The organism is Mesorhizobium sp. M5C.F.Ca.ET.164.01.1.1 (assembly GCF_004792125.1).
In the GTDB taxonomy this organism is placed as follows: domain Bacteria; phylum Pseudomonadota; class Alphaproteobacteria; order Rhizobiales; family Rhizobiaceae; genus Mesorhizobium; species Mesorhizobium wenxiniae.
Window position 1 is genome coordinate 56952 of the sequence record NZ_SRTG01000006.1, and the last position, 57671, is coordinate 114622.

Sequence of the window (57671 nt, forward strand, 5' to 3'; positions counted from 1 at the left end):
TTGAGGTGATCAAGGGCGACGAGGCCAAGGTTGTCGTCGCCTTCGTCGTCGCCGGCAATCCGCACCGGCTGGAATGGAAATTCAGGAAAGTCGACGGCGATTGGAAGATCACGGACCTTCTGTCGGTGACTGGCGAATGGGCGCTCAGCCAATACCAGTGCGAGTAGGCAGACGATGAAGATCACCAATATCCGCGTCACCCATGTCAATGTCCCGCTCGACGCCCCGTTCTGGTGGACGGCTGGCCTCTATGGCGGCGCCTCGAAGTCGATCATCGAGGTCGAGACCGACGAAGGCGTGGTCGGACTGGGCGAGGCGCCGTGGTGGCATTTCGGCGAGGTGATCAAAGCCGAGATCGCGCCGGCGCTGATCGGCGCCGATCCGCTCGACATCGCCGATTGCGAGGCCCGCTGCGTGCCGCCCTGGCAGATCACCGCCAACACCGGCGAGAGTGCCGCCTCGGTGGCGTTCGGAGCCGTCGAGCTGGCGCTGTGGGATATCAGAGGCAAGGTCTTCGGCATGCCGCTCTACAAGCTGCTCGGCGGCGCCGTGCGCAAGGATATTCCGTTTTCGGAATATTTCGCCTTTCGGCCCGTGCAGAATGGAGCGGGCGGTGAGATGACGCCCGAAGCGATCGTCGACTATTGCCTCAAGATGCGCGAGCAGCATGGCTCGACGATCTTCGAGGGCAAGCTGATCATGGGCGATCCCGAACTCGAGATCCGGACGGTGCGGATGCTGCGCGAGGCAATCGGCGAGAAGGCACAGATCAAGCTCGATTCCAACATGCAGTGGTCGTTGACCACGGCGCGCTGGGTACTGCGTGAGATCGAGCCGTTCAATATCCGCAATTACGAGGATCCGGTCGCCACTTTCGAGGAGATGGCGGCGCTGCGCCAGCACTCGCGCATTCCATTCTCGACCCACATTCCGGATCTCAGACGGGCGGTCGCACTCGGCGCTCCGGATTATTTCGTCTGCAATTTCGCAGCGCTCGGTGGCCTGTCGAAAACCCTGAAATTCATCGCTGCCTGCGAGGCAATGGGCAAAGGGTTCTGGTGCTACTCGAACGATCTCGGCATCATGACGTCAGCCTACCTTCATGTCGTGGCCGCGACGCCGTGGATCACGGAAGCATCGCAGTCGCTGTTTCGCTGGCAGATCGGCGACGTCATCAAGGGCGGCCCGTTCAAACAGACCGCCAACACGGTGCGCGTGCCGGAAGGGGACGGGCTGGGCGTTGAACTCGATTCCGCCGCGATGAAACACTGGACAGGGCATTTCGCCGAGCACGGGCCGATGGGCCATTTCAATGACCCGAACAATCCCGGCCGCTACCGGCGGCTGCCGCTCAACTGATGCAACGTGTCTTCCTTAGAGGTTCGGGTTCACCCGCGTCCGCGATAGGGCGCGACACCGGTGTCGGGCAGCCAGACGCCTTCCGGCGGCGCGCCGGTCTGCCAGAACACGTCGATCGGAATGCCGCCGCGCGGATACCAATAGCCCCCAATGCGCAACCACAGTGGCTTGGTCGCGGCGATAACGCGGCGGCCGATCATAACGGTGCATTCCTCATGGAAGGCGCCATGATTGCGAAACGAGGTCATGAACAGCTTGAGCGACTTCGATTCCACCAGCAGCGTGTCGGGTGCATAATCGATGACGATATGGGCGAAGTCCGGCTGGCCGGTGACCGGGCAGAGCGAGGTGAATTCCGGGCAGGTGAAGCGAACGACGGCCGGCGGCCCGTCGCCGCGCGAAAACGGTACGGTTTCCAGGACTGCCGCTTCAGGGCTCCGAGGCGCCTCGACGTTGGTGCCGAGCTGGGTAAGGTTTTTGGTATCGGTCATGGGGGGGTTCCTTACTGCATGTTGCCCAAAGCGCAGCGGTTTTGGGACAACGACGTGCGTAAAAATAAAAATTTGCCGTTCATTAGCACAATTTGAAACAGCAGGAAGACGATGACCACTAATGATCCGCTTCTCCAGCCCTACCAGCTCAAACACCTGACGCTGAAGAACCGGGTCATGTCGACCAGCCACGAGCCGGCGTATTCCGAGGACGGCATGCCGAAGCAGCGCTACCGGCTCTACCATGCCGAAAAGGCCAAGGGCGGCATGGCGCTGACCATGACGGCAGGCTCGGCGATCGTCTCGCGCGACAGCCCGGCCGCCTTCGGCAATCTGCACGTCTATGACGACCGCATCGTGCCGTGGCTCACGGAGCTTGCTGATGCCTGCCACGAACATGATTGCAAGGTGATGATCCAGATCACTCATCTCGGCCGCCGAACCGGCTGGAACAAGGCCGACTGGCTGCCGGTGCTGTCCGCCTCGCCGGTGCGCGAGCCGGCGCACCGCGCCTTTCCCAAGACGATAGAGGACTGGGACATCGAGCGCATCGTTTCCGACTACGCCGCCGCCGCCCAGCGCTGCCAGGCCGCCGGCCTCGACGGCATCGAGTTCGAGGCCTATGGCCACCTGATGGACGGCTTCTGGTCGCCCGCCACCAACCAGCGCGACGACGATTTCGGCGGCTCGCTCGACAACCGCTTGCGCTTCACCGGCATGGTGCTTGACGCGGTGCGTGCGGCGGTCGGCGACAAATTCGTCGTCGGCATCCGCATGGTCGCCGACGAGGATTTTGAGAAGGGCCTGTCGAAGCAGGAAGGCGTCGAGATCGCTAGGCGGCTGGCCGGCTCCGGCAAGGTCGATTTCCTCAACATCATCCGCGGCTCGATCGAAACCGATGCCGCGCTGACTAGGGTCATCCCGGTGACCGGCATGCGCTCGTCGCCGCATCTCGACTTCGCCGGTGAGGTGAGGGCGGCAACGAAATTCCCGACCTTCCATGCGGCGCGGATTGCCGATGTCGCCACCGCGCGTCACGCCATCGCCACCGGCAAGCTCGACATGGTCGGCATGACCCGCGCCCACATCGCCGATCCGCACATCGTGCGGAAAGTGATGGAAGGCCGCGAGCACGAAATCCGCCCTTGCGTCGGCGCCACCTATTGCCTCGACCGCATCTATGAGGGCGGCGAGGCGCTGTGCATCCACAATGCGGCGACCGGCCGCGAGGCTGATATCCCGCACATCATCCCGAGGACCGAGGGACCAAGGCGAAACGTAGTCGTCGTTGGCGCCGGGGCCGGCGGTCTGGAGGCGGCGCGTGTCGCGGCCGAGCGCGGGCACCAGGTGACGGTGCTGGAAGCGTCGAGCCACGCCGGCGGCCAGGTGCGGCTGGCGACACAGAACCCGCGCCGCAAGGAACTGATCGGCATCATCGACTGGCGGCTGGCCGAACTCGACCGGCTCGGCGTTGAGATCCGCTACGACACCTGGGCGGAGAAGGACGATGTTTTGGCGCTGTCGCCGGACGTGGTGGTGGTCGCCACCGGCGGCCTGCCGCAGAACCCGCCGCTGGCAGCGGGCGACAACCTCGTCACGTCGAGCTGGGATATCATGGCCGGCAGCGTCAAGCCGGCCGAAAACGTACTGCTCTACGACGACAATGGCGGCCATCAGGGCATGGGTGCGGCCGAGCTGATCGCGGACAGCGGTGCAAAGCTTGAGCTGGTTTCGCCCGAACGCTTCTTCGCCCCGGAGATGGGCGGCATGAACCACGTGCCCTATATGCGCGCCTTCCAGGAGAAGGGCGTCACCATCACCATCAACACGCGGCTGCGTTCGGTGCGGCGCGAGGGCAACCAACTGGTTGCGGAGCTCGGCTCAGATTTCGCCGACGGGTGGCGCGGCGAGCGGCGGGTGGATCAGGTGGTGGTCGAGCACGGCACGCTGCCTCTCGATGATCTCTATCTCGCACTGAAACCGCTGTCGAAGAACGGCGGCGCGGTCGACTACGAGCGGCTGGTCAATGGCGGCGACATTTTTCCGGCGCGCAGTCAGCAAGGCGGTTTCGTGCTCTTCCGCATCGGCGATGCGGTCGCCTCGCGCAACATCCACGCCGCAATCTATGACGGCATCAGGTTTGGATTGCGGATCTGACGATCGTCACCGCTCGATTGGTGGCGCGCTGCCGAACCTCCGTATGGAGAGCCACCAGGCACGTCGGTCGATTTGCGCCCCGCGCAGCCTTGTCAAGGTTGGCGCCTTAGGCCAGGCTTCCCCGCAGCACCGTCAGCCTGGCTTTCTTCGGCGCCCGCGCGACCAGCCATTCGCGTGCCTCGTCCTGCGGCATCGGGAAGGCAATGGAATAGCCCTGCACCTGGTCGCAGCCGATCGCCATCAGCGAATCGAGCTCGGCCTCGGTTTCTGCGCCCTCGGCGACGATTGAGATGCCGAGACCGCGGGCGAGTTCGGTGATGGCTCGCACGATCTTGGTGTTGTCGCCGTTCTCATTGATGTTCTGGACGAAGCGGCGATCGATCTTCAGCCGGTCGATCTCGTTCGGGTTGACGTGGCTGAGCGACGCGTAGCCGGTGCCGAAATCGTCGAGTTCGAGATGAATACCGGCGGCGCGGATGTGCCGCAGCTTTGCTGCGATGCCGGTCTTCTCGTCGTCGAGAATGACGGATTCGACGATTTCCAGCGAAAGTTTTTGTGGCGGCAGGCCAGTTTTTTCCAGCACGCCGAAGAGGAAGGCGTCGAAATCGGGCTCACGCAATTCGGAGCCGGACACATTGACGGCGAGCCGTCCAAAGGCGACGCCGGCGCGGTTCCACGCTGCCACCTCGCCGATTGCCTTGGCGATGACAATGCGGCCGATCGCGGGCATGAGTCCGCATTTTTCGGCGACGGGAATGAACTCGCCCGGTGCGATCATGCCGCGTTCGGCATGTTCCCAGCGAACCAGCGCCTCGATGCCGCCGATCGTACCGTTCGACAACGAAACCTGTGGCTGGAAATAGACCTGGAACGCCTTCTCCGCGATCGCGATCCTAATGTCATGCTCGAGATGCTTGCGGTAATCGAGTTCATGCCGCAACTCCTCGGAGAAGAATGAGATACTGCCGCCACTCTGCTTCTTGGCGGCGTGGAGCGCGAGGTCGGCATGGACGAGCAGATCTTGCGCATTGTCGGCGTCGATCGGATAGACGGCGACACCGGCGCTGGCGCCTGGAAGGATGGTCGTGCGCTGGAAGACGATCGGTTCGTTGATCTGCGTCAGGACGCGCCTAGCGACCATGTTTATGTCCTCGGTTCCGCCGGCACCATTGAGGATCATCACGAACTCGTCGCTGCCAAGACGCACGCAGAGATCCGATGCCCGGCAGGAATCGCGCATGCGCTGCGCCGTCACCACCAGCACATAGTCGCCGGCGGCGTGGCCAAGCGTGTCGTTGATCTGCTTGAACCGGTCGAGGTCGAGGTGGACCGCCGCAAGCCGCTCTCGCCGACGCTGTGCCCCCTTGATAAGCGTATCGAAATGGTCGGTCAGGAAGGTGCGGTTGTGCAGGCCGGTAAGGCCGTCATGCACGGCGATGAAGGCCATGGAATTGCGGGCATCGATCAGTTCATGCGTCTTGCGCAGAATGGCGTTCGACATCGGCCTGAAGATGAAAAGTGCCACCAGCACGATGACGCCGATGGTGGTGTAGAACAGCGTTCGATGGAGATCGAGAAGTGTTTCCGATCGCGCATCGGCATGGGCGCTGATGCGCTGGCCGAGTGCCGCATAGCCCGACAGGGTCGCATTGGCGATGGAAGCGTCGAGGTTGACGCGTTCGCCGCCGCCCTTGTAGCCGCCATTGTCGGCCATACCGAGTTGCGATTCGAACGCCGAAACCAGGCGTTGGCCGTTGGCGATAAGCCCGACCGAGAAGTAGTCGAGATGAAACGGCTTGGCGAAAAGCACGCTCTCGAGTGATTTCGGATCGAACCTTGCCGGTGACCCCGGGTCGGCGACGACTCGCTCGAGCAGAAGGTCATAGTTCCTCTCGAACTCCGCCGTGGCCTGTTTGAATGCGGTGACCAGAGCCGGTTGTTGGTTGCGCGAAGCAGCACCTGCCGCGTTGGCAAGGAAGACAATGCGTTGCGACAGAGTCTTTTGCATGCCGACAATATCGAGCAGTGTATCGTCGTGCCGCTGGGCAGCCATCATCTGCTGGAGAAGGATGAAGGAGGCCATCACCATGGCTGCAATGATCAGCAGCGCCAGCCAATAGCCGGCCTTGATCAACAATATGAGCCTGCCCGAGATGGTTTGCGCCGGTTGCTGCGACATTTTCTGGGGCGGTCCCTCTCGCCGACAGATTGTTAGGTGTGAGAACCATTGGCTTGAAAGTCTTAACAGCTCTGGAAGTCGACAGAGCTACGACAGCGGCAGCGGTGGAAAGTTCGCGAAATGGTTATCGCGTTCTTTCGCGCGGCACCTGCATTTGAACATCCGTCATTGGCGGCATTCCGGGGCGGCATTCTGGCCACTGGCCGTGGCGTCACCGAAGCGGTCGCTTTTGCGGTGGATTTTTCGCTCGCGCGGGGCGACAGTCCATTCAATCTCAACAGGGCCTGATCATGAGTGCGGCATTCCTCTCCCATATCGATAGCGAGCTTCAAGGGCTGAAATCGGCCGGCCTCTACAAATCCGAGCGGGTGATCACCTCGATGCAGTCGGCAGAGATCGAGGTGAGCGGCGAAAAGGTGCTGAATTTCTGCGCCAACAACTATCTCGGCCTCGCAGACAGCGCCGAATTGCGCGACGCGGCCAAGCAGGCGCTTGACCGCTACGGATACGGCATGGCGTCGGTGCGTTTCATCTGCGGCACGCAGGAAGAGCACAAGCAGCTCGAGGCGACGATTTCTGGCTTCATCGGCATGGAGGATACGATCCTCTACGGCTCGTGCTTCGATGCCAATGGCGGCCTGTTCGAGACGCTGCTCGGCGAGGAGGATGCGGTCATCTCCGACGCGCTGAACCACGCTTCGATCATCGACGGCGTGCGGCTGTCGAAGGCGAAACGCTTCCGCTATGCCAACAACGACATGGCCGATCTGGAGGCGCGGCTGAAGGAGGCAAGGGATTGCCGTTTTCGGCTGATCGCCACCGATGGTGTATTTTCCATGGACGGCATCATCGCCAATCTGAAGGGCGTTTGTGATCTCGCCGAGAAGTACGATGCGATGGTGATGGTCGACGACAGCCATGCGGTCGGCTTCGTCGGCAGGAACGGCCGCGGCTCGGCCGAGCATTGCGGCGTCGAGGGCAGGGTGGATATCACCACCGGCACGCTTGGCAAGGCATTGGGGGGCGCGTCGGGCGGCTATACATCGGGCAGGAGCCAGGTGGTCGACTGGCTGCGCCAGCGCTCGCGTCCCTATCTGTTTTCCAACACGCTGATGCCGGCGATCGCCGGCGCCTCGATCCGGGTTTTCGAACTGATCGGCAATGGCGATGCACTGCGTCAGCGCCTCTATGCCAATGCGGCGCACTTCCGGTCCGAGATGGGCAAGCTCGGCTTCACGCTGGCCGGCGCCGATCATCCGATCATCCCGGTCATGCTGGGTGATGCGACACTGGCGCAGGAGATGGCGGCGCGCATGCTGAAGCGCGGCATCTATGTCATCGGCTTCTCCTTTCCGGTGGTGCCTAAGGGCCAGGCGCGCATCCGCACGCAAATGTCGGCCGCCCATTCCAGCGCCGACATCGACCGTGCAGTCGAGGCGTTCGGCGCGGTCGGGCGCGAACTCGGTGTGATTTCCTGAACGGACGGAACCGAAAAGCGATTCCGGATCAAGAGATTCAAGGGACAAAAGAATGTCGAACATGATGAAGGCGCTGGTCAAGGCCAAGGCCGAGCCGGGCATCTGGATGGAAGAGGTGCCGGTGCCGGAAATCGGCCCGAACGACGTTCTGATCAAGATCAGGAAGACAGCGATCTGCGGTACCGACGTCCACATCTACAATTGGGACCAGTGGGCGCAAAAGACCGTGCCGGTGCCGATGGTGACCGGTCACGAGTTCGTCGGCACGGTCGCCGACTTCGGCGCGGCGGTCACCGAATACAAGGTCGGCCAGCGTGTTTCGGGCGAAGGCCATATCGTCTGCGGCCATTGCCGCAACTGCAGGGCGGGCAGGGGGCATCTGTGCCGCAACACGCTCGGCGTCGGCGTCAACCGGCCGGGCGCCTTCGGCGAATATCTGGCGATCCCACAGCACAATGTCGTGCCGATCCCCGACGACGTGCCCGACGAGATCGCCGCAATCTTCGATCCCTTAGGCAATGCCGTGCACACCGCATTGTCCTTCGATCTCGTCGGTGAGGACGTGCTGGTCACCGGCGCCGGGCCGATCGGTATCATGGGTGCGCTGGTGGCGCAGTGCGTCGGCGCGCGAAAAGTGGTCATCACCGACATCAACCCGGTGCGGCTGGCATTGGCGAAAAAGCTCGGCGTCCAGCATGTGGTCGACGCGTCGAAGGAAAAGCTGCGCGATATCATGCCGGCGCTCGGCATGACCGAAGGTTTTGACGTCGGCCTCGAAATGTCTGGCGCCGCACCCGCCTTCCGCGACATGATCGACGCCATGAACAATGGCGGCAAGATCGCCATTCTAGGCATCGCGCCGACCGGCTTCGAGATCGACTGGAACAAGGTCATCTTCAAGATGCTGCATCTCAAGGGCATCTATGGCCGCGAAATGTTCGAGACCTGGTACAAGATGATCGCACTGGTGCAAGGCCCGCTCGACGTCACCGGCCTCATTACCCACCGCATCGGCATCGACGATTTCCAGACCGGATTCGACGCGATGCGCAGCGGCAATTCGGGCAAGGTGGTGATGGACTGGTGAGCGCCTAATCCTTGCCCAGAGCCTCCTTGAGCGCACCCAATCCATTTGTGATCGCGGTGCGCTCGCCAGCACTGAGCTTTGCCAGCAATTCCTGCTCGAACGCCTTTGCTAGCGGCACCATCTCGCGATAGGCGGCAAGGCCCGCTCCAGTCAGCATCAGGTGCTCGATTCGGCGGTCATTTTCATCCGGTTTTCGCGTGAGCCAGCGGCGCCGTTCGAGCTCGGCGACAGCGCGCGAAACCTTGGTCTTGTGCATCGCCGACTGTTCGCCGAGCGCCGTCGCGGTCATGCTGCCGTGCTGTCCGAGGCCGGCCAACGTGCGCCATTCGGGCCGCGTCAGGCCGTGGCGATCCTTGTAAATCCTTGAGAATTCGCGGCTGACGGCATCGGCGAGCCGGTAGAGCCGGTAGGGCAGGAAGCTTTCGAGTTCCAGGACGTCCATGATTTTGTATCCCGGCAGACACCGCGGTTGATAGTTACATTTTCGATGGTTACAAATGAAACCAATTACGTCAATGCCAGCGTGCCGCAACCGTTGGAGGCGAGGAGCGCTCTGTCAGTTTCCAGGGAGGATGCCATGGCCTATTCCTACATGCCGGGGTTCGGCAACGACTTCGAAACCGAAACCTTGCCTGGCTCGCTGCCGCAGGGGCGGAATTCGCCGCAGCGGCCGGCCTACGGTCTCTATGCCGAGCAGCTTTCCGGCTCGCCCTTCACCGCGCCGCGCGGCACCAACGAGCGCTCCTGGCTCTATCGCATCAGGCCGAGCGTCAGGCACACCGGCCGCTTCAAACCAGCGAACTATCCGCTGTGGAAGAGCGCGCCGAATGTCGGCGATCACGAACTGGCGCTCGGCCAATATCGCTGGAGCCCGGTGCCGATGCCGAAGGAGCCGACCGACTTCATTGCCGGCATCCGCAGCATCACCACCGCTGGCGACGTGCTCGGCCAGACCGGCATGGCGGCTCACGTCTATGTCGCCAACCGTTCGATGGTCGACGACCACTTCTTCAACGCCGACGGTGAGCTGCTGGTCGTGCCGCAGGTCGGCAGCCTGCGCTTCGTTACCGAAATGGGCGTCATCGAATTGCGACCGGGCGAGATCGCCGTGCTGCCGCGCGGCCTCGTGTTCAAGGTCGAACTGGTCGATGAAACAGTGCGCGGCTATGTCTGCGAGAATTATGGCGCCAAGCTGACGCTGCCGGATCGTGGCCCGATCGGCGCCAATTGCCTGGCCAATCCGCGCGATTTCAAGACGCCTTGCGCCTGGTTCGAGGACAAGGAGACGTCTTGCCGGCTGATCGCGAAATGGTGCGGGCAGTTTCATGTCACCGAACTCGGTCATTCGCCGCTGGATGTGGTGGCGTGGCACGGCAATTACGCGCCCTACAAATATGATCTTGCGACCTTTTCGCCGGTCGGCGCACTGTTGTTCGACCACCCCGATCCCTCGATCTTCACGGTGCTGACCGCGCCGAGTGGCGAGGAAGGCACCGCCAACATCGACTTCGTCATCTTCCCGCCGCGCTGGCTGGTGGCCGAAAACACGTTCCGCCCGCCCTGGTACCACCGCAACATCATGAGCGAGTTCATGGGCCTGATCCACGGCCAGTACGACGCCAAGGAGGAGGGGTTCGTTCCCGGCGGCATCAGCCTGCACAATCTGATGCTGGCCCACGGGCCTGACGCGTCTGGCTTCGAAAAAGCCTCGCGCGCTGATCTGAAACCGGTCAAGCTCGACAACACCATGGCCTTCATGTTCGAGACTCGATTCCCGCAGATGCTGACCCGCTACGCCGCCGAGGTTGAAACCCGGCAGGACAACTACATCGACTGTTGGGCCGATCTGAAGAAGCGCTTCAACGGCACGCCCGAGGGCGACTGGTCTTGAGCGCTGATCCAACGCGGGATCGGCTGGTGCTTCTGGGCTCGAAGGGCGGCCCGGCGCTCCGGCCGGGCGGTCCGTGGCCGAGCTCGTCGCTGCTGGAGATCGGCGGCCGCAACATCGTCGTCGATTGTGGGCTTGGCGTGACGCGCGGGCTGGCCGACGCCGGCATCAGCCTGAAGGCGCTCGACCTGGTCTTCATCACCCATCTGCATTCCGACCATGTGCTGGAACTCGGTCCGCTGATCCACACCGCATGGACGGCGGGTCTGGCGACACCGGTCACTGTGTTCGGCCCGCCCGGCACTGGCCATTACTGGCAGCGCTTTTGCCAGGCGATGGAATTCGACATCGAGACACGCATTGTCGACGAAGGCCGGCCGGATATTCTGGACATGGTTTCGATCGTCGAATTCGGCGAAGGCCGGGTGATGGAGGAGCGCGGCCTGAAGGCTTCAGCGCTATGCGTCGACCATCCGCCGGTGACCGATTGCTTTGCGCTCCGCTTCGAGCATGCCGGACAAAGCGTCGTGTTCTCCGCCGATACGGCATTCTTCCCGCCATTGGCCGACTTTGCCAAAGGCGCCGATATCCTCGTCCACGAAGCCATGCTGGAGGAAGGCATCGAGCGGCTCGTCGCGAAAACCGGCAACGGCGCGCGGCTGAGGGAGCATCTGCTCGCCAGCCACAGTTTTGCCGGCGAGGCGGGGCGAATCGCCACCGATGCCGGGGTAGGCAGACTGGTGCTCAACCACCTCATTCCGGCCGACGACCCCGAGATTGGCGAGGCCGACTGGATCGCCGCTGTCAGGAAAACATGGGCCGGCGACTTGACGATCGCCCGCGACGGCCTTGTTGTGGGGCTTAGGGAGTGAGGATGGCCAACGACAAGCTTTGGGAAGAGGTGCGCGAATCCGAGGAGAGATCCGCGACGCAACTCTCGATGCTTCTAGAGAAGGTGCAGGATCTGCCATCTTTCGTCCGGTTGATCGACGCGCTGAGCAAGGACCGTAAGGACGCGGACCGCAAGGAGGCAACGACGCCAGCAGGACCTGATACCGGCTGGAACGGATGGAATAATGGCTCGCTGAGCACATTTCTTGAATCAGCGGTCGCTTGGTTCGAAGACAATGGGCGGGGCGACCCGGCATTTTTGGCGGGTGACAATCCCTGGAAAGCCGCAGCCAGAGTTATCTATGCCGGCAAATACTACGAGTAAACGCCCTGGGAGGACACATGAAGCTTGCCACATTGAAGGACGAGACGCGTGACGGAAAGTTGGTCGTCGTCTCGCGCGACCTGACGCGGTTCACCGATGCCTCGTTTCTGGTGCCGACGCTGCAGGCGGCGCTCGACGACTGGAGCCGGATAGCGCCGCATCTCGCCGCCATGGCGGAATCGCTGGAGAATAATGCGGTGCCGTCAGCGCGCTTTCACGAGCATGACGCCCATTCGCCGTTGCCGCGCGCCTATCAATGGGCGGATGGCTCGGCCTATGTGAACCATGTCGAACTGGTGCGGAAGGCGCGCGGCGCCGAGATGCCGGCAAGCTTCTGGACCGATCCGCTGATCTACCAGGGCGGTTCGGACGCCTTCATCGCGCCGCGTGACCCGATCCGGGCGGCCGACGAGGCCTTTGGCGTCGATATGGAAGGGGAGGTCGCCGTCATTGTCGATGATGTCCCGATGGGAGCAAGCCTGGATGAGACGCGGGCCGCGATCCGGCTGGTCATGCTGGTCAATGACGTCACGTTGCGCTCCCTCACTGCGCCAGAGCTTGCCAAGGGCTTCGGCTTCTTCCAATCAAAGCCGTCCTCGGCGTTTTCGCCGGTCGCGGTAACGCCGGACGAACTCGGCGATGCCTGGGATGGCGGCAAGGTCAGCCTGCCGCTGCTGGTCGACCTCAACGGCAAGCCATTCGGCCGGGCTAACGCCGGCGTGGACATGACCTTCGATTTTCCGGCGCTGATCGCGCATGCCGCAAAAACCCGGCCGCTGGCCGCCGGCACGATCATCGGCTCGGGCACGGTCTCCAACAAGCTCGACGGCGGCCCGGGCAAGCCTGTCTCGGCGGGCGGTGCCGGCTATTCGTGCATTGCCGAGTTGCGTATGATCGAGACCATCGAGGCCGGCGAACCGAAAACGCCATTCCTGCGCTTCGGCGACACGGTGCGCATCGAAATGAAGGACAGGACCGGACATTCGGTTTTTGGTGCGATCGAGCAGAAAGTCGAGAAATACGCAATTTGAAGCAATCCTATATCTAGCGTCATTCCGAAGCGCTGGCACGATCAGGATGCCGTACACTGCTACTTATCTCTGGTTTGTGGGAATTTGTGGCATCGCTACTGCCTGGCTTCTAATTTCGGCAATCCGACTTTGCCATCAGGTTGAGGACCGATCTGAAAGACTCCGCAACTTCGGCAGCGTTGCGCGTAGGGCGAAGCTTATTTACGTCGCTTTGAACCGGGACGTTGCAAGCGATGTTGAAACGCAAGCGCTGCGGCGTGGCATGATCGCTCGTCTGCTAGCCATAGGTGCTATCGGTATTGCTGTGAACTTGATTGCCTGGGCTGGTTGGGCGAGTATGTGACGTGGACTTGCTGGACCATATTCGCCGCATGGCGCGCAACAATCTTTGGTCGAACGACCGGCTCTATCGCGCCGTGCTGGAGCTTAAGCCTGGTGAATTCGAAGCCGAGCGAACCAGCTTCTTTCCCTCGATCAAGGCAACGCTCAATCACATCCTGGCTGTCGATCATCTCTATCTCGATTTTCTCGAGCAGGGCGGCGTTGGCGCCGCGGCCCATGACGATTTCGTGCCGTTCGATGAACCACAAGCGCTGTTTGCCGCCCAGGCTGCATCCGACCGGCGGCTGATCGCCTTTTGCGATCGTCTGTTGCCAGACGATCTCGACCGCAGGGTCATCACCGACCGGCGCGAGGATGGCCGGATACCGGAGTGGATCGGCGATTTGCTCGCTCATCTCTTCATCCACGACATCCACCATCGCGGGCAGGTGCACGCCATGCTGTCCGGCACTTCGGTGAAGCCGCCGCAGCTCGACGAGTTCTTTCTCGATTATGATCTGAAGCTGAGGAAAGAAGAGGTCGAGCGGCTGGGACTGTAAGCCACTCGACCGGCCGCCTACTCAGCTGCCTGCACCTTCAGCACGCCGCGCTTGATCTGGTCCTGCTCGATCGATTCGAACAATGCACGGAAATTGCCCTCGCCAAAACCTTCGTCGCCCTTCCTCTGGATGAATTCGAAGAAGATCGGGCCGATCACGGTTTTTGAAAAAATCTGCAGCAGGATCTTGGTCGTGCCGCCATCAACCACACCTTCGCCATCGATCAGGATGCCATGCTTTTTCATGCGCTCGATCGGCTCGTCATGGCCGTGCACGCGGGAATGGGACATCTCGTAATAGGTTTCTGGCGGGCCGGGCATGAACTTTAGCCCGTTGGCGGCGAGTCTGTCGGTGGCGCCATAGATCTCGTCCGTGCCGACGGCGATGTGCTGGATGCCTTCGCCATTATATTTCTTCAAATATTCGGCGATCTGGCTGGTGTCGTCCTTGGACTCGTTGAGAGGGATGCGGATCTTGCCGCAGGGCGAGGTGATGGCGCGGCTGACCAGTCCGGTGATCTTGCCGTCGATGTCGAAGAAGTGGATTTGCTTGAAGCCGAACAGGTCGCGATAGAAATCCCACCATTTGTCCATGTTGCCGCGATAGACATTGTGGGTGAGGTGGTCGAGATAATAGAAGCCGACGCCTTCCGGCTTCGGGTCGCGCGCGCCCAGCCACTCGAACTCGGCGTCATAGGCCGAGCCCTTCTCGCCATAAGTCTCGATGAAATAGAGCAGTGAGCCGCCGATGCCTGATATCGCCGGCACATCGAGTGCCTTGTCCTTGCCTTCATAGGGTGTGGCGCCCTTGGCGACGGCATGGTCGAAGGCATGCTTGGCGTCAACCACCCGCCAGGCCATCGAGGCAGCGCACGGCCCATGCTTGTCGACGAACTTCATCGCATGCGAGCCAGGCTCGGCATTGACGACATAGTTGATGTCGCCCTGCCGCCAGACGGTGATGTTCTTGGTGCGATGCTTGGCCACCGGCATATAACCCATGCGGGTGAAAAGCTCGGCGAGCTTTTCCGGTTCGGGATGCGCGAACTCGACGAATTCGAAGCCGTCGGTTCCGGCGGGATTGGCCTTGCTGATCTTTGCGGGCGGTGCGTCGTGCGGGAAGGGGCCCATGGCATTGTCCTCCAAAAAGCTGGCGTGGCCGGAAAAGGCCACTTCAATCCAATTATAGAGCGGAGCGGGTGCATGGTGCTTGCATTCAAACGCTTGAAATGATCAGGTGATGCGCGGACTGTGCATACATAGGAAGTAATCCATGGATAATGCGCGCGTTGACCAGTTTGACCGCAAGATAATGGCTCTGTTGCAGGGCGACGCACGGCTGACCAACAACGATTTGTCGGAACGGGTGAACCTGTCGGCGTCGCAATGTTCGCGCCGCCGCCAGAGGCTGGAGGAGGACGGCTACATCAGGGGCTATCGCGCGGTGCTCGACCGCGACAAGCTCGGCTTCTCGCTGGTCAACGTCATCTCGGTGACGCTCGCCACCCACAACCGCGACAATGCGCAACGCTTCGGCGAATTGGTGGCGCGGCTGCCGCAAGTACAGGAAGCGCACGCGCTGACCGGCGAGATGGACTATATATTGAAAGTGGTGACGCCCGATCTGAAATCTCTCTCGGAATTCGTCAACGGCGTGCTTCTGCCGCACGAATCCGTGCAGCATGTGAAGACGGCGATCGTGCTCGAAACGCTGAAGGAAACCGGCGCGCTGCCGATCTAGCCCTTCGACTGCTGGATCAGCCCATAAAGGTTGGTGCAGCGGGCGCCGGAACGGCAATAGGCGAACACCGGGCCTTCGAGTTCGTCGAGCGCCTCGGCCTGGTCCTCGACGTTTTCGGCCGTGATCTGGCCGCTGATCACCGGGATGTAGCGGAAGGCAAGCCCGGCTCCCTCCACTGCTGCCTTGACAGTGTCGGCCGATGGCTGGCCGGGTTGCTCGTCGTCGGGCCGGTTGCAGATCACGCTCTTGAAGCCGGCGTTCTTGATGGCGGCGACGTCCTCGGGCTGGATCTGGCCGGAGACCGAATAGTCCTCGCTGATCTGACGGTATTCCATGGTGGTCCTCGCAATCTGGTTTGGCGGAAGTCTTGCCACTCCCCGGTGCAGCCGGCAACTGCCGCCGCTGCTGATTCCTACGCGGTTGCCGGATGGGCGAGCCGTGTTCTGGCGAACCGCGCCACGACAATGCCGGCGATCACCGCCGCGACGAAGATCGGCGTCGCCGAATAGCCAAGGCCAAGCGCCGGAATGGCGCCGCCCGGGCAGAAACCGGCAATGCCCCAGCCGATGCCGAAGACGGCGGCACCGCCGACCAGCTCTTTGTCGATGGCGCGCTTCGTCGGCAGCGTGAAGGCGGCTTCGAACACCGGTGCCTTGCGACAGCCGAACACCAGGCGATAGCCGGCGAAAGCGACGAGCAGGCCGCCGCCCATCACGAAGACCAGGCTCGGATCCCAGGTGCCGGCGACGTCGAAGAAGTTCAGCACCTTGGCCGGATTGATCATGCCGGAAACGGCAATGCCGAGGCCGAAAATCCCGCCGATGAGGGATGCCGATACGAGCTTGTTCATTGGCGTCAGCCCCCGATCACGTGGCGGATTACAAAGACGGTAGCGAAGGCGGTGACCATGAAGGTCGCGACGGCGACTATCGAGCGTGGCGACAAGCGCGCCATGCCGCAAATGCCATGCCCGCTCGGACAGCCTGCGCCGAAATGCACGCCGATGCCGACCAGGAAGCCGCCGACGACGAGGGCCAGCGTCGGGACGGGCACGCTGAAGGCAATCTGCCCGCCAGCGGCGCCGTACAGAAGTGGCGCCAGGACGGCACCGGCGAGAAATTCGGCCCGCCATCGCCAATCGAGTGAAAGCGGCGGAATTACCCCGGTCAGGATGCCGGTCATGCCGGCAATGCGGCCGTGAAACGCCATCAGGAGCACGGCCGACAGGCCGATGAGGGCGCCGCCAAGCAGCGACTGGAAAGGCGTGAAGTCTGTCATGGCAATGCCGGCTTTCGAACAGCAGTCGATCAAGCCTGTCTCAGCGGATCGACATTCACCACTGCAGATAAACATTTCCGGCGGAAAATCCAGCCGGGCTACTGTAGCCCGGCTGGATGGACTGCGCCGACCGCTCAGCTTCCGAGGATCGCGCCTTTGATCTGGGCGATGTTGTTGTGCATCAGGTCGATATAGGTCGAGGCCGGGCCGTCGGGCTGCGACAGCGCATCCGAATAGAGCGTGCCGCCAACCTTGATGCCGGTCTCGCTGGCGATCTGCTCGATCAGCCGCGCGTTGGTGATGTTCTCGATGAAGACCGCCGCCGCCTTGTCCTGCTTCACTTGGCTGACCAGCTTGGCGACGTCGGCAGCGGAAGGCTCCGACTCGGTCGAGACGCCTTCGGGGGCCAGGAAGGTGAGGCCATAGGCCTTCTCGAAATAGCCGAAGGCGTCATGCGAGGTGATGACCACGCGCTTCTCTTCCGGGATCGACTGGATTGCCGCCTGCACTTCGCCTTCGACCGCATCGAGCTTCGCGGTATAGGCGGCAGCATTGGCGTTGTAGCTGTCGCAACCCGCGGCGTCGGCGGTGCAGAAGGCGTCGGCGATGTTCTTCACATAGATCTTGGCATTAGCAATCGACTGGAAGGCATGCGGATCGGTGGCCGTTTCGCCATCGGTATGGGCGCCTTCAGCGGCATCGGCATCGGCGAATTCGGGTTTGAAGTTGATCGGCGTGACGCCCTTGGTCAGAACGGCGATCGTCGCCCTGGTGGCGCTGGCGTCGACCAGGCGCTGCAGAAAGCCTTCGAAATGCAGGCCGTTGACCAGCACCACATCCGCACTCGCCATCGCCACCGCGTCAGCCGGGCTCGGCTCGTAGACATGGGCATCGCCATCCGGCCCGACAATGGTGGTCAGATTGATGCGGTCGCCGCCGACATTTTTGGCGAAATCGGCAATGACCGTGAAGCTGGCGACCACTTTCAACGGCTCCGCGAGGGCCGATGACGCACCAAAGGCAGTTAACGTTATTACGCTCATTGCCAAGGCGGTGCGGACCGATTTCAGCATGGACAGCTCTCCTCTGTTGATCAGGCGGTTCTGTGGCGGTGATGGATAATACGGGCGCGCAGGATACCGCGCGTGCCGAACAGGATCGAGGCAAAATAGACGACGCCCGCAGACAGGATGATGGCCGGGCCGGAAGGCAGCGACACGTGATAGGACAGAAGCAGACCCGCGACGCAGGAGGAAAAGCCGATCAGCACCGCCAGCACGCACATCGGCTCGACGCGCATGGTCCAGAAGCGGGCGGCGGCCGCAGGCAGCATCATCAGCCCCACGGAAAGCAGCGTGCCGAGCGCCTGAAAGCCGCCGACCAGGTTGAGCACGACGAGGCCGAGGAAGATGAAATGCACCGGACTGCCCAACCGGCTGACCGAACGCAGGAACAGCGGGTCGAGACATTCGGCGACCAGCGCCCGCCAAAAGATGGCGAGGCTGACCAGCGTAACCAGCACGATGCCGCCGATCAGCGTCAGCGCTTCATTGTTGAGCGCCAGCACGGTGCCGAACAGCACATGCATGAGATCGACACTGGAGCCGCGGATCGACACCATCAGCACACCGATGGCCAGCGAAATCAGATAGAAGGCCGCCATCGAGGCATCCTCGCGCTGGATGGTAAAGCGCGAGACGGCGCCGGCGCCGACCGCGACGATGATGCCGGCAATCAACCCGCCGATGGTCATCGGCAGGATCTCCAGCCCATAGAACAGGAAACCGGCGGCGGCACCCGGCAGGATGGCGTGGGCCATGGCGTCGCCGGAAAGGCTCATGCGGCGCAGCATCAGGAACACGCCGACCGGGCAGGCGCCGAGCGACAGCATCAGCGACCCGGCAAGCGCCCGCTGCATAAAGGCGAAATCGGCAAACGGAGCGATGAAAAGACCGTAGAGCGTGTCCATCATGCCGCCCTCGGCCCGGAGCCGTGATTATGGTCGTGAGCGTGATCATCGTGCTCGTGGTTGTCGGGCTCGCACCAGGGCGCGTTCTCCTCCCAGGCTTCATGGAAGCGGCGCGCGCGCAACAGGTTTTCCGGCCGCAGCGTTGCCTTGGTTTCGCCCCAGGCGATCGGCTGGCGCGCCAGCAGCAGCGTCTCGGGGAAATTCTGGCGCACCAGCTCCAGGTCGTGGACAACGACCATGATGGTGCGCTCCTCACCATGCCAGCGCTTGATCAGCGTGATCAGGTCGCCGACGGTCTTGGTGTCGACGGCGTTGAACGGCTCGTCGAGCAGGATGAGATCGGCGTCCTGCAGCAGCACGCGGGCAAACAGCGTGCGCTGCAGCTGGCCGCCCGACAATGTGTCGATCGGGCGCTTTTCGAAGCCGCCGAGGCCGACGGCCATCAGCGCCTGGCTGACCGAATCGCGATCTTCCCTGGTATGGCGGCCGAGCAGCCCCCGCCGTGGCCACAGGCCCAGGGAGACCAGGTCGACGACCCTGGCCGGAAAGGAGCGGTCGAGCTCCGACTGTTGCGGCAGGTAAGCGGCGCGCACGCCGGGCGCGCGGACAACCGTGCCGGCCATCGGCTTCAACACACCGACGATGCCCTTCATCAGGGTCGACTTGCCCGAGCCGTTGGCGCCGACGACGGCGGTCAGCGATCCCCGGCGGATCGTGCCGTCGAGATGATGGATTGCCGGATGGCTGTTGTAGCCCAGTGTCAGGTCGCGGAAGGTCAGGCAGGTTTTGGTCATGTGACGATCCGTGGGACACGACTAATACGGCAGCGGCGGTTGATATGTGATGTTATTACATTAGTCAACAAGTCAATCCGGCGGAATTGCGGCGACCGGAGCAATTTGGCGTGTGCCTATTTTCGCCCCACGCCTGCTGGCTCAAGAGGATTCGCTCATGCAACCTTGCCCCCGGTGGACCGCGACTCTAAAGAGGCGCGACCCACAAAGGAAGGAAACGTCCCATGAGCATTCGTCGCATCGATGTTGGCCCGCGCATGAGCCAGATCGTCATCCACGGCAATACCGTCTATCTGGCCGGTCAGGTCGGCGAGCCGGGCGGAAACGTCGGCGCCCAGACAAGGGACATACTGGGGGCCATCGACGAATTGCTGGCCAAGGCCGGTACCGACAAGACCAAGATCCTGCAGGCGATCATCTGGCTGGCCGACATGAGCACGTTCGCCGAGATGAACGCGGAGTGGGACAAGTGGGTGCCGCAGGGCCATACCCCGGCGCGCGCCACCGGCGAGGCCAAGCTTGCCGGACCGGAATATCTGGTCGAGATCATCGCTACCGCTGCCGTCTGAGGTGCGGCTCTTAACCCTCCCCCTGAGGGGAGGGTCGGCGAGTAGTCGGAGCGAAGCGGAGATTGCGAGACGGGTAGGGTCGGCGAGGTTGCACTGACCCACCCCGCGTCACAAAATGCCGCCATGCGGCATTTCCTCCGCGACCCTCCCCTCGAGGGGAGGGTCACCCCTGCGAAGGCGTAAACCTTGCCACCAGCGTGTGGCTCTCGGCCGCATAGGTGAAACGGACATGGGTGACGGGGTGCTCGGCGCTCCATGTCCGCCGCTCGACCACCAGGCACGGTGAGCCGGCTTCGATATCGAGTGCGGCCGCAATGTGTCTGTCGGCGGTGACAGCGCGGATGCGGTGCTCGGCGGCGCTCCATGGCACGCGGGCGATCAGCCACGGCCCAGGCGCGATGACAAGAAATTCCTCGTCGGCGGCCTCGGCCACGGCGGCCAGGTTGATTAGCCGCTGTTCGTGGGCGAACGGCCGCTTGCCGGCGAAATGCCGGCATTCCAGCGCCAGCACAGGTCCGGCAGAAGCGAGTTCCAGCAAGGCGCGATCCTCCGCGCTGCTGCGCCTTTTGTGTCGCGCCACACGCTCGTAGCGATAGGGCAGGCCGAGCGCCTCCACCTCGATCCTGATGTCGTGGATTTCCAGCACCGCGGCTTGCGACTGCGGCCGCCGGACAAAGCTGCCGGAGCGGCGGCGACGCTCGATCAGCCCCGCCTTGGCAAGCTGCGACAGCGCCTTGTTCACTGTCATGCGCGAGCATTTGTACTCGGCCGTCAGTTCGTGCTCGAACGGAATGCGGTGGCCGGGCGCCCAGACGCCGGACAGAATCCGCTCGCTGATGTCGGACAGGATGCGCTGATGCAGCGAGAGAGGCTCGCCGACGTCCACATCGATTGTTCCGATCATGCTCATGCCGAAAGCGCCGTCATCACCTTGCGAAAACGCTCGGCAATGGCATCGCCCCTTGCATGCCTGCCGCCGCTGACCAGCTTCTTGCCATGCACCCAGACGCAATCGATATTGGTGCCGTTGGCGAAGATCCAGGCATCGAGCACCGCATCGCCCGTCTTGCCGGCCAGCGAGGGATGATTGCCATCGAGCGAGACGAAATCGGCCGGGGCACCTGCGGCGATCTGCGAGAGGCCTGTGCCAAGCGCGGCGCTGCCGCCGTCGAGCGCGGCATCGAACAGTGCGCGGCCGGTTGAACCGCCGGCGACCGCCAGCACGTTGCGGGCACGGTGGGCGAGGCGCTGCGAATATTCGAGCTGCCGCAATTCGTCCGGCAGGCCGATCTGCACGTTGGAATCGGAGCCGACGCCGAAGCGGCCGCCATGTTGTATGAACAAAGGTGCTGCAAAGGTGCCGTCGCCGAGATTGGCCTCGGTGATCGGGCAGAGGCCGGCGATGGCCCCGCTTTTCGCCATGGCCGCGGTCTCGGTCTCGGTCATGTGGGTGGCGTGGATCAGGCACCAGCGCTTATCGACATTGGCATTGGCGAGCAGCCATTCGACCGGCCGCGCCCCGGACCAGGCAAGGCAGTCCTCGACCTCCTTCACTTGCTCGGCGATATGGATGTGGATCGGTCCGCCCGGTACCATTGCCGCGATGTTTTCCAACTCCTCCGGTGTCACGGCGCGCAGACTGTGCGGGGCGATGCCGACGACCGCGTGATTCAAGGTGCGAACGGATTCGCGGCATTTCTCAACAAGCCGCGAGAACCGATTCACATCGTTGATGAATCGCCGCTGGCCTTCGTTCGGCGCTGCGCCGCCGAAAGAGGCATGCGCATAGAAGACCGGCAGCAGCGTCAGCCCAATGCCGGTATCGGCGGCCGCGGCAGTGATGCGCTCGGCCATCTCGGCGATGTTGGCGTAGGGCCGGCCGTCGCGGTCGTGATGCAGATAGTGAAACTCACCGACGCGTGAGAACCCGGCCTGAAGCATCTCGACATAGAGCTGGGCGGCGACCGCCTCGACCTGATCCGGCGTCATCGACAGCGCGAAGCGGTACATCACCTCGCGCCAGCTCCAGAAACTGTCGGCAGAAGGGCCGCGCAACTCGGCGAGGCCGGCCATGCCGCGCTGAAAGGCGTGGCTGTGCAGGTTCGGCATGCCTGGCAGCAGAATGGCATGGCGTTCGTCGCCGGGCCGGGGGGTGGTGTTAGGTTCGACCGTGGCGATGCGGCCTTCACTGGCGACGATCCGGGCATTGGAATGCCAGCCGTCGGGCAGAAGCACCTGTTCCGCAAAGATCGCCGTCATGTTTTTCTCTCCGATTCCCTGTGTCCCGTGCAATGATACCACTTGCAGTGCATCTCAATATGTATATACATAATCGCCGCAGATTGAAACGGAAAAGATGATGGCTGGAGAGAGCAAAGGTCGGGCAGGGGAGGTTCGCCTCTGGCGCAATGCGCGTCTGGCAACCATGGCTGACAGCGCCGCCGCACTGGGTCTCGTCGAAGACGGCGCGATCGCCGCGCGCGATGGCCTGATCGTCTACGCCGGCCCGGAAGCCGACATGCCGGCAGCGCTGGGCCAAGCAGCCGAGATTATCGATTGCGAAGGGCGTTGGATAACGCCGGGCCTGATCGACTGCCACACTCATCTGGTCCATGCAGGCAACCGCGCTAACGAATTCGAGATGCGGCTGGCCGGCGCGACTTATGAGGAGGTGACTCGAGCGGGCGGCGGCATCGTCTCGTCGGTCAAGGCGCTGCGCGCTGCCAGCGAGCACGAACTGGTTGTGCAGTCGGTGCCGCGCCTCAACGCGTTAATCGCGGAAGGCCTCACCACTATCGAGATCAAGTCGGGCTACGGGCTCGATCTTGAAAATGAGAAGAAATCGCTGCGCGCCGCGCGGCTCCTGGGCGAACATCGTCCAGTAACGGTGAGGACGAGCTTCCTCGGCGCCCATGCCCTGCCGCCTGAAGCGAAAGGCGACAAGGACGCTTTTATCGATCTGGTCGCAAACGAGATTTTGCCGGCCGTCGCTGCCGAGGGCCTGGCCGATGCGGTCGACGGTTTTTGCGAAGGCATCGCTTTTTCGCCCGAGCAGATTTCTCGCGTGTTCGACGCGGCGAAAGCGCTAAGTCTGCCGGTAAAACTCCACGCTGACCAATTGTCCAATCTGCACGGCGCAGAACTTGCGGCGCGTTATGGCGCCCTGTCGGCCGACCATCTCGAATACACTGACGAGGCGGGTGCGGCGGCGATGGCGAGGGCAGGAACCGTGGCGACGATCCTGCCCGGCGCCTACTATTTCATCCGTGAGACCAAGAAGCCGCCGATCGGTCTGTTTCGCCAGCACGGCGTCAAAATGGCGGTCGCCACCGACTGCAATCCCGGCACATCGCCGCTTACCTCGTTGCTGCTGACCATGAACATGGCGGCGACTTTGCTCGGTCTGACTGTTGACGAATGCCTTGCCGGTGTCACCCGCGAGGCCGCCCGCGCGCTGGGACTGCTCGGAAAAACCGGTACGCTGGAGGCTGGAAAATCAGCCGACCTGGCGATCTGGGATATCGACCGCCCGGCCGAGCTCGTCTACCGCATGGGCTTTAACCCGCTGCATGCCCGCATCTGGAGAGGACGATGAGCGAATTCAAACTCAAGCCGGGCAACACAACGCTGGCCGACTGGCGCGAAATCTATCGCGGCGCCGTGCCGAAGCTGGACGCTGCCTGCTGGCCGAAGATCAAGGCCAGCGCGGAAGCGGTTGCGCGGATCGTCGCCAATGGTGAGCCGGTCTATGGCATCAACACCGGTTTCGGCAAATTGGCCAGCGTCCGTATCCCCTCCGCCGACCTCGAGACCCTTCAACGCAACATCGTGCTGTCGCATGCCGCCGGCGTCGGCGAACCGATGCCGGTCGCTGTTTGCCGGCTCATGATGGCACTGAAGCTTGCCAGCCTAGCGCAGGGCGCCTCCGGCGTTCGGCCGCAGACCATTGAGTTGCTCGAAGCAATGCTGGCCAATGACGTCATTCCGGTGGTGCCGGCGCAAGGCTCGGTCGGCGCCTCCGGCGACCTGGCGCCGCTGTCGCACATGACGGCGGTAATGATCGGCGTCGGCGAATGTTTTACTCCCCATGGCAAGTTCCCGGCCAAGGTCGCCTTTGTCTCACACGGGCTGGAGCCGGTCACGCTTGGCGCCAAGGAAGGGTTGGCGCTGCTCAACGGAACGCAGTTCTCGACCGCCTATGCATTGGCCGCCCTGTTCGACGCTGAAGTGCTTTATCAGTCGGCGCTGGTCGCCGGCGCGCTTTCGACCGATGCCGCCAAGGGCTCCGACGCCCCCTTCGATCCGCGCATCCATCTGCTCAGGAAGCATCCTGGCCAGATCGAGACGGCAGAGGCGCTGCGCAACCTGATGGCCGGCAGTGCCATCCGTGAATCGCACCGCCTCGGCGACGAGCGCGTGCAGGATCCGTACTGCCTCCGCTGCCAACCGCAGGTGATGGGCGCGGCGCTCAGTGTCCTGCGCCAGGCTGCCGACACGCTGGGCACCGAGGCCAACGGCGTCACCGACAATCCGCTGATCTTCGCCGAGGACGATACCGCACTTTCCGGCGGGAATTTCCACGCCGAGCCGGTGGCTTTTGCCGCCGACATGATCGCGCTCGCTGTCTGCGAGATCGGCTCGCTGTCGGAACGGCGCATCGCCATGCTGGTCGACCCGGCGCTGTCGGGCATGCCGGCTTTCCTGACGCCGAAGCCCGGCTTGAATTCCGGCTTTATGATCCCGCAGGTGACGGCGGCGGCACTCGTCTCGGAAAACAAGCAGAAGGCCTATCCGGCCAGCGTCGATTCGATCCCGACCTCTGCCAATCAGGAAGACCACGTCTCGATGGCAGCGCATGGCGCGCGCCGGCTGATCGGCATGGTCGAGAATGCGACGGCCGTCATCGGCATCGAATTGCTGGCCGCTGCGCAAGGCTGCGATTTCCATGCGCCGCTGGCATCGAGTGCGCCGCTTGAAGCGGTGCGCAGGCTGGTCAGGGCCGAAGTGACGCATCTCGACAATGATCGGCATTTCCACCCCGACATGGAAAAGGCCATCACCATGGTGCGCAGCGGTGCGGCGGTGAGGGCGGCGATCGCGGTGGCGCTGCCGGGGATTTCTGGAGCCGCATCATGAACGAGCGCGACTGGCTTACCGTCCATGAGGGAACCGAGCCGCTGCTTGTCAGCTTGCCGCATACCGGCACCGATCTGGCTGGTTTGGAAGATCGGTTCGTTTCGCCGTGGCTTGCACGTCGCGACACGGACTGGTGGATCGAACAACTCTATGACTTTGCGGCTGATCTTGGCGCCAGCGTTGTCCGGACGTCGATCTCGCGCAGCGTCATCGACGTCAATCGCGATCCGTCAGGTGTTTCTCTGTATCCCGGCCAAACCACTACCGGTCTTTGCCCAACGGAGACGTTTGACGGCGATCCGCTCTATCGCCCCGGCTTGGAGCCAGGCGCTGAAGAGATAGAGCATCGGAGCCGTCGCTTTTTTTATCCGTATCACAGCGCAATTGCTGGAGAAGTTGCCCGGATAAAGGGCGCTCATGGCAGGGCCGTGGTCTATGACTGCCACTCGATCCGCTCGGTGCTGCCGCGGCTGTTCGAGGGCACGCTGCCGGTGTTCAATTTGGGCAGCAATGACGGCAAAAGCGCCGATCCGGCCTTGCAGGCGATGGTCGAAGAGATCCTCGCCGGAACCGGCGAGACATACGTTGTGAATGGCCGCTTCAAGGGCGGCTGGATTACGCGCAATTTCGGCCAGCCGCAGAAGAACGTCCACGCGCTGCAGATGGAACTGTCCAACCGCGGCTATATGCGCGAGCCCGAGCGCAAGGGGACGCCCGACAATTGGCCGGTGCCTTACGACCCCGCATTCGCCGCGCCGATCCGCGCCACGCTGAAGCGGATCCTGGAAAGCGCGATTGCCTGGGCCGGGCGCTGACGCTCCGCCGCGCAGCTCATTCGAAAGGAAAAGTGACGCCATGACCGATCCTCGTCATAACATCCGCGAAATCCGCAGCCCACGCGGCAGCGAGCTCAATGCTCGCTCATGGCTGACGGAAGCGCCGTTGCGCATGCTGATGAACAATCTCGATCCAGACGTCGCCGAAAACCCCAACGAACTGGTCGTCTATGGCGGCATCGGCCGGGCGGCGCGTACCTGGAACGACTTTGATCGCATCGTCGCCTCGCTGAAGACGCTTGGAGATGACGAGACGCTTCTGGTGCAGTCCGGCAAGCCGGTCGGCGTGTTCCGGACTCACACCGATGCGCCGCGCGTGCTGATCGCCAATTCCAACCTCGTGCCGCACTGGGCGACATGGGAGAAATTCCACGAGCTCGATAAGAAGGGCCTGATGATGTACGGCCAGATGACGGCCGGCTCGTGGATCTACATCGGCACGCAAGGCATCGTGCAGGGCACCTACGAGACCTTCGTCGAGGCCGGCCGCCAGCATTACGGCGGCAACCTCAGGGGCAAATGGATCCTGACCGGCGGCCTCGGCGGCATGGGCGGCGCCCAGCCGCTGGCTGCGGTCATGGCTGGCGCCTGCTGCCTGGCGATCGAATGCGATCCCGACCGTATCGATTTCAGGCTGCGCACCCGCTATGTCGACGAGCGCGCCGACACGCTCGACGAGGCGCTGGAAAAGATCGAGCGCTGGACCAGGGCCGGCGAGGCGAAATCGGTCGGTCTGGTCGGCAACACCGCCGACATCGTGCCGGAACTGGTGCGGCGTGGCGTGCGCCCCGACTTAGTCACCGACCAGACGTCGGCGCATGATCCGCTCAACGGCTATCTGCCCAAGGGCTGGTCGCTCGGCGAATGGCGCGAGAAGCGCACCAGCGACCCGAAGGCGGTCGAGAAGGCGGCGCGCGCGTCGATGCGCGAACATGTCGAGGCGATGGTGGCGTTCTGGAATGCCGGCGTGCCGACGCTTGATTACGGCAACAACATCCGTCAGGTGGCGAAGGAGGAAGGGTTCGAGAACGCCTTTGCCTTCCCGGGCTTCGTGCCGGCCTATATCCGACCGCTGTTTTGTCGCGGCATCGGCCCGTTTCGCTGGGCAGCCCTCTCCGGCGATCCCGAGGACATCTACAAGACCGATGCCAAGGTGCGAGAATTGACCCCCGGCAACACCCACCTGCACAACTGGCTCGACATGGCGCGCGAGCGTATCGCCTTCCAGGGCCTGCCGGCGCGCATCTGCTGGGTCGGTCTCGGCGATCGCCACCGGCTTGGCCTCGCCTTCAACGAAATGGTGGCGAAGGGCGAGCTCAAGGCGCCGGTGGTCATCGGCCGCGATCATCTCGATTCCGGCTCGGTTGCCTCGCCGAACCGCGAGACGGAATCGATGAAGGACGGCTCGGACGCCGTGTCCGACTGGCCGCTGCTCAATGCGCTGCTCAACACCGCCTCCGGCGCAACCTGGGTGTCGCTGCACCATGGCGGTGGCGTCGGCATGGGTTTTTCGCAGCATGCCGGCATGGTTATCGTCGCCGATGGCACGCGCGAAGCGGCCAAACGCCTGGAGCGGGTGCTGTGGAACGACCCCGCAACCGGCGTCATGCGCCACGCCGATGCCGGCTATGATCTCGCCATCGACTGCGCCAGGGAGCACCAGCTCAACCTGCCAGGCATCCTCGGCTGAACCGCGCCTTGCGCATTGTCCGGGCGGCCGAATACCGGTCTATGCCGTGGAAGAACGGCGGCGGGGTGACGACGGAAATCGCCGTCTCGCCCGCAGGTGCTGCGCTCGACGATTTCGACTGGCGCATCTCCATGGCGCGCGTCGAAAGCGGTGGGCCATTCTCCGGGTTTGGCGGAGTGGACCGAACCTTGGCCGTGCTGGAAGGCGAGGGGATCGTCCTTGATATCGCCGGCCGCCCGGTGGCTACGGTGACCAAAGCTTCCGCCCCGCTTTCCTTTCCGGCCGATGTGCCAACGCAAGCGGCGCTGATCGCCGGTTCGATCACCGATCTCAACGTCATGACGCGGCGCGGACGGATGACCCACGCCGTCGAGCGCGTGGTGATTTCGGCCCCGACCGATATCCAGTCGGCGCCCGATACTACCCTCATCCTGTGTTTTGACGGCGAAATCACGGCGGCCGGTGCGACGCCCGTCCGCATCGGGCCGCGCGACACGCTGTTGCTCGGGCCGGGCGCCCTAAAATGGCGCTTGGAGCCTGCCCGAACGGCGACGCTGTTCGTGATCAGGATCGAACGGGTTGCTGCAAACGATTAACGCCTGTTTCGAAACATGATCGCAACACCGGCGAAATATGCCGTAAGCTCAAGCCAACATCACGAAAAAGCCCGAATCCTTCCTTCGATCAAGTCTCGGCGGGAGCGAAGGGGTGATCGTCTGAAAGTTGTGGTGCGAAAACAAACTTTCGACCTGTGTTTCGATGCAACCAATTGCATTTGAATCGGTTTTAGGGACATTGCCGTGGCGGTGGCGCCGCTATGCGTCCCCCATGCGGAATTTTCAATGAATATCCAAACAGACCCCACCCAAATGGAAAAGACGAGCGCGAGCTTCCCGGCCATCACGGAAGAGCCGATACGCTCCAATTTCCTGCCGGAAGAGCGCCTGCGCACGCTGGGTACAAGCCTCGCCAAGGGCGACGTCAAGGATCTGTTCGGCCTGGGGCCGTTCGATTTCCAGCCACGCATCCGCGACAGTGCCAGGAAGGTCCTCGAAGTCTACCGCTCGACCAATGCCGCGCAGGCTAGGGGCGAGACGATTACGCCGGCGGCGCAATGGCTGCTCGACAACAACTATCTGGTCGAGGAAACCATCTTCCAGGTCAAGCGCGACCTGCCGCACCGTTTCTATCGGGAGTTGCCGACCCTGAAGCTGCGCGACGGCGCCAGCGTGCCGCGCGCGCTTGCGCTGGCCTGGACCTATGTCGCGCATTCGGACAGTTCCGTCTCGGCTACCATGTTCAAGGCGATCGTCGAAGGCTTTCAGGCCGTCGAGCCGCTGAAGATTGGCGAACTCTGGGCGCTGCCGTCGCTGCTGCGCTTCGTTCTGATCGAAAATCTTCGCCGGATCGCGGTCCGGGTCAATCGTACCCGGCAGATGCGCCAGATTGCCAACGAGGTTGCCGACCGCGTGCTGGCGGTCGACGACAGCGCCGACCGTCAGGCGATCCTGTCGAACTACGTCGCCCATGCACAAGACACCACCTTTGCCACCCAATTGCTCTACCGCCTGCGCGATGGGTCGCAAAATGCCGGCAGGGCGCTGGAATGGCTGGAGGGCGAACTCGAAAAGTCCGGCTCCGATGCCGAGGAAATCATAATCAGCGAACATCGCACGCTGTCCGGCGGCAATGTAACCACCGGCAACATCATCCGCGGCCTCAGGCTTATCAACGATATCGACTGGACGGTTTGGTTCGAAGGCGTCAGCCGCATCGATACGTTGCTGCGCGAGCGCACCGATTTCGCCGCGCTCGATTTCTTCTCGCGCGACCAGTACCGGACCGCGATCGAAGAAATGGCGCGCCGCTCCGATCGTTCCGAATTCCGCGTCGCCGAAAAGGCGATCGAACTTGCCGGCCATGCCGCTGTCGCCGATACCACCGGCACCGGTCCGACCGCTCACACCGACGTCGGGTTCTTTCTGGTTGGGCCGCGCCGGCTGGAACTGGAAAAGGCGATCGGCTATCGGCCGACCGTCAGCGTCACGATCAAACGGGCGTTCCGCAAGACCGGATGGCTGGGCATTGTCTTGCCGGTGTTCGCGCTGACGGTCCTGCTTCTGGTCCTCTCCGGCAACGCCCTTGCCAATCTCGGCCTGTCCAAATGGTCGATCGCCTTGATGCTGGCGCTGTTTGCCGTGCCAGCCAGCGAAGGCGCGCTTGCCTTCTTCAACACTGTCGTATCGTTGTTCCTGAAGCCCACGCGCCTCGTCGGCTACGACTACAGACGCGGCATGCCGCCCGAGGCCCGAACGCTGGTAGTGGTGCCGTCGCTGATCGGCTCGCGCGACGACGTCGAGGAGAACATCCGCAATATCGAAGTGCATCACCTGGCCAACACGGCGGACGAAATCCATTTCGCTCTGCTTTCGGATTGGCCGGACAGCAAAACCGAAATCGATGCGGCGGATATTGAGATCCTCCAATATGCTCGCGACGAGATCGCACGGCTGAACGCCCGCTACCCCAGCGAAGGCGCGCCGCGTTTCTACGTCCTGCACCGCCGGCGGCTCTACAACGAATCCCAGGGCGCCTGGATGGGCTGGGAACGCAAGCGCGGCAAGCTGCACGAACTGAATCTTCTGCTGCGCGGTGACAGCGACACCACCTTCCTGCCGCTGGATGTGCCGTTGCCGGAAAACGTTGTCCATGTGATGACGCTGGACGCCGACACGCGCACCACCCGCGATGCCGTCGCCAGTTTGGTTGGCAAGCTTTGCCACCCGCTCAACCGCCCGCATTACGACGCGGCAAAGCGCGTTGTCACCGCCGGCTACACTATCCTGCAGCCGCGCATCACCGCCTCCCTGACCAGCGGCGACGACGCATCCTTCTTCCAGCGGGTGTTTTCCGCCAATCGCGGCCTTGATCCCTACGTATTTGCCGTCTCGGATATCTACCAGGACGTCTTCGGCGACGGCTCCTTCACCGGCAAGGGCCTCTATCATGTCGACGCCTTCGAAGCGGCGCTGAAGGGCCGCATCGACGAAAACACCATCCTCAGCCACGATCTGCTCGAAGGCGCCTTGGCACGCGCGGCGCTGGTCACGGACATCGAACTGGTCGAGGACTATCCGACCCGCTATTCGGTCGACGCGTCGCGCCACCATCGCTGGGCACGCGGCGACTGGCAGCTTCTGGGCTTCATTCTCGATCCGCGCTCCGGCGTACCGGCGCTGTCGCGCTGGAAGATGGTAGACAATCTGCGCCGCTCACTGACGCCGATCTTCTGGGTGATGGCGGCGATCGCCGGCTGGACGCTGCTGCCTTTCACGCAGGCCGCGCAATGGCAGGCGCTGCTGATCCTCACGCTGTTCATGGCGCCGACATTCGATATCGTCCACGCCATCCTGCCGAAAAGCGGCGACCAGACGCCGCGCGGCCATTTCTCGGCGCTGGCGCGCGACGTTGTCTTCGGCACCGCCCTGGTGGCGCTGAAGATCGTGCTGATGGCGCATCTGGCCTGGATGATGGGCGATGCCATCATTCGCACACTCTACCGTCTGTTCGTCAGTCGGCAGAATCTGCTCGAATGGCGCACTGCCTCGCAGGCGCACAAGAATGGCGACAACGATCTCGGCTCATATTACGGCATGATGTACGGCGCGGTGATTGTCGGGGTCGTCGGCCTCGCCATCCCGGTTCTGGCCGATTCCACCGGAGCTTTCGTCGCCTTCTTCTTCGCGCTGTTCTGGATCGGCTCGCCGGCGTTCGCTTTCTGGATCAGCCGCTCGGCGGAAACCGAGGACCGTTTGCGCATATCGGCGGCTGACATCCATGCGCTGCGCACCGTTGCGCGGCGCACTTGGCATTATTTCGAGACCTTCGTGACGGCCGAGCATCACAACCTGCCGCCCGACAACTTCCAGGAAAGTCCGGCGCCTGTCGTGGCGCCCCGCACCTCGCCGACCAATATCGGCGTCTATCTCCTGTCGGTGATTTCAGCGCGCGATTTCGGCTGGATCAGTCTGTCCGACGCGACCACCCGCATCGACGCGACGATGTCGACCATCGAGAGCATGCCGCGTGAGCGCGGCCATCTCTTCAACTGGTATGACACGACGACGCTGAAGCCGCTCTATCCGCTCTATATTTCAGCCGTCGATAGCGGCAATCTTGCCGGCCATCTGGTGGCGGTGGCGGCCGCCTGCGCCGAATGGGCGGAAGCGCCTGCAGTCCACCTACAGGGCGACTTCGAGGGTATCCTCGATACGGTGACGATCCTCGACGAAAGCCTGGCGGAGTTGCCTGACGACCGTCGCCAGTTGCGGCCGTTGCGCCAGCGGCTCGCCGACCGCCTCGACGGCATGCGGCGCGCGGTCGAATCGATCAAAGCACAGCCCGAGATGGCATCGATCCGCACCATCAACCTGGCCGTTCTGGCCGGCGAGATTCGCAAGCTCGCCATCGCCATCCATACCGAGGCCGCATCGACACAGAGCGATACCATCGCCGACTGGGCGGCGAGACTGGAAGCAACCTGCGAAGCGCATGTCCATGACGCGCATAGCGACGACAATGCCGTCGAAGCCTTGCGGGCCAAGCTTCTTTCGCTGCGCGAGCGCACGCGTCGCTTCGCCTTCGAGATGGATTTCTCCTTCCTCATGCGGAAGGAACGCAAGCTCCTGTCGATCGGCTACCGGGTCGAGGAGCATCAGCTCGACGAAAGCTGCTACGACCTCCTGGCTTCCGAGGCGCGGCTGACCAGCCTGTTCGCCATCGCCAAGGGCGATCTGCCGACGGAGCACTGGTTCCACCTCGGCCGGCCGATCGTCGAGATCGGGTTCAAGGGCGCACTGATGTCCTGGTCCGGCTCGATGTTCGAGTATCTGATGCCGCCGTTGGTGATGAAGGAGGCGCAAGGCAGCATCCTCAACCAGACCAGCAAGCTCATCATCAAACGTCAGATCCAGTACGGCCGCTCGAAGAACGTGCCCTGGGGGATCTCGGAAGCGGCCTACAATGCCCGCGACCGCGAACTGACCTACCAATACACCAATTTCGGCGTGCCCGGGCTGGGCCTGAAGCGAGGTCTTGGCCAGAACACGGTGATTGCGCCTTATGCGACCGTGCTGGCGGCGCAGTTCACCCCGCGTGAATCGGTGCAGAACCTTGCCAGGCTGAGGCAGCTTGGCGCCCTTGGCCGGCACGGCTTCTACGATGCGGTCGATTTCACGCCGCAGCGCGTGCCGGAGGGCACCGACCATGTCGTCGTGCTGAACTACATGGCCCACCATTCCGGGATGTCGATCGCCGCCGTTGCCGACGCCATCTTCGAAGGACGCCTGCGCGACCGCTTCCACAGCGATCCGGTGATCGAGTCGGCCGAGTTGCTGCTGCAGGAAAGAGCGCCGCGCGACATCCCGACCGCCACCGTCAGGACCGAGGCCGACGAACGGTCGAAGGGCGAAACGGAAGTCGAGAGCCCCGATACGCGCATCGTGCTCAACCCGCTCAAGGCGCTGCGTTCGACCAGCGTCATGTCCAATGGCCGCTACTCGGTCATGGTCACCGCGACCGGCTCCGGCTATAGCCGCTGGGGCGAGCTTGCCGTCACGCGCTGGCAGCCGGATCCAACCGAGGATCGGCTTGGCTCCTATATCTTCCTGCGAGACGCCGGCACCGGCGACTGGTGGTCGGCCACCGCCGAGCCGAAGCGTGCCACCGACGAAGAAGTGCAGACGCTGTTCTCCGACGACAAGGCGAGCTTCATCAAGTCGGTGGGATCACTGCGTTCGGAGGTCGAATGCATCGTCATCTCGGAAGGAAACGGCGAAGGCCGGCGGGTGACGCTCTACAATGACGGCCCGGTCGATCGGCATATAGAAGTTACCTCCTTTGCCGAACTGGTGCTGGGCTCCGACGCATCCGACAACGCGCATCCGGCCTTCTCGAAAATGTTCGTGGAAACCGAAATCGCTGCGAATAACGGGGCGATCTTCGCCACAAGACGCAAGCGGGAAACGGACGAGCCTGATGTCACCATGGTGCACTTCGTCACCGACCCGTCTGGGTCGACGCGCGACGCCGAGGCCGAAACCGACCGGCGCGCCTTCATCGGCCGCGGCCGCACCATAACCGAGGCCGCCGCCTTCGATCCCGGCGCCAAGCTTGGCGGCCATTCCGGCTTCACGCTGGATCCGGTCGCAGCACTTCGCCGACAGGTGCGCGTGCCGGCCAACAAGAAGATATCGCTGACCTTCTGGACTGCCGTCGGCGCCAACCGTGCCGAACTCGAAGATGCCATTGCGCGGCTCGATCATCCGGAAGCCTTCGCCCGTCAGGCGATGCTCGCCTGGACCCGCTCGCAGGTGCAGACCCGTCATCTCGGCCTCAGCCTTGCCGATGCTGCCAATGTCCAGAATCTGGCGCGTTATCTGATCTATCCTGATCCGTTCCTGCGCCTTCCGGCCGAATCGATCGCCTCCGGGCTCGGTAAGCAGTCCAGTCTGTGGCCGACCAGCATATCCGGAGATTTTCCGATTTTCCTGGTCAGGATCGGCGATGTCGCCGATCTCGAAATCGTTGCCCAGGCGCTCCGCTTCCAGGAATATATGCGCGCCCGCGGCATGATGATCGACTTTGTCGTGGTCAACGAGCAGGCTTCATCCTACGTGCAAGATCTGCAACGGGCAGTCGAGACGCTGTGCGAAAACAGCCGTCTGCGCGGCAAGGAGCTCGGACCCCGCCAGCACATCTTCGCCGTGCGCCGCGATCTCATGGACGAAACGACCTATAAGACGCTGCTCGCCGTCGCCCGCGTCGCCCTGCACACGCGAAACGGCACCATCTTCGATCAGATCGAGCGCGCCGAGGCCGCTGCGCTGCAAGCACGGGACGCTTTGCAGCCGGCAGGTGCAGCAGCGCTTCGCGAACCGTCTCCGCAGGTGCCGCAGCCACGGGCTGCCCAAGTCACGATCGAAGGCAGTGCCGACGGCAGCGGGCTCAACCAGTGGAACGGTTTTGGCGGCTTTGAGGGCGACGGACGCCACTATGTCATGCGCCTTGCTGGCCGGCGCACGACGCCGCAGCCCTGGATCAACGTCATCTCCAACGCCTCGTTCGGCTTCCACGTTTCGGCTGAAGGCGCTGCCTTCACCTGGAGCCGAAACAGCCGCGACTATCAATTGACGCCGTGGGCGAACGACCCGGTCACCAACCGGCCCGGCGAGGGCATCTATATCTACGATCACGCCAACGGCCGGGCGTTCTCGCCGCTGGCCGCAGTCGTGCGCGATCCCGCCATGACCTACGAAACATGGCACGGACAGGGTTTTTCGACCTTCCGTTCGAAGCGCGGACCGCTGTCGATGGACCTGACCCATGTGGTGGATCCTGTCGATCCGGTGAAAATCTCCCGATTGCGCATCCAGAATTCGGGTTCGGTGCCGGCGCGCCTGCGCGTCTACGCCTATGCGGAATGGGTTCTTGGCAGCCATCGTTCGCGCACGGCGGCGACCATCGTTCCGTCCAGGGATGCTGCGACGGGCGCGTTGCTGGCGCAAAATCCGTACGGGCTCGACTTCAGCGAGCGGGTCGCCTTCCTGGCCACCGACAGCGCGGCACATTCTGTGACGGCCGACCGCGGCGAGTTCATCGGCCGGTACGGCACCAGCGAACTTCCGCATGCCGTGCTCAGCGGCGCCAGCCTGTCGGGCCGCGTCGAGGCCGGCGACGATCCTTGTGCAGCAATTGCTCGCGACATCGACATCCCTGCCGGCGGGGACGTGACGCTGCTCTGGCTGCTCGGCGATGCAGCCTCTGCCGAGCAAGCCAGCGCACTGGTGCAGCATCATAGAAGCAAGGATTTCGATCAGCGGCTGGCTGACAACGAACGCACCTGGCGGGGGTTTCTCGACACCATCCAGGTCGAGACGCCGGACAAGGCGCTCAACGCCATGGTCAACCACTGGCTGCCCTATCAGAGCCTAGCCTGCCGCATCCGCGCCCGCTCCGCGTTTTACCAGGCGAGCGGCGCCTTTGGCTTCCGCGATCAGCTGCAGGACACGCTGGCTCTGCTTGTCCATGATCCGAAATTGGCGCGCGACCAGATCCTCAACGCGGCGCGGCGGCAATTCCCCGAGGGTGACGTGCAGCACTGGTGGCTGCCGCGCACCGAGGCAGGCGTCCGCACCATGATTTCCGACGACGTGGTCTGGCTCGCCCACGCCACGTCACACTACTTGCAGGTGACCGGCGATACCGCGATCCTCAGGGAACAACTGCCCTTCATCGAGGGGCCGCCTCTGGAAGAAGGCGAGCACGACGCCTTCTTCACCCCGGAGATATCGAAGAAGACCGCTTCACTCTATGATCATTGCGCACGCGCACTTGACCTTGCCATCAAGCGCAGCAGCTCCGCCGGATTGCCGCTGATCCTCGGTGGCGACTGGAACGACGGCATGAACCGTGTCGGCGAGCACGGTAAGGGCGAGAGCGTCTGGCTGGGCTGGTTCCTGCTGAAGACGCTGGGCGACTTTGCACCTGTCGCCAAGGCGGAAGGCGACACCAAGCGCGCGCAAGCCTGGACAAAACACGCTGACGTGCTGAAGCGGGCGCTGGAAAGCACGGCCTGGGATGGTGAATGGTATCGTCGCGGCAGCTTCGACGACGGCACGCCGCTGGGGTCGCGCGGTTCGCAGGAGTGCAAGATCGACTCGATTGCCCAGTCGTGGAGCGTGCTGTCGGGCGAGGGCGATCCGGCGCGGTCGACGACGGCGATGCAGCAGGCGATGAAAATGCTCGTCGACGACGAGCTCAAGATCGTCAAGCTTTTCACCCCGCCCTTTTCCAGGACGGAACAGAATCCAGGCTACATCAAGAGCTACCCGCCGGGTGTCCGTGAAAACGGCGGCCAGTACACCCACGCGGCGACATGGTTCGTTATTGCGCTCGCCGAAATGGGGCGCACCGACGACGCCTACCGCTGTCTCTCGATGCTCAACCCGGCCAACCACGCGCTCGACGAGGCCGCTACCGAGCACTACCGCGTCGAGCCTTATGTCGTCGCGGCAGACGTCTACGCCGGGCAAGGCAAGGGCGGCCGCGGTGGCTGGACCTGGTACACCGGCTCGGCCGGCTGGCTTTATCGCGCGGCGGTCGAGGGCATCCTCGGCGTTGAGCGCAGGGGCGAGCGCGTTCAGTTCAGGCCGAAACTGCCCAGCCATTGGGATGGTTATACGGCAACGCTCAAGGTGCTGGGGGCCGAACTCAGGGTTCGCGTTGTCCGCGACGCCAAGGTCAAAGCCATCTCGCTAGAGGTAGATGGTAAAAAGACGAAGGCTTCGGCTTTCAAACCGAAAGCCGGCGACAAGGCTGAGGTGGTCGTCAGGATACCGGCGTAGTTCCAAGGATTTTAGCGTTTTTGCACGTCTTGGGGATGCGCGTTGTTTAAGGTTGCTCTAGAAATTCTATTGCGCATGAGCTTTCCCAAAAGCCGATGCAGCCTTTAGGGATTCGTACATGACCAGTTGCTGATTAAAATTGCGGCAGTGCTTGCAGCCTGCCACGATTTTGCCGCAGGGCTGACATTTTACCTTTTTTCTCAAACCGTTAGGTGATCACGACAGATTTCGCAGCGTCGCCATCTTTTGTTCGCGAATTGGGAACTGAAGGGGTACACGAGCATTGTTTCGCGACACGTCAACGGGTACGTGTAGAAAATGATGCAGTGCACAATAACAATTTGCCGGAGTAGCTGAAGTGTCCCTTCTGCAGATCTACTGGAGAGCGCTTGGTTATCTCGCTGCCGACAGAAAACGCGTAGCGTTTATCTGCGGGGCGAATGTCACGCTGGCCATTATCGCCATCCTTGAGCCGATCATGTTCGGACGGGTGATCGATGCTATTTCGGACGGCGGCTCGGTCTTTTCGACGCTTGCCGTATGGGCCGGTATCGGCGTCTTCAACGTCGTCGCCTTCGTTCTGGTGGCGCGCGGCGCTGACCGCTTTGCCCATGCACGACGCAGCGAGGTGCTTTGCCAGTCATTCGAGCGCGTAATCACCATGCCGCTTGCTTGGCATCATCAGCGCGGCACCTCCAATTCCCTGCATACGCTTCTGCGCGCGGTCGAGACCCTGTTCAGCCTCTGGCTCGAGTTCATGAGGCAGCATTTGTCCACTGTCGTCGCACTGGTTCTGCTGGTGCCGACGGCGCTCAGCATGGATATTCGCATGTCGATGGTCCTGCTGGCGCTGGGCGCGCTCTATGTCGGAATCGGGCGGCTGGTGATGCGTCGTACCAGGGCAGGCCAGGCGTCCGTGGAGCGGCATTTTCACCAGGTGTTCGCGCATGTGAGTGACTCGGTCAGCAATGTCGCCGTACTGCAGAGCTACAATCGCATCGGCCACGAGACCGACGCCTTGAAGCGTTATGTCAAGAATCTGCTTGATGCCCAATATCCGGTGCTCGACTGGTGGGCATTGGCCAACGCCTTGCACCGCCTGTCGTCGACCATTTCGATGATGGTCGTGCTGTTGATCGGCTCCTATCTGGTCATGCATGGCCAATTGCGTATCGGTGACGTCATCGCCTTTACCGGCTTTGCAACGCTGCTGATCGCCCGGCTCGACCAGATGTCGGCCTTCGCCAACCAGATTTCGGAAGCCAGGGCCAAGCTCGAGGAATTTTACCGCCTCGAGGACTCCGCGGCCGACGCAGCCGAGCCGGACGGGTTGCGTGACCTCGGCAACGTCACTGGTCATGTGCGTTTTGAAAACGTCAGCTTCGAATTCGCCAATTCGGGGCAGGGCGTGAACGACGTGTCGTTCGAGGTCCATGCCGGCCAGACCGTCGCCATCGTCGGTCCGACGGGCGCGGGCAAGACCACGCTCATCAATCTTTTGCAGCGCGTATTTGCGCCGTCCAGCGGCCGGATCCTGATCGATGGCATCGATACCCGTACGGTGACCCGCAAGTCGCTGCGCCACTCGATCGCCACCGTGTTCCAGGATGCGGGCCTGCTCAACCGCTCGATCGAGGACAATATCCGCGTCGGGCGCGCCGAGGCGACCTATGATGAGGTCCACGCTGCCGCCAATGCCGCTGCCGCGCAGGATTTCATCCTGTCGAAGAGCAACGGCTACGACACGGTCGTCGGCGAACGCGGGGGACAGCTTTCGGGCGGCGAGCGCCAGCGTATCGCCATCGCGCGCGCCGTGTTGAAGGATTCGCCCATCCTGGTGCTCGACGAAGCGACCAGCGCGCTCGATGTCGAGACGGAAGACCGCGTTAAGGAAGCGATCGACGAATTGCGGCGCGGCCGCACTACCTTCATCATCGCCCACCGCTTGACCACCGTTCGAGATGCCGATCTGGTTGTGTTCATGGACAAGGGCAAGGTGGTCGAAATGGGTGGCTTCGCCGAATTGTCGATGCGCAATGGCCGCTTCGCCAGCCTGCTGCGCGCCGGCGGCCTGCTCAACGACGAGGAAGTCCGCCGCCTCAGCCGCACCATCACGGACGAGGCCGCCTGAGCGGCCAGGCTCGCCCCTTCTCCCTGTCCTGTGGGAGAAGGGAAGGCAGCCTGCGACACCACCACTCGATTGCCCCAAAAGCGTCGCCGGTTTATGTAAAGCCGCATGAGTGACCTGACTTCACGCCTCAGCGGCTGGATGGATTTCGCCCACCCGACGCGGTTTGTCTGGTTGGCCGACAAGGTGGTGCCGTGGCTGGCGACCATCGCCGCACTCATCTTGGCCGCCGGGCTCTATATGAGCTTCGCTGCGCCGGAGGATTTCCAGCAAGGCATCACCGTGCGCATCATGTATATCCATGTGCCCTTCGCCTGGCTGGCCATGATGTGTTTCACGCTGATGGCGGTTTTCGCGTTGGGCACGCTGGTATGGCGCCATCCGCTGGCCGATGTCGCGCTGAAATCGGCGGCACCCATCGGCGCCGTCTTTACAGCACTCGCGCTGATCACCGGCTCGATCTGGGGCAAGCCGATGTGGGGCACCTGGTGGGTGTGGGACGCGCGGCTGACCTCGGTGTTCGTGCTGTTTCTGATGTATCTCGGCATCATCGCGCTGACGCGGGCACTCGACGATGCGGCGCGCGCCGCCTGGGCCGCCGCAATCATCACCCTGGTCGGCTTCATAAACATCCCGATCATCAAGTTCTCGGTCGATTGGTGGAACACGCTGCATCAGCCGGCTTCGGTGTTCCGCATGGGTGGCTCGACCATTGACCCCTCTATGCTGAGGCCGTTGCTGGTGATGGCTCTAGGCTTTACCGTGCTGTTCTTCGCGTTGCATCTGATGGCGATGCGCACGGAAATTCGCCGCCGCCGCGTCATCTCCATGCGCCGAGTCGCGGCGAGGCAGGCAGACAAGCCCGGCTAGGCGGCGCCCTGCTGGCCTTCATCGGCCTCATTTTGCCAAATGCCCGCATCGTCCACTGCCGGCGTGACCCGATGGACAATTGCACGTCCTGTTTCATGCACAATTTCTCCGATGCCCTCGGCTACAATGCCGATCTGACCAAGCTTGGGCAGTACTACCGGCAATATGATCGCTTGATGCGCCATTGGGCCAAGGTCGTGCCGCTTGCCATCCACGACATGCCCTACGAAGAAACCGTGGCCGATCTCGAAACCCGCGCTCGTGGATTGATCGGATTTCTCGGCGTGAAATGGGACGATGCTTGTCTGCATTTCCACGAAACCGAGCGCACGGTACGAACGCCAAGCCGCTGGCAGGTGCGCCAGCCGATCTATTCGTCCTCTGTAGAGCGCTGGAAACTGTACGGCGATGCCCTCGATCCATTGAAGGCTGCACTGGGTCCGCTTGTCCATCTTTGATCAAACGGTCGTTCGGTCCGAACGACGTCGAGCTCACCCCATGCGGCCACGCGCCGCCACCGGCAGCGTCTCCAGCACCCGTTCTCCGGCGATCAGGTGGACCTCGTCGAACAGATTGGTGACGACGCAGCAATGGTCGGGCACGATTCGCACGCGCTCGCCGATACGCAGCCTGGCGTCGCCGGAAAGCGTGACGTTGCCGTGCTCTTCGCTGAGGCCGGTGACGGTAGCGCCCGGAATACCCAGCAATTCGCCGAAATCAGGCAACCCCAGCGTATCGCTGGACAAGGCCTTGCTGCCGGCATCGAGGATGGCCCGTGTCGTCGTCGGATGGCTGACCACCGTCGACAGCACCGTCAGCGCGCAATCATCGAGGCTTCCGCCGCTTTTGGCGACCTGGTAGCGGTCGAGATAGATGTAGGTGCCCGGGCGGTACTCGGTGACGACGGAAGCCTCGCTCGAGCGCCACATGTCCGGCGTGCCGCCGCTGGAGATGCGCTCGCAGGCAAAGCCGGATGCGGTGAGCGCCTGGCGCGCATCGGCGAGCCACGTCTCGGCCTCGGCAGCACGGCCTGCTGCCGGATAGGTCATCAGCCCGCCGAAGGCGAGCCCCTTGGCCTTGTCGATCTCTCTTGCCAATGCGACCGCCTCGCTGGCCGACTGGACGCCGCAGCGGCCCATGCCGGTGTCGCATTCCACCAGCACCTGTAGCGGCTGGCCTGGATCGGTGAAGGTGGCGGCGAGCCCGTTAAGCGTTTCCAGGCTGTCTGATGTCACCGACAACGTCACACGACCGTGCAGCGCCTTGAGACGCTCCAGCTTGGCCTTGCCCAGAATGTTATAAGGGAGAAAAATGTCGGTGAGGCCGGAATCGGCCATCACCTCGGCTTCACCGATCTTCTGGCAGGTGATGCCGACCGCACCCGCTGCGATCTGCTTCTTTGCCCAGTAAGGCAGTTTGTGGGTCTTGATGTGCGGCCTGAGCTTCAGTCCGTTGCGGTCGGCGTGGGCCTGCGCCCGCGCGATATTGGCTTCGGCGCGGGCAGCGTCGATCAGGATTGCCGGTGTATCGAGGTCATCTATGCTGCGCATGGATTGTCACCCTGGGAATTGCCTGGACTTATGGCCTTGATCGGCCCGGATGTCATGAGGCCAGCTCCTCAGTTTACGTCGACACCGGATCGGCGTTCGGCTATTCGGTTTGGAGATCGCCCAAGCCGACGGGAAGGAAACCACGACCATGAAACGCTCCACCATCAACGACATCATCCGCGACGCCGATGCCTTCATCCGTTCGTTCGGCTACATCATGCCGCCCTTCGCCTATTGGTCGCCGGAAGAGATGAAGACGCGCCGGCAGGATTCGTCGGCCATCTTCTCCTCCCGGCTCGGCTGGGACATCACCGACTACGGCCAGGGCAAGTTTAGCGAACTCGGCCTCTTCCTATTCACCGTTCGCAACGGTCGCTACGAGGACATGAAGAAGGGCATGGGCATGCTCTATGCCGAGAAGATCATGATCTCGCGCAAGGATCAGCTGTCGCCGATGCATCGCCACAACATCAAGGCCGAAGACATCATCAACCGTGGTGGCGGCAAGCTGGTGCTGGAACTGTTCATGCACGATCGCGATGGCGGCATCGATCCGAAGGCCGAGGTATCGGTGCCTGTCGACGGAACCATCCACAGGCTGCCGGCGGGCGGGCTGCTGAAGCTCGATCCAGGCGAGAGCGTGACGCTGCTGCCGGGCGTCTGGCACGCCTTCTGGGCCGAGGGCAAGGATGTGCTGATCGGCGAGGTCTCGACCGTCAATGACGATCTGACCGATAATGTCTTCCGCGAGCCGATCGGCCGCTTCGCAGACATCGACGAGGATGTCGCGCCGCTGCACCTCTTGGTGTCCGACTACGAGAGGTGGGTGGGTTAGGAGCCAGCCTTGCTGCCTTCTAAATTTGCTCGATTGAGGAGCGCGCGGAGTCTGCGCACTTCGGCGATCAGGCGAGGAACATCCTGACGCGCGGCGGCCATGAAATCCTGGTCCGCGACCGTCGCGCCGGTCATCTCGACTCAGGCTTCCATCTCTTGAAGTTCAAGTTCGGATAGAGATGTGTTCATGGCAGCCTCGTTGGTCCGGCGTTGCTGCCGCGCGCGTGCTTGTCGGCCTTGCGGTTGCCGAGCAGCAGCTTCCGCTCGAGATGGGCTCGGAGCTCGCCGTAATACGCCATCAGGAACGGGCGGGCATCATGCGCCTGCGGCGTTGAGCCGATCTTGCGTCCGATCGTTTCAGCCACCGCCCGCAGCGCGAAATAGTCGTCGCGGCGCAGCACTTCCTCCAACTTGTGCAGTTCGGCGATGCCATAGGCATCGAGCTGAGCGTGGCTGAACTGAAAGGCCTTGGCAACCGGATCCTGCCTTGCCGACAGATCCTCCATTAGCGTGCGCTTCGGCGCCTCGACGACCCATGTTCCCGCCAGGAGGTCGCCAATTCGCATGCGGTCGCGATTGAAAAGCGGGAACAGGGCGAACAACAGCGCCCACACCAGTCCGAAGACCGTCGTCAGCGTATCGGCGACGCCCATCCCACTCCTTCCGGCGATAATCGACAGCGGCAGAAAGACTTCGATCTCGCGCATCAGATTGCGGGCGATGACCTGATCGACCGACAGGCCGGCTCCGCTGCGCGACGCCACCCGGATGCCGACGATCCGCTTGCCGGGCGTCGACGCGCGCCGCCCGGCCTCGAAGGCGATGAAATAGGCGTTGCGCAAAAAAAAGATCACGATGATCCAGACGATGAAAAGCGGCTGCATTTGATCGGTGCCAAGGCCTCTCACCCCGAACAGCGCGACAATCGTGACCGCGATTGCAGCCGTGGCGATAAACACGACATCGAGCAGGAAAGCGGCAGCCCGTGTGCCGGCGTCGGCCAGCTTTATCTGGAGATCGACACCTTCAGGCGTGATCAGCGAGCGCATTGTCGCCAGGGGGGAGCGTCTAGCGGTCGCCATTCCGCACCACCTGGAAGAGGTAGAAATAGCCGATCCACAGTGCGAGCATACCGCCGCCAATGAAATAGCGCGTGACGTCGCTGGTGATCGTCTGCCTGCCGATGCCCTCGAGCAGTCCGGCAAACAGCAGCATGACCGAAACGCCGACCATCGCTGTCGCCGCGACGCGTCCCGCATGGGCCGCTGCCGTCATGCGGGTCAACTCGCCGGGAAAGGCTATGCGCGTGCCGATGCGCATGCCGGCAGCGCCGGCCAGTGCGATGGCGAACAATTCGGTGGTGCCGTGGATGGCCAGCCAGCCGCCAAGTTCCATGCCAAGCCCCTTTACCCAATAGACTTGGAACAGCGCACCCAGCATGCAGCCGTTGAACAGCATCAGCAGTACCGTCGGCGCGGCGAACGCAAATCCAAGGGCGAAAGCCAGGATTGCGACCTGGACGTTGTGGGTGAAAAGATAAGCCGCAAAGCCTGAGAGAAAGCCGTTGTCGCCATCATAAAGCATCCTGCGCAGCAGCTCGGCCGAAGCGTCGGGGCCGCGGCCGGCGGCCAGGCCCGACGGGATGATCGCGTCGAACCAGCTCTTGTCGGACGCTACCAGCCAGGCGCCGGCTCCGATGCCAACAAACATCAGCGCCACCGACACCAGCGTCTCGCGCCACAAGCCGCGAATGGCACCGGGCCAGTCGTGCAGGAAGAAATCGGCGATGCGCTGCCGCAGCCCGCGACGTGCCCCGTAGAGATAGAAGTAACCTCGCAGCGACAGGGATTCGAGATAGGCGATCAGCGCACTGTCGAGGGATGTCGCTCTGGCCACCGAAAGGGAAGACAATGCCGACCGGTAGAGCAGCGGCAGCGCCAGTAGTTCCTCTTCCGATAGCGTCCGCGGCGCGCGTTTCTCGACGCGGTCGAGAAGCGCCTCGAACGCCTTCCAGTCGGCCTCGCGCTCCCGACGAAAGCTGGCCAGCGACTGGCGTACGGCATCGCCGCGTCCAGCATCGCCGGATACTGGCACAGTCACAACAGATCCTCCCGTTTGAACTGCAGATAGCGCTCGACCAGTGCCGGCCCCAATTTTTGATGGTCGGCTTCGATCACATGTGCACCAAGCAGCCGCAACCGGCCTATGACGACCTGTCTTTCGCGTAAAAGCCCGCCGGCAACGACGGCGCGGGCCACATCCTCGCCGGACCGGGGCGGCATGTCGGCCAAGCTCTCCAGCTCGACATCCCTGATCAGCATGAACAGCACCAGATGCCGCTCGGTGAGCCGGCCGACGGTGCGCAGCATCAACTCCGCGCTGATCGGATCGACAAAATCGGTGAAGATGATCACCAGCGAGCGCCGGTCGAGCCGCGCCGCAAGCGTGGTCAGCGCCAGGGTGAAATTGGTCTCCTCGTTGGAATAGTCGATCTCAACCGCCCGCTTCTGGATCATCGCAAAGCTGGCCGAGCCGCGCACCGCGCCGCTGGCGACGCGCGGCCGCGCATCGAAGCTGAACAGGCTGACCATGTCGCCGCCCTTGAGCGCAACGAACGCCGACAGCAAGGCTGCCGCCACCGCCCGGTCCACCTTCGGCACACCGTCGACCGGCTCGCACATCAGGCGTCCGCTGTCGATGGCCAGCACGATGTTGTTGTTCTCCTCGATACGGAACTCGCGCGCCAGAAGCCTGCCGTGGCGGGCGCTGCGCTTCCAGTCGATCATCCGCCGGCCCATGCCGGGCTGATAGTCCTTCAGCGCCTCGAATTCCCGGCCCTGGCCGGCCCGGCGCTGTGCATGGCCGTCGGGCAGGGCCTCGCGTTGCAGCAGCGTGATGGCCTGCTCGCGGGCGCCGCGGACGTCGGGCAACACCGCCACCTTGCTTTCCATCGGCAGGACGACCTGGTTCCAGACCAGTCCGAACGGCCCGCGCCAGCGCACCCACAGACGATCGAAGCTGGCGATGCCGCGCCGCAGCGCCTGGAACCGAAGGTCGAGCGATCCGCCGTCGCAGGTCGGAGCCAGGGATCCACCGGTTCCGCCCATCGGTGCCAGGCGCTCATCATGGCCGACGCGCGCCTCCAGGGTCCGCGTCCGGCTGGAAAAACGGGCGGCGACATGGACGGTGAAATCTCCGCCGACACCGACCTGCGGCGGCGCGTGGAGGCTGGCGGTCAGCGAGGCCCGCCCGCCTCCTGCCGCGGCGTCCACCGCCAGGAAGGCGAGCAGCACGCAGATCCACAGCAAACCGAGATACCACAGTGACGGCAGCGCCAGCGCGACCAGGAAGGCCGGCACCGCGCCCGCAGCCGCCGTCCAAACCGCTCGGCCGCTCGGATAGATCAACGTGGCGCTTCCGTCTGGTCGACCAGGTCGGATACGATCTGCTCGACCAGCCGGCCATCGATCTGCGCGGCCGGCGACAGGATGACGCGATGGCGCAGCGCCGGTACCGCCAGTGCCTTGACGTCGTCGGGAATCACATAGGCGCGCCCGTCGAGCGCAGCCCGCGCCCGCGCCGCCCTGGCCAGCATGGCGCCCGCGCGTGGACTGGCGCCAACCTCCAGATCCGGGCTTTCGCGTGTGGTGCGCACCAGCGCCGCGATGTAGCTGACGACGTCGTCGACAAGGGTCACGGAGCCGACGGTGGCGAGCGCGTTCTCCAGTGTCTTGCGATCCGCCTGGGCCTTGATGCCGTATTGCGCGATGTCGTGCGAGGCTGAGCCGCCGCCGTGATGGATGATGATGACCCGTTCCTCCTCGGGGCCGGGATAGCTGACCCGGTGCTTGAACAGGAAGCGGTCGAGCTGTGCCTCGGGCAGGGGGTAGACACCCTGATGCTCGATCGGGTTCTGGGTCGCGACCACCATGAAGTTACGGCCCAGCGAATGCGTAGTGCCGTCGAAGGTGACCGCATGCTCCTGCATCGCCTCCAGAAGTGCTGCCTGTGTCTTGGGCGGCGTGCGGTTTATCTCGTCGGCGAGCAGGAGGTCGCAGAAGATCGGACCGCGTGTCAGCGTGAACTGTCCGGTCTGGAAATTGTAGATGTTCGATCCGACGATATCGCCGGGCATCAGGTCCGGCGTGAACTGGATGCGCCCGTAAGCGACGCCCAGAGCCTGCGCGAAGCAGCGCGCGGTCATTGTCTTGGCCGTGCCCGGAGGGCCTTCCAGCAGGATATGCCCGCCGGCGAACAAGGCGGTCAGCATCAGGTCGACCGTGTCGTGCTGCCCGGTGATCGCTTTGGCCACTTCTTCCCTGATCCGTGTCGCCAGGGCCTTCACATCATCGACGTTCACCGAGCCTCCTTGCCGTCCAATCGTGCAGCTGTTTCGCTGCCACGTGCATTTGCGTCAGATTTTTCGCTTCGCCGACGGCCTGCGCCCGCGTGGTGAATCCTCTGGTCTCGTCCTTGTCGCGGGAATCGAGCCAGTGGTTGAGCGCTTCTCCTTGCAATCCCTGCGGTGCTCCCAGCAAAGCGCCGGCGCGCACACCCGCCAGGGCCGCATATCGGCCTCCCAGTTCCTCGAGCCGCCCGGCGCGCCGCAACAGCATCGCCGTCGTATCCACCAGCGCGCGCTTGCCAAAGGCAATGGCGCGCAATTCGGCGCGCGGTGGGCCGAAACGGCCGAGGCCGTGCAGGAAAGCCAGCGCCGCCGCAGCCAGGATCGTCAGTGTCAGCGCCAGAAACGGCGGTTCGACCAAGAGCTTGGCAAGGTCGTATTTTCGCCCCGCGCCATGCAGCGTGAGATCGAACATCACCGGGCCCTTTTCGGGTTCCAGCAATGCAATCAGGTCGAGCGCGGCTGCCGCCTTGTCCGCGTCCTTAAGAGCGGCGTTGTTGATCAGGTCGGGGTCGGTCAGGATGTAAAACGGCTTGTCTTCGACTTCGGTGAGCACAGCCTTGTCGTTGCCGGCTGCTATCATTGGATACTTGTCGGCCACCCACTGCAATTCATCGGGGGCGGTAACGAGCCGGCCTTCGATGTCGAGCTCCTGCACCGTGCTTTGGCCGACGCCGATCTTTGCATTGGCGATGCGGCCGAGCCATTGGTTCACCACGGAATCGGGCAGTCGCCCGAATTTCATGTTCCATCCTTCGTGCTCCTCCAGCGGCAGGGTCTGCCATTTGGGGAGGACGAAGAGGGTATCCTGGTCCTGCCGAAGTTCGAGAATGTGATCGAGCGCTTCCGGGTCGCTATCGGGCGAAATGGTGACGATCAGCAACATGTCGGTGCCGAGATCCTGATCGGTCCGCGCCATGGCTGGCGTCTCGCCGGTGAGCCGCAACCATTCCGCCAGGCCGGCATAGCCGACGCCGCTTTTCGACAGCGGCGTGGCGCCGCCATTGCCGGGTTGCCGGAAGTCGGGCGCATAGGTGGACAGCAGGAAGAATCCCGCTGCCGCAAGCAGGCTGGCGAAAATGCCCCAGAACAGCGTTCTCCGGTTGAACGGTTCCTGTGCCGCTGTTTCCACCGTCGTCGCGCTCATGTCCAGGCATCCCGGAAGACGAACCGCTCATAGGCGCCGCGTGCTTGCCGCCAGCCCTCCGGGCCGACCGGCCGTCGTGCGAACAATGCGGCCTCGACGATGCGTGCGATCTCGGTAAACGCCGCGCGGGCCTTGGCGGGAACCGAAGCAGCAGCGGCGATGTCGCGCGCCGTGAGCGACGGGCGCAGGAAGTCCGGCAGCCGGCCGGCAATATCGGCGACACTGCGGCGAAGCAGGAGATGGACAGCTTCGTCATAGTCGCCCCGCGCGGCCAGCGCGTCGGCTTCCGACAGCAGGATCTGCGCGGTGCCGGCGTCGGGACGCCATGCTTCCTCCGCCTCGGTTTCGCGACGCGCGCGCTGCCACGGCAGGCGCCAGGCGACGCCTTTCATCTCGAGGAAGACCAGGAGCAGGATGATCGCGGCACCTGATATCACCGCCCCCCAGAACAGATAGATCATGTAGGGACCGAGCGACGACAACAGGTCCAGCAGCGGCTTCAGCCAATCAGGTGGCTGGGGTGGCGCATAGGCCGGCAGGTCGAACTGGATCGACCTGTCCGAGATCAACTGCTCATGCGCTTTTGCCAGCCATTCGGCTTCCGCTGTGCCTGGCTGTGCCACTGCCAACCCGCTCCCCTGCGACCTGTGGTTCCCCAGCCGACACTGGCAATGCACAACGGCAATTGCAAGTGGACTAGACGCCGACCTCCAATGTTGGCACATTTAATGCGGGGATCACCAGCCGATATGCGGTGATTGAGCGGGGGACGCGTCATGGTTTCAACGACATTGGAACGGCCGGGCAAGTTTCGCATCGGCAGGGTTTTCAACGACAGCTTTGCCGTCATCAGCCGCAACCCGGGTCTGTTGGTCGGACTTGCGGCATTGTTTTCGGGGTTGCCAACTCTTGTTTTTCAACTTTGGGCGTTGAGCCGGCTGGCACCCTTTACCGCCGCGGACCCAGCTGCCTCCTTCGACCCGAGCACTCTCGGCGAACCGAATTTGATGGCGAGCTATTCCGCGATCACGATAGGCTTCGGGCTGGTCTCCTACATCCTGTCGCTGTTGCTCCAGGCATCGCTGGTGCGTGCCACCATCGAGGACTTGAATGGCAAGCAGCCGTCGTTCGGTGACTGCGTCGCGAAAGCAGTTTCCTTTCTCTTGCCGACGTTCGCCATTGCCCTGTTGGTTGGTTTAGGTGTGGTCCTCGGTCTTATGCTTCTTATTGTGCCTGGCATCATGCTGGCGCTGCGTTGGTCGGTCGCGGTGCCGGCGCTGGTGCAGGAGCGGCTCGGCGTGTTCGGCTCGATGGCGCGCAGCCGCGATCTGACCAAGGGAAGCCGCTGGGCGCTGTTCGGCCTTTTCGTTATCCTGATCATTATCGTGATTGCCATCCAGTTGGCGCTCGGCACCGCAACCGCCCTGTTTGGATGGGGGGTGATGGGTGCTGTGGTGGATGCATTGGTGACGAGTGTGACATCAATGGTAATGTCGATCGCCACCGCGGTCTGCTATGTCGAGTTGCGGCAAGTTAGGGAAGGCACCAGCGTCGACGAACTGGCGGAGATCTTCTCCTGACGCGAGAGGTCGCTCCCGCCCTACCACATCATGAACGAAACGACGTCCGCGTCGGAGACCTTGCCTGCCATCACATCGGCGATCGCCTGATCGACGATGGCCGCGCCCTCTCTCGCGGATGTCCACAATGGTTACCCGGTGCTGCTGTCGGAAATGACCCCGACGAGCCCCGCGACCTGTTCGGGATGCTGCTCAGGGCGGCATCGGCGAAGACTGCGCAGCCGGCGTTGTAGCGCCGGCGGGTAGCATTCCCGGCGGCAGGGGTGACAGAGGCAGACAAATCTCGTATACTGACATAAAGATGTCTTTATGTCGCTAAAGCGCGACTGTCGCCTTGAGGATTGAAAGTGTCGCAAAACCCTTCATCGCTCGACGACCTGTTCGGTCCTGTCGCGGCAAAGCCCGACGGCTCGGAAGTGCTTGCGGCGCTGACGGCGGCGGCGCACGAACGTATCCTCATCCTCGACGGTGCCATGGGCACGCAGATCCAGGGCCTGGGTTTCGACGAGAACCATTTCCGTGGCGACAAATTCGCGGATTGCGCCTGCCATCAGCAGGGCAACAACGACCTGCTGATTCTGACGCAGCCCAAGGCGATCGAGGAGATTCACTACCAATACGCCGTCGCCGGGGCAGACATCCTTGAAACCAACACCTTCTCCTCGACCTCCATCGCCCAAACGGATTACGGCATGGAGGACGCGGTCTATGCGCTGAACCGCGACGGTGCGCGGCTGGTGCGCAGGGCAGCCGTGAGGGCTGAGCAGGAGGACGGCAAGCGTCGTTTCGTTGCCGGTGCGCTGGGGCCGACCAACCGCACCGCCTCGATGTCGCCGGATGTCAACAATCCCGGCTACCGCGCCGTGACGTTCGACGAACTGCGCCTTGCCTATGGCGAGCAGCTGCGCGGTCTCATCGACGGCGGCGCCGACATCATCCTGATAGAGACCATTTTCGATACGCTGAACGCCAAGGCGGCGATCTTCGCGGCAGAAGAGATCTTCCTCGAGAAGGACGTGCGTCTGCCGGTTATGATCTCCGGCACGATCACCGACCTGTCCGGCCGCACGCTGTCGGGCCAGACGCCGACGGCTTTCTGGCATTCGGTCCGCCACGCCAACCCGTTCACGATAGGCCTCAATTGCGCGCTTGGCGCCAATGCCATGCGCGCCCATCTGGGCGAAATATCAGGCGTTGCCGACACCTTTGTTTGCGCCTATCCGAATGCCGGCCTGCCCAATGAATTCGGCCGTTATGACGAGAGCCAGGAGTTCATGGCCGCGCAGATCGAGGAGTTCGCGCGCGACGGCCTGGTCAATATCGTTGGCGGCTGCTGCGGCTCGACGCCGGACCACATCCGCGCCATCGCGGCGGCGGTAAAGAAATATCCGCCGCGCGCTGTTCCCGCCATCGAACCGAAGATGCGCCTTTGCGGGCTCGAGCCATTCACGCTGACCGACGAGATTCCGTTCGTCAATGTCGGCGAGCGAACCAATGTCACCGGCTCGGCCAGGTTCAGGAAGCTGATCACGGCCGGCGACTATGCCGCCGCGCTCGAAGTCGCCCGCGACCAGGTCGCCAATGGCGCGCAGATCATCGACATCAACATGGACGAAGGCCTGATCGATTCGAAAAAGGCGATGGTCGAATATCTCAACCTGATCGCCGCCGAGCCGGATATCGCCCGCGTTCCCGTGATGATCGACAGCTCCAAATGGGAGATCATCGAAGCCGGCCTGAAATGCGTGCAAGGCAAGCCGCTGGTGAACTCCATTTCCATGAAGGAAGGCGAAGCGGCCTTTCTGCACCATGCGAAGCTCGTCCGCGCGTACGGCGCGGCGGTGGTCGTCATGGCCTTCGACGAGGAGGGCCAGGCCGACACCCAGGCGCGCAAGGTCGAAATCTGCACCCGCGCCTATAGGCTGCTGACCGAGCAGGCCGGATTCCCGCCCGAGGACATCGTTTTCGACCCGAACATCTTTGCCATCGCCACCGGCATCGACGAGCACAACAATTACGGCGTCGACTTCATCGAAGCCGCCAGGCAGATCACCGCGACGCTTCCTCATGTCCACATATCGGGCGGCGTGTCGAACCTCTCCTTCTCGTTTCGCGGCAACGAGCCGGTGCGCGAGGCCATGCATGCCGTGTTCCTTTACCATGCCATCCAGGCGGGCATGGACATGGGCATCGTCAATGCCGGGCAACTCGCCGTCTACGACGCCATCGATCCGGAACTGCGCGAAGCCTGCGAGGATGTCGTCAACAACCGTCAGCCGAAGGGCGGCGGCACGGCCACCGAACGCATGCTGGAACTTGCCGAACGCTTCAAGGGCACGGCCGGCAAGGAGGCGCAGGAGCGCGATCTCGCCTGGCGTGACTGGCCGGTCGAGCGGCGCATTTCGCACGCACTGGTCAACGGCATCACCGAATTCATCGACCAGGACACCGACGAAGCACGACGTGCCGCCGAGCGGCCGCTGCATGTCATTGAAGGTCCTTTGATGGCAGGAATGAATGTCGTCGGCGACCTGTTCGGCGCAGGAAAAATGTTCCTGCCGCAAGTGGTGAAATCCGCCCGCGTCATGAAGCAGGCCGTTGCCGGCCTCCTTCCGCACATGGAGGCGGAGAAGCTGGCGAACGCCGCCAATGGTGTCGACACCGGCGAGCGCCAGACCGCCGGAAAGATCCTGATGGCGACGGTGAAGGGCGATGTCCACGATATCGGCAAGAACATCGTCGGAGTGGTTCTGGCCTGCAACAATTACGAGATCATCGACCTCGGCGTCATGGTGCCGGCGGCGAAGATCCTGCAGACGGCGCGCGAGCAGCAGGTCGACATCATCGGCCTATCCGGCCTGATCACGCCCTCGCTCGACGAGATGGCGCATATGGCCGCCGAGATGGAGCGCGAAGGTTTTGACATTCCGCTGTTGATCGGCGGCGCGACGACCAGCCGCGTGCATACGGCGGTAAAGATTCATCCGCGCTATATCAGGGGCCAGACGGTCTACGTGACCGATGCCAGCCGCGCGGTCGGCGTGGTGTCGGCACTGCTGTCGAACGAGACCAAGGGCGGCTATGTCGACAATGTTCGTGCCGAATACAAGAAGGTTGCCGACGCGCACGCGCGCAGCGAAGCCGACAAGCAGCGCTTGCCGCTCGTCAAGGCGCGTGCCAACGCCCACAGGATCGACTGGTCGGCCTACGCGCCGCCGAAGCCGTCCTTCCTCGGCGTGAAAGTCTTCGAAGGCTGGGACCCGGCCGAGCTCGCGCGCTATATCGACTGGACGCCGTTCTTCCAGACCTGGGAGCTGAAGGGCCGTTACCCGAAAATCCTTGACGACGAGGCACAAGGGCCGGCGGCACGCCAGCTCTTCGAAGACGCCCAGGCGATGCTGGCCAAGATCATCGCGGAAAAATGGTTCGCGCCGAAGGGCGTGATCGGCTTCTGGCCGGCGAATACCGTCGGCGACGACATCAGGCTGTTCACCGACGATAATCGCTCGCAGGAGCTGGCGACCTTCTTCACGCTGCGCCAGCAGCTGACCAAGCGCGACGGCAAGGCGAATGTCGCACTCTCGGATTTCGTCGCGCCTTTTGACAGCGGCAAGGCCGACTATCTCGGCGGCTTCATCGTCACCGCCGGCATTGAGGAAGCGGCAATCGCCGAGCGTTTCGAGCGGGCGAACGACGACTACTCGTCGATCATGGTCAAGGCGCTGGCCGACCGTTTCGCCGAAGCCTTCGCCGAGCGCCTGCACGAACGCGTGCGCAAGGAATTCTGGGCCTATGCCCCGGATGAGGATCTGGCGCCGGACGAGCTGATCGGCGAACCCTATCGCGGCATCCGCCCGGCGCCCGGCTATCCGGCGCAGCCCGATCACACCGAGAAAGCGACGCTGTTTCGCCTGCTCGACGGCGAGCGCAATGCCGGCGTCAGCCTGACCGAAAGTTTTGCGATGTGGCCGGGCTCGTCGGTGTCCGGCATCTACCTGTCGCATCCCGAAAGCTATTATTTCGGCGTGGCCAAGGTCGAACGCGACCAGGTCGAGGATTACGCGCGCCGCAAGCGCATGCCGCTCGCCGAGGTCGAACGCTGGCTCGGCCCGATCCTCAACTATGTGCCCGCAAAGGGGCTTGACGCGGCCGCGTGAAATCGTGCCGCGAGACCGATAGGCGAAAAGCCGGCGCCTCAATGACAGCAGCCCTTGCCCTGATTGCACGTTCGTTCTGCACGGATGCCTGATTGGCACGTCCGCTTTGGCCGGCGCGGTAATGAGCCTGGCCTGCAGCGGCAATGGTGCACCGGCCCGCCTTGGATTGACGCGCGATCCTTAAGCTGCAAAGTATATTAACGTTCTGTTTACCAAATATTAGTCTCGGCAGGGACTGGGGGGGGCAATTTGGAACCGTTTCTGGGTGCGAACCGCCTTAATTGGGATGATCGGGCCGACCTGCATTCGACCGACACAACGGGCAGCTACCACATAGAAAAGGTGCTGGCAGGCGGATCCAATCTCTATGAGTTGGAAACGCGCGAGGTCGGTGACATTCTCGGCAAAGATATCGTCCATCTGCAATGTCATATCGGGCTCGACACAATCAGCTTGAAGAATCTGGGCGCGGGCAGCGTGACCGGCCTCGACTTTTCACCGACAGCGATCGCAGCGGCGCGGGATTTCGCTGCAAAGGCAGGGACTAATGTGCGCTTCGTGGAGGCGCCACTGTTCGAGGCAGTCGAGGCGCTCGGCCGAACCTTTGACATCGCTTACGTTACCTGGGGTTCGGTAAACTGGCTGGACGACGTGTTCCGCTGGGCGCGAGTGGTTGCCGATCTCCTGCGGCCCGGCGGCCGGCTCTATCTGGCCGAGGGCCATCCCCTGATGTTCCAGTGTGACCGAAAGGCTGCGGCGCTGGAGTTCAAGCATGACTGGCGAACGCCAATAGCTCGACCACTCGCATGGAACGAGGAACTCACCTATACCGGCGACGACCGCATCTTGAAGCATCCTCGCTACTATGAGTGGATTCATCCGGTCAGTGACGTGGTGAACGCGCTGATTTCAGCTGGGCTGACGCTTGATTTTCTCAATGAGCATGACACGGTTTCGTGGCAGCACTTTTCATTTGCCGTGAGGGCCGGCAAGGATATGTACGGCTTGCCAGAGAACTCTCCCAAGATCCCGATGGCTTATTCCATTGGCGCGACCAAGCGTAGCGTCGGCAAGATACCATACCTTGTTACCCCCAAGACGATTGAGGGCCACTAATCCTGCTCTTATTCCAGTTTTTGCATTGTCCTCTCGTCGATCTGATACCGGAAAGGTGAGCACGGTTATCCCTCCACGAGGGCAACCCAAGCACCTTCAGCGACTGCAGGCAATTCTAAGGTGTCAAGCGAGCCGCAGGTCTGTTCCAACCACTCCGGCGGCACCGGGCGGTCGGAAGTGCAAAAATTTTAGGACCCGTGAAGGTCAAAATTAAATATTGATAGCTAATATTCCTTGGTCAGGTTGTCCGAGAACCTGAATAGCAGCTGAGGAATCGCCTATTGGCTCTTTTCCGCGCTAGGTTCGGCGGTATTAAGAAGGCTGTTTTTTCGTCGGCAAATATCCCGGCGGCAATGGCGGTGATAGTTATTGCCGTTGGCGCAGCGTTCGCGGACCACCAGAACAAAGTCGTTTCGGATCAAGCCGCCCGTGCGGATGTCCTGGCCAAAGTCAATCTTATCCGCGCCAAGCTTGAAGGTAACATCAACGGAAACCTTCAACTGGTGCAGGGACTGGTCGCGGCGGTCGTGACTGAGCCCTATATGGGACAGCAACGCTTCGCCTCGCTCGCGAGCAGCCTGTTTCGCGGGGGCTCGCAATTGAAAAATATTGCCGGCGCGCCCGATCTGGTCATTTCCCTGATGTACCCGATGGAGGGCAACGAGAAGGCGATAGGCCTCGATTACCGCAAGGACGAGCGGCAGCGTGTGGCCGCGCTAAGGGCGCGAGACGAGCGCGAGCTAATTCTTGCCGGTCCCGTCGACTTGAGGCAGGGAGGGCAAGGCTTCGTCGGTCGTATTCCGGTTTTTGTACGGAGTGCGGGCAACACCGAAAGGTTCTGGGGCATCATTTCGGCCGTTGTCGACGTTCAGCGCCTTTATAAGGCGAGCGGCCTGCTTGACGATGATCTCGGGATTGACATAGCGCTGATCGGTAAGGACGCTCTCGGTCCAAGTGGAGATCAATTCTTCGGCCATGAGGGCGTCGCCAAAAGCAATCCGGTGACAGCCGACGTTCTGCTCCCGTCCGGTTCGTGGCGGATCGCAGCCATTCCCAAAAACGGCTGGCCTTCGACGCCCGACAACGCGTGGTCCTTGCGCGCAATCATGGCGGTGGCCGGGGCGTTGGTTGTGATCCCATTCCTGGTTACGGGTCGCCTGATTGGCGAGAGACAGCGCAACTATGCGGAACTGAGTCGATTGTCGAGACGCCTGGAACTCGCTCTGGAAGCGTCAGCTATTGGCGTTTGGGAACACGATCTCGCGACCAACGAACTTACGTGGGACGACCGCGTCAATGAAATATACGGCAAACCGACTGGGGAGCACCGCGGCTACCTGGACTGGGCGGGAGCAATTCACCCGGATGATTTGGCTGGCGCCCACGCCGATTTCGACAGCGCGATGGCCGTCGGCGGGCCATATTTGTCGGAGTACCGGATCATTCGGCCGGATGGCGAGATTCGTCATGTCCGATCCAAAGCGATAATTTACCGCGTCGCAAACGACACCCCAAAAATGATTGGCGCCGAATGGGATGTGACAGCCGATGTCCTGCTGAACAAGGATCTGGTTCGCGCAAAACAGCTTTCCGAGTCGAAAAATGCAGAACTCGAGTCGGCCAAGGCGCGCATAGAGCACATTGCGCTCCACGATTCGTTGACCGGTTTGCCCAACCGGCGTTACCTCGACCAAGTGCTGGAAGATTACGCAGCAAACGCCAGGCGCGACGGCGGGTATGCGGCACTGCTTCACATAGATCTGGATCGGTTCAAGCACATCAACGATACGCTTGGCCACGCCGCAGGCGACGCAATGCTTGTTCACGCGTCAACTGTCCTCCGATCCAAGGTCGATGGTGAGGGATTCGTCGCTCGGATCGGAGGAGACGAATTCATCGTCCTGTGCGTGGTGCATGACGATGTCAAGCAACTGGCGCTGCTCGCTGACCGGGTCATCAGCCAGATGCGCGAACCCGTCTACTATCAGGGCCATCGATGCCGTTTTGGCGTGAGCGTGGGAATTGCAGTCGACAACGGAAAAGATGTCGAAGCCAAACACCTGCTGGTCAACGCTGACATCGCGCTTTACCGAGCAAAGAGGCGTGGGCGCAATCGATACGAATTCTTCACCGAGGCGATGCAAAGCGAAATCGTCGACACAAAACGGATTGCCGACGAAATTCTCGGCGGCCTTGAGCGCAACGAGTTCATTCCCTTCTACCAGCCGCAATTTGACGCAAAAACGCTCGAAATTGTTGGGGTTGAGGCGCTGGCGCGATGGAGACATCCGGAGAAGGGTATTTTGGCGCCCGATGTATTCCTAAGGATTGCGGAGGAACTGAATGTCGTCTCGATCATCGATCGAAGCATATTAGAGCAATCGCTTTTGGATTTCGAAGGGTGGTCTGCTGCGAATCTTCACATTCCGCGGGTGTCAGTCAACGTTTCGGCGCGCCGCCTTCAAGATGAGGAACTCATAAAGAGTCTTAGGAAGCTGAATATCAAGAAAGGAACGATTTCGTTCGAGCTTGTTGAGTCAATTTTCCTTGACGAAAATGATGATTTTGTTACCTGGAATCTTGAGCAGATAAAAGAGCTCGGCATTGACGTAGAAATAGACGATTTTGGTACGGGCTATGCCTCAATAGTCAGCTTGCTCAAGCTGCAGCCTCGCCGGCTGAAGATAGATCGCCAGCTGGT

General features: G+C 62.6%; 46 protein-coding genes (2 of these 46 cut by a window edge). 26 read left to right on the plus strand and 20 right to left on the minus strand.

What is annotated here, in order from left to right; genetic code table 11:
* Together EN807_RS25900 and EN807_RS25905 are read left to right on the plus strand one after the other, a co-directional pair.
* Positions 1-167: the end of a hypothetical protein gene (locus tag EN807_RS25900; protein WP_135937219.1), read on the plus strand. It extends 394 nt beyond the left edge of the window; the window shows 167 of its 561 coding nt (coding positions 395-561); the start codon falls outside the window, past its left edge; the stop codon is at positions 165-167.
* 7 nt (positions 168-174) lie between these two features.
* Positions 175-1359 carry a mandelate racemase/muconate lactonizing enzyme family protein gene (locus EN807_RS25905; protein WP_135937220.1) on the plus strand — a complete coding sequence of 395 codons (1185 nt, stop codon included), beginning with the start codon at positions 175-177 and terminating at the stop codon, positions 1357-1359.
* A gap of 29 nt (positions 1360-1388) precedes the next feature.
* Here the strand turns inward: EN807_RS25905 and queF are convergent, their stop codons facing one another.
* Positions 1389-1850 carry a preQ(1) synthase gene (queF, locus tag EN807_RS25910; protein WP_127318288.1) on the minus strand — a complete coding sequence of 154 codons (462 nt, stop codon included), beginning with the start codon at positions 1848-1850 and terminating at the stop codon, positions 1389-1391.
* A gap of 111 nt (positions 1851-1961) precedes the next feature.
* Here queF and EN807_RS25915 point away from each other — a divergent pair, with 111 nt between their 5' ends.
* Entirely contained in the window at positions 1962-4007 is a 2046-nt protein-coding gene (locus EN807_RS25915; RefSeq protein ID WP_135937221.1) for an NADH:flavin oxidoreductase, read from the plus strand.
* 106 nt (positions 4008-4113) lie between these two features.
* On the opposite strand, the gene EN807_RS25920 is transcribed toward EN807_RS25915, so the two are convergent.
* A complete protein-coding gene (locus tag EN807_RS25920) occupies positions 4114-6186 on the minus strand; it encodes an EAL domain-containing protein (protein ID WP_135937222.1) in 2073 nt (690 codons plus the stop codon).
* Between the two features lie 290 nt (positions 6187-6476).
* On the opposite strand from EN807_RS25920, the gene EN807_RS25925 reads away from it, so the two are divergent.
* Positions 6477-7664, plus strand: coding sequence for a glycine C-acetyltransferase (locus EN807_RS25925; protein ID WP_135937223.1), 1188 nt, complete (start codon positions 6477-6479; stop codon positions 7662-7664).
* A gap of 52 nt (positions 7665-7716) precedes the next feature.
* Positions 7717-8751: an L-threonine 3-dehydrogenase gene (gene tdh, locus EN807_RS25930; RefSeq protein WP_135937224.1), complete on the plus strand. Its 1035-nt coding sequence runs from the start codon at positions 7717-7719 to the stop codon at positions 8749-8751.
* 4 nt (positions 8752-8755) lie between these two features.
* Here tdh and EN807_RS25935 read toward each other — a convergent pair whose 3' ends face one another.
* Positions 8756-9193 (minus strand): MarR family transcriptional regulator, encoded by a 438-nt coding sequence (locus tag EN807_RS25935; RefSeq protein WP_029354053.1) that lies wholly within the window; start codon positions 9191-9193, stop codon positions 8756-8758.
* Between the two features lie 135 nt (positions 9194-9328).
* On the opposite strand from EN807_RS25935, the gene hmgA reads away from it, so the two are divergent.
* The 5 genes from hmgA to EN807_RS25960 all read left to right on the plus strand — a co-directional run bounded on the left by hmgA (position 9329) and on the right by EN807_RS25960 (position 13767).
* Positions 9329-10642 (plus strand): homogentisate 1,2-dioxygenase, encoded by a 1314-nt coding sequence (gene hmgA / locus EN807_RS25940; RefSeq protein WP_135937225.1) that lies wholly within the window; start codon positions 9329-9331, stop codon positions 10640-10642.
* A complete protein-coding gene (locus tag EN807_RS25945) occupies positions 10639-11511 on the plus strand; it encodes an MBL fold metallo-hydrolase (protein WP_135937226.1) in 873 nt (290 codons plus the stop codon). The genes hmgA and EN807_RS25945 overlap by 4 nt, the downstream gene beginning before the upstream one ends.
* 2 nt (positions 11512-11513) lie before the next feature.
* A complete protein-coding gene (locus EN807_RS25950; RefSeq protein WP_135937227.1) occupies positions 11514-11855 on the plus strand; it encodes a hypothetical protein in 342 nt (113 codons plus the stop codon).
* Between the two features lie 17 nt (positions 11856-11872).
* Complete coding sequence (locus EN807_RS25955) at positions 11873-12886, plus strand: fumarylacetoacetate hydrolase family protein (protein WP_135937228.1); 1014 nt, start codon at positions 11873-11875, stop codon at positions 12884-12886.
* A 344-nt stretch (positions 12887-13230) separates the two neighbouring features.
* A complete protein-coding gene (locus EN807_RS25960; protein WP_135937229.1) occupies positions 13231-13767 on the plus strand; it encodes a DinB family protein in 537 nt (178 codons plus the stop codon).
* Between the two features lie 17 nt (positions 13768-13784).
* Here EN807_RS25960 and hppD read toward each other — a convergent pair whose 3' ends face one another.
* Positions 13785-14897 (minus strand): 4-hydroxyphenylpyruvate dioxygenase, encoded by a 1113-nt coding sequence (gene hppD, locus EN807_RS25965; RefSeq protein ID WP_135937230.1) that lies wholly within the window; start codon positions 14895-14897, stop codon positions 13785-13787.
* Between the two features lie 142 nt (positions 14898-15039).
* On the opposite strand from hppD, the gene EN807_RS25970 reads away from it, so the two are divergent.
* A complete protein-coding gene (locus EN807_RS25970; protein WP_135937231.1) occupies positions 15040-15507 on the plus strand; it encodes an Lrp/AsnC family transcriptional regulator in 468 nt (155 codons plus the stop codon).
* Here the strand turns inward: EN807_RS25970 and EN807_RS25975 are convergent.
* From EN807_RS25975 to aztA, 6 genes are all read right to left on the minus strand, one after another.
* Positions 15504-15842: a TIGR01244 family sulfur transferase gene (locus tag EN807_RS25975; RefSeq protein WP_029354037.1), complete on the minus strand. Its 339-nt coding sequence runs from the start codon at positions 15840-15842 to the stop codon at positions 15504-15506. The genes EN807_RS25970 and EN807_RS25975 overlap by 4 nt on opposite strands.
* Before the next feature lie 77 nt (positions 15843-15919).
* Positions 15920-16357, minus strand: coding sequence for a DUF6691 family protein (locus EN807_RS25980; RefSeq protein ID WP_135937232.1), 438 nt, complete (start codon positions 16355-16357; stop codon positions 15920-15922).
* A 5-nt stretch (positions 16358-16362) separates the two neighbouring features.
* On the minus strand, positions 16363-16785 hold the full coding sequence (locus EN807_RS25985; RefSeq protein WP_135937233.1) for a YeeE/YedE thiosulfate transporter family protein: 423 nt from the start codon (positions 16783-16785) through the stop codon (positions 16363-16365).
* A 134-nt stretch (positions 16786-16919) separates the two neighbouring features.
* Positions 16920-17858 carry a zinc ABC transporter substrate-binding protein AztC gene (aztC, locus tag EN807_RS25990; protein WP_135937234.1) on the minus strand — a complete coding sequence of 313 codons (939 nt, stop codon included), beginning with the start codon at positions 17856-17858 and terminating at the stop codon, positions 16920-16922.
* A gap of 20 nt (positions 17859-17878) precedes the next feature.
* Positions 17879-18754 (minus strand): zinc ABC transporter permease AztB, encoded by an 876-nt coding sequence (gene aztB, locus EN807_RS25995; protein WP_135937387.1) that lies wholly within the window; start codon positions 18752-18754, stop codon positions 17879-17881.
* Complete coding sequence (gene aztA, locus EN807_RS26000; protein ID WP_135937235.1) at positions 18754-19548, minus strand: zinc ABC transporter ATP-binding protein AztA; 795 nt, start codon at positions 19546-19548, stop codon at positions 18754-18756. The genes aztB and aztA overlap by 1 nt, the downstream gene beginning before the upstream one ends.
* A 224-nt stretch (positions 19549-19772) precedes the next feature.
* Here aztA and EN807_RS26005 point away from each other — a divergent pair, with 224 nt between their 5' ends.
* Positions 19773-20117: a RidA family protein gene (locus EN807_RS26005; protein WP_135937236.1), complete on the plus strand. Its 345-nt coding sequence runs from the start codon at positions 19773-19775 to the stop codon at positions 20115-20117.
* 163 nt (positions 20118-20280) lie between these two features.
* Here EN807_RS26005 and hutC read toward each other — a convergent pair whose 3' ends face one another.
* Together hutC and EN807_RS26015 are read right to left on the minus strand one after the other, a co-directional pair.
* On the minus strand, positions 20281-21027 hold the full coding sequence (gene hutC, locus EN807_RS26010) for a histidine utilization repressor (protein WP_135937237.1): 747 nt from the start codon (positions 21025-21027) through the stop codon (positions 20281-20283).
* Positions 21024-22376 carry a formimidoylglutamate deiminase gene (locus EN807_RS26015; protein ID WP_135937238.1) on the minus strand — a complete coding sequence of 451 codons (1353 nt, stop codon included), beginning with the start codon at positions 22374-22376 and terminating at the stop codon, positions 21024-21026. Before EN807_RS26015 ends, hutC begins: the two co-directional genes overlap by 4 nt.
* Positions 22377-22476: 100 nt before the next feature.
* On the opposite strand from EN807_RS26015, the gene hutI reads away from it, so the two are divergent.
* From hutI to EN807_RS26060, 9 genes are all read left to right on the plus strand, one after another.
* Positions 22477-23712 carry an imidazolonepropionase gene (gene hutI, locus EN807_RS26020; protein ID WP_135937239.1) on the plus strand — a complete coding sequence of 412 codons (1236 nt, stop codon included), beginning with the start codon at positions 22477-22479 and terminating at the stop codon, positions 23710-23712.
* Positions 23709-25253, plus strand: coding sequence for a histidine ammonia-lyase (gene hutH, locus EN807_RS26025; RefSeq protein WP_135937240.1), 1545 nt, complete (start codon positions 23709-23711; stop codon positions 25251-25253). The genes hutI and hutH overlap by 4 nt, the downstream gene beginning before the upstream one ends.
* Positions 25250-26068 carry an N-formylglutamate deformylase gene (gene hutG / locus EN807_RS26030; RefSeq protein ID WP_135937241.1) on the plus strand — a complete coding sequence of 273 codons (819 nt, stop codon included), beginning with the start codon at positions 25250-25252 and terminating at the stop codon, positions 26066-26068. The genes hutH and hutG overlap by 4 nt, the downstream gene beginning before the upstream one ends.
* Positions 26069-26108: 40 nt before the next feature.
* Positions 26109-27779: a urocanate hydratase gene (gene hutU / locus EN807_RS26035; protein ID WP_135937242.1), complete on the plus strand. Its 1671-nt coding sequence runs from the start codon at positions 26109-26111 to the stop codon at positions 27777-27779.
* A gap of 8 nt (positions 27780-27787) precedes the next feature.
* On the plus strand, positions 27788-28375 hold the full coding sequence (locus EN807_RS26040) for a HutD family protein (RefSeq protein WP_135937243.1): 588 nt from the start codon (positions 27788-27790) through the stop codon (positions 28373-28375).
* A gap of 246 nt (positions 28376-28621) precedes the next feature.
* Positions 28622-37183: a glucoamylase family protein gene (locus tag EN807_RS26045; protein WP_135937244.1), complete on the plus strand. Its 8562-nt coding sequence runs from the start codon at positions 28622-28624 to the stop codon at positions 37181-37183.
* Positions 37184-37541: 358 nt separating this feature from the next.
* Complete coding sequence (locus EN807_RS26050) at positions 37542-39314, plus strand: glucan ABC transporter ATP-binding protein/ permease (protein ID WP_135937245.1); 1773 nt, start codon at positions 37542-37544, stop codon at positions 39312-39314.
* A 105-nt stretch (positions 39315-39419) separates the two neighbouring features.
* A complete protein-coding gene (locus EN807_RS26055; protein WP_135937246.1) occupies positions 39420-40181 on the plus strand; it encodes a heme ABC transporter permease in 762 nt (253 codons plus the stop codon).
* A 20-nt stretch (positions 40182-40201) separates the two neighbouring features.
* Entirely contained in the window at positions 40202-40639 is a 438-nt protein-coding gene (locus EN807_RS26060) for a sulfotransferase (RefSeq protein ID WP_281405222.1), read from the plus strand.
* A 33-nt stretch (positions 40640-40672) separates the two neighbouring features.
* Here EN807_RS26060 and EN807_RS26065 read toward each other — a convergent pair whose 3' ends face one another.
* Positions 40673-41731: a D-TA family PLP-dependent enzyme gene (locus tag EN807_RS26065; RefSeq protein ID WP_135937247.1), complete on the minus strand. Its 1059-nt coding sequence runs from the start codon at positions 41729-41731 to the stop codon at positions 40673-40675.
* 148 nt (positions 41732-41879) lie between these two features.
* Here EN807_RS26065 and EN807_RS26070 point away from each other — a divergent pair, with 148 nt between their 5' ends.
* A complete protein-coding gene (locus tag EN807_RS26070) occupies positions 41880-42566 on the plus strand; it encodes a D-lyxose/D-mannose family sugar isomerase (RefSeq protein ID WP_127314398.1) in 687 nt (228 codons plus the stop codon).
* On the opposite strand, the gene EN807_RS35730 is transcribed toward EN807_RS26070, so the two are convergent.
* From EN807_RS35730 to EN807_RS26100, 7 genes are read right to left on the minus strand one after another with little or no spacing between them, the layout of a single operon-like run.
* The gene (locus EN807_RS35730; protein WP_189522578.1) at positions 42563-42700 is read right to left on the minus strand and encodes a hypothetical protein; all 138 of its coding nucleotides are present in this window, start codon (positions 42698-42700) and stop codon (positions 42563-42565) included. The genes EN807_RS26070 and EN807_RS35730 overlap by 4 nt on opposite strands.
* A gap of 50 nt (positions 42701-42750) precedes the next feature.
* A complete protein-coding gene (locus tag EN807_RS26075) occupies positions 42751-43647 on the minus strand; it encodes an RDD family protein (RefSeq protein ID WP_135937248.1) in 897 nt (298 codons plus the stop codon).
* Positions 43634-44665, minus strand: coding sequence for a stage II sporulation protein M (locus EN807_RS26080; RefSeq protein ID WP_135937249.1), 1032 nt, complete (start codon positions 44663-44665; stop codon positions 43634-43636). The genes EN807_RS26075 and EN807_RS26080 overlap by 14 nt, the downstream gene beginning before the upstream one ends.
* Positions 44662-45972, minus strand: a complete 1311-nt coding sequence (locus EN807_RS26085) for a DUF58 domain-containing protein (RefSeq protein ID WP_135937250.1) — start codon at positions 45970-45972, stop codon at positions 44662-44664. The genes EN807_RS26080 and EN807_RS26085 overlap by 4 nt, the downstream gene beginning before the upstream one ends.
* Complete coding sequence (locus tag EN807_RS26090) at positions 45969-46925, minus strand: MoxR family ATPase (RefSeq protein WP_135937251.1); 957 nt, start codon at positions 46923-46925, stop codon at positions 45969-45971. The genes EN807_RS26085 and EN807_RS26090 overlap by 4 nt, the downstream gene beginning before the upstream one ends.
* A complete protein-coding gene (locus EN807_RS26095; RefSeq protein WP_135937252.1) occupies positions 46912-48117 on the minus strand; it encodes a DUF4350 domain-containing protein in 1206 nt (401 codons plus the stop codon). The genes EN807_RS26090 and EN807_RS26095 overlap by 14 nt, the downstream gene beginning before the upstream one ends.
* Positions 48114-48740 (minus strand): DUF4129 domain-containing protein, encoded by a 627-nt coding sequence (locus EN807_RS26100; RefSeq protein WP_246684359.1) that lies wholly within the window; start codon positions 48738-48740, stop codon positions 48114-48116. The genes EN807_RS26095 and EN807_RS26100 overlap by 4 nt, the downstream gene beginning before the upstream one ends.
* A gap of 168 nt (positions 48741-48908) precedes the next feature.
* Between EN807_RS26100 and EN807_RS26105 the strand changes: the two genes are divergently transcribed.
* The 4 genes from EN807_RS26105 to EN807_RS26120 form a co-directional block, all read left to right on the plus strand.
* The gene (locus EN807_RS26105) at positions 48909-49697 is read left to right on the plus strand and encodes a hypothetical protein (protein WP_246684361.1); all 789 of its coding nucleotides are present in this window, start codon (positions 48909-48911) and stop codon (positions 49695-49697) included.
* A gap of 347 nt (positions 49698-50044) precedes the next feature.
* Positions 50045-53854: a methionine synthase gene (gene metH / locus EN807_RS26110; RefSeq protein ID WP_135937254.1), complete on the plus strand. Its 3810-nt coding sequence runs from the start codon at positions 50045-50047 to the stop codon at positions 53852-53854.
* Positions 53855-54103: 249 nt separating this feature from the next.
* Positions 54104-54970: a class I SAM-dependent methyltransferase gene (locus tag EN807_RS26115; RefSeq protein WP_135937255.1), complete on the plus strand. Its 867-nt coding sequence runs from the start codon at positions 54104-54106 to the stop codon at positions 54968-54970.
* A 353-nt stretch (positions 54971-55323) separates the two neighbouring features.
* Positions 55324-57671: the 5' portion of an EAL domain-containing protein gene (locus EN807_RS26120; protein WP_135937388.1), read on the plus strand. 232 nt of this gene lie beyond the right edge of the window; only the first 2348 of its 2580 coding nucleotides appear in the window; the start codon lies at positions 55324-55326; the stop codon falls past the right edge of the window.

Bases quoted from the DNA above. Each gene is read 5' to 3' on its own strand.
- EN807_RS25955 (WP_135937228.1), top strand. From the start codon at position 11,873: ATGAAGCTTGCCACATTGAAGGACGAGACGCGTGACGGAAAGTTGGTC.
- hmgA (WP_135937225.1), top strand. From the start codon at position 9,329: ATGGCCTATTCCTACATGCCGGGGTTCGGCAACGACTTCGAAACCGAA.
- aztA (WP_135937235.1), bottom strand. From the start codon at position 19,548: ATGACCAAAACCTGCCTGACCTTCCGCGACCTGACACTGGGCTACAAC.
- hutU (WP_135937242.1), top strand. From the start codon at position 26,109: ATGACCGATCCTCGTCATAACATCCGCGAAATCCGCAGCCCACGCGGC.
- EN807_RS25905 (WP_135937220.1), top strand. From the start codon at position 175: ATGAAGATCACCAATATCCGCGTCACCCATGTCAATGTCCCGCTCGAC.
- EN807_RS25980 (WP_135937232.1), bottom strand. From the start codon at position 16,357: ATGAACAAGCTCGTATCGGCATCCCTCATCGGCGGGATTTTCGGCCTC.
- EN807_RS26005 (WP_135937236.1), top strand. From the start codon at position 19,773: ATGAGCATTCGTCGCATCGATGTTGGCCCGCGCATGAGCCAGATCGTC.
- hutI (WP_135937239.1), top strand. From the start codon at position 22,477: ATGGCTGGAGAGAGCAAAGGTCGGGCAGGGGAGGTTCGCCTCTGGCGC.
- EN807_RS26015 (WP_135937238.1), bottom strand. From the start codon at position 22,376: ATGACGGCGATCTTTGCGGAACAGGTGCTTCTGCCCGACGGCTGGCAT.
- aztB (WP_135937387.1), bottom strand. From the start codon at position 18,754: ATGGACACGCTCTACGGTCTTTTCATCGCTCCGTTTGCCGATTTCGCC.
- EN807_RS25915 (WP_135937221.1), top strand. From the start codon at position 1,962: ATGACCACTAATGATCCGCTTCTCCAGCCCTACCAGCTCAAACACCTG.
- EN807_RS35730 (WP_189522578.1), bottom strand. From the start codon at position 42,700: ATGACCGGCGCGACGGTCGCGGACCAGGATTTCATGGCCGCCGCGCGT.
- queF (WP_127318288.1), bottom strand. From the start codon at position 1,850: ATGACCGATACCAAAAACCTTACCCAGCTCGGCACCAACGTCGAGGCG.
- EN807_RS25975 (WP_029354037.1), bottom strand. From the start codon at position 15,842: ATGGAATACCGTCAGATCAGCGAGGACTATTCGGTCTCCGGCCAGATC.
- EN807_RS25985 (WP_135937233.1), bottom strand. From the start codon at position 16,785: ATGACAGACTTCACGCCTTTCCAGTCGCTGCTTGGCGGCGCCCTCATC.
- hutG (WP_135937241.1), top strand. From the start codon at position 25,250: ATGAACGAGCGCGACTGGCTTACCGTCCATGAGGGAACCGAGCCGCTG.
- EN807_RS25920 (WP_135937222.1), bottom strand. From the start codon at position 6,186: ATGTCGCAGCAACCGGCGCAAACCATCTCGGGCAGGCTCATATTGTTG.
- aztC (WP_135937234.1), bottom strand. From the start codon at position 17,858: ATGCTGAAATCGGTCCGCACCGCCTTGGCAATGAGCGTAATAACGTTA.
- EN807_RS26065 (WP_135937247.1), bottom strand. From the start codon at position 41,731: ATGCGCAGCATAGATGACCTCGATACACCGGCAATCCTGATCGACGCT.
- tdh (WP_135937224.1), top strand. From the start codon at position 7,717: ATGTCGAACATGATGAAGGCGCTGGTCAAGGCCAAGGCCGAGCCGGGC.
- EN807_RS26055 (WP_135937246.1), top strand. From the start codon at position 39,420: ATGAGTGACCTGACTTCACGCCTCAGCGGCTGGATGGATTTCGCCCAC.
- hppD (WP_135937230.1), bottom strand. From the start codon at position 14,897: ATGGGCCCCTTCCCGCACGACGCACCGCCCGCAAAGATCAGCAAGGCC.
- EN807_RS25950 (WP_135937227.1), top strand. From the start codon at position 11,514: ATGGCCAACGACAAGCTTTGGGAAGAGGTGCGCGAATCCGAGGAGAGA.
- EN807_RS26075 (WP_135937248.1), bottom strand. From the start codon at position 43,647: ATGGCGACCGCTAGACGCTCCCCCCTGGCGACAATGCGCTCGCTGATC.
- EN807_RS25925 (WP_135937223.1), top strand. From the start codon at position 6,477: ATGAGTGCGGCATTCCTCTCCCATATCGATAGCGAGCTTCAAGGGCTG.
- EN807_RS25935 (WP_029354053.1), bottom strand. From the start codon at position 9,193: ATGGACGTCCTGGAACTCGAAAGCTTCCTGCCCTACCGGCTCTACCGG.
- hutH (WP_135937240.1), top strand. From the start codon at position 23,709: ATGAGCGAATTCAAACTCAAGCCGGGCAACACAACGCTGGCCGACTGG.
- EN807_RS26070 (WP_127314398.1), top strand. From the start codon at position 41,880: ATGAAACGCTCCACCATCAACGACATCATCCGCGACGCCGATGCCTTC.
- EN807_RS26095 (WP_135937252.1), bottom strand. From the start codon at position 48,117: ATGAGCGCGACGACGGTGGAAACAGCGGCACAGGAACCGTTCAACCGG.
- EN807_RS26045 (WP_135937244.1), top strand. From the start codon at position 28,622: ATGAATATCCAAACAGACCCCACCCAAATGGAAAAGACGAGCGCGAGC.
- EN807_RS25970 (WP_135937231.1), top strand. From the start codon at position 15,040: ATGGATAATGCGCGCGTTGACCAGTTTGACCGCAAGATAATGGCTCTG.
- hutC (WP_135937237.1), bottom strand. From the start codon at position 21,027: ATGAGCATGATCGGAACAATCGATGTGGACGTCGGCGAGCCTCTCTCG.